At 66.8% G+C, this 55,614-nt stretch carries 50 protein-coding genes and 1 pseudogene (2 of these 51 running past the window's edge); 19 read left to right on the top strand and 32 right to left on the bottom strand.

Translation table 11 applies throughout. From position 1 onward, the window contains the following. The 4 genes from acnD to HNP46_RS20360 form a co-directional block, all read right to left on the bottom strand. A protein-coding gene (acnD, locus tag HNP46_RS20375) for a Fe/S-dependent 2-methylisocitrate dehydratase AcnD (protein WP_184592592.1) crosses the window boundary here: on the bottom strand, window positions 1-2,316 show its 5' portion. 294 nt of this gene lie to the left of the window's left edge; the window shows 2,316 of its 2,610 coding nt (coding positions 1-2,316); the start codon lies at window positions 2,314-2,316; its stop codon lies off the left edge, out of view. Between the two features lie 28 nt (window positions 2,317-2,344). Next, window positions 2,345-3,505, bottom strand: coding sequence for a bifunctional 2-methylcitrate synthase/citrate synthase (prpC, locus tag HNP46_RS20370; protein WP_184592517.1), 1,161 nt, complete (start codon window positions 3,503-3,505; stop codon window positions 2,345-2,347). Between the two features lie 240 nt (window positions 3,506-3,745). Beyond that, a complete protein-coding gene (prpB, locus tag HNP46_RS20365; RefSeq protein WP_184592514.1) occupies window positions 3,746-4,633 on the bottom strand; it encodes a methylisocitrate lyase in 888 nt (295 codons plus the stop codon). Next, the gene (locus HNP46_RS20360) at window positions 4,630-5,352 is read right to left on the bottom strand and encodes a GntR family transcriptional regulator (RefSeq protein WP_184592512.1); all 723 of its coding nucleotides are present in this window, start codon (window positions 5,350-5,352) and stop codon (window positions 4,630-4,632) included. The genes prpB and HNP46_RS20360 overlap by 4 nt, the downstream gene beginning before the upstream one ends. Before the next feature lie 204 nt (window positions 5,353-5,556). On the opposite strand from HNP46_RS20360, the gene HNP46_RS20355 reads away from it, so the two are divergent. Together HNP46_RS20355 and HNP46_RS20350 are read left to right on the top strand one after the other, a co-directional pair. Continuing rightward, window positions 5,557-5,979: a hypothetical protein gene (locus HNP46_RS20355; RefSeq protein WP_184592510.1), complete on the top strand. Its 423-nt coding sequence runs from the start codon at window positions 5,557-5,559 to the stop codon at window positions 5,977-5,979. After that, window positions 5,960-6,577 carry a class I SAM-dependent methyltransferase gene (locus HNP46_RS20350; protein ID WP_184592508.1) on the top strand — a complete coding sequence of 206 codons (618 nt, stop codon included), beginning with the start codon at window positions 5,960-5,962 and terminating at the stop codon, window positions 6,575-6,577. The genes HNP46_RS20355 and HNP46_RS20350 overlap by 20 nt, the downstream gene beginning before the upstream one ends. Here HNP46_RS20350 and HNP46_RS20345 read toward each other — a convergent pair. From HNP46_RS20345 to HNP46_RS20335, 3 genes are all read right to left on the bottom strand, one after another. Next, window positions 6,550-6,816, bottom strand: coding sequence for a hypothetical protein (locus tag HNP46_RS20345; RefSeq protein ID WP_184592506.1), 267 nt, complete (start codon window positions 6,814-6,816; stop codon window positions 6,550-6,552). The genes HNP46_RS20350 and HNP46_RS20345 overlap by 28 nt on opposite strands. Before the next feature lie 124 nt (window positions 6,817-6,940). After that, window positions 6,941-7,183: a hypothetical protein gene (locus HNP46_RS20340; protein WP_184592504.1), complete on the bottom strand. Its 243-nt coding sequence runs from the start codon at window positions 7,181-7,183 to the stop codon at window positions 6,941-6,943. 119 nt (window positions 7,184-7,302) lie between these two features. Further along, window positions 7,303-8,196, bottom strand: a complete 894-nt coding sequence (locus tag HNP46_RS20335) for an NAD(P)H-binding protein (protein ID WP_184592502.1) — start codon at window positions 8,194-8,196, stop codon at window positions 7,303-7,305. Between the two features lie 168 nt (window positions 8,197-8,364). Here HNP46_RS20335 and HNP46_RS20330 point away from each other — a divergent pair, with 168 nt between their 5' ends. Next, window positions 8,365-9,345, top strand: coding sequence for an AraC family transcriptional regulator (locus tag HNP46_RS20330; protein ID WP_184592500.1), 981 nt, complete (start codon window positions 8,365-8,367; stop codon window positions 9,343-9,345). Between the two features lie 197 nt (window positions 9,346-9,542). Beyond that, on the top strand, window positions 9,543-11,273 hold the full coding sequence (locus tag HNP46_RS20325) for a hypothetical protein (RefSeq protein ID WP_221455050.1): 1,731 nt from the start codon (window positions 9,543-9,545) through the stop codon (window positions 11,271-11,273). A gap of 109 nt (window positions 11,274-11,382) precedes the next feature. Here HNP46_RS20325 and HNP46_RS20320 read toward each other — a convergent pair whose 3' ends face one another. The 10 genes from HNP46_RS20320 to ada form a co-directional block, all read right to left on the bottom strand. Continuing rightward, window positions 11,383-11,832, bottom strand: a complete 450-nt coding sequence (locus HNP46_RS20320) for a hypothetical protein (protein WP_184592498.1) — start codon at window positions 11,830-11,832, stop codon at window positions 11,383-11,385. 356 nt (window positions 11,833-12,188) lie between these two features. Continuing rightward, window positions 12,189-13,523: a sigma-54-dependent transcriptional regulator gene (locus tag HNP46_RS20315; RefSeq protein ID WP_184592496.1), complete on the bottom strand. Its 1,335-nt coding sequence runs from the start codon at window positions 13,521-13,523 to the stop codon at window positions 12,189-12,191. Further along, window positions 13,520-15,412 carry a sensor histidine kinase gene (locus HNP46_RS20310; protein ID WP_184592588.1) on the bottom strand — a complete coding sequence of 631 codons (1,893 nt, stop codon included), beginning with the start codon at window positions 15,410-15,412 and terminating at the stop codon, window positions 13,520-13,522. The genes HNP46_RS20315 and HNP46_RS20310 overlap by 4 nt, the downstream gene beginning before the upstream one ends. A 344-nt stretch (window positions 15,413-15,756) precedes the next feature. Next, window positions 15,757-17,430, bottom strand: coding sequence for a gamma-glutamyltransferase (gene ggt, locus HNP46_RS20305; RefSeq protein ID WP_184592494.1), 1,674 nt, complete (start codon window positions 17,428-17,430; stop codon window positions 15,757-15,759). A gap of 85 nt (window positions 17,431-17,515) precedes the next feature. Beyond that, complete coding sequence (locus HNP46_RS20300) at window positions 17,516-18,250, bottom strand: amino acid ABC transporter ATP-binding protein (protein ID WP_169888645.1); 735 nt, start codon at window positions 18,248-18,250, stop codon at window positions 17,516-17,518. Then, window positions 18,247-18,915 carry an amino acid ABC transporter permease gene (locus HNP46_RS20295; RefSeq protein WP_184592492.1) on the bottom strand — a complete coding sequence of 223 codons (669 nt, stop codon included), beginning with the start codon at window positions 18,913-18,915 and terminating at the stop codon, window positions 18,247-18,249. Before HNP46_RS20295 ends, HNP46_RS20300 begins: the two co-directional genes overlap by 4 nt. Continuing rightward, a complete protein-coding gene (locus HNP46_RS20290) occupies window positions 18,912-19,658 on the bottom strand; it encodes an amino acid ABC transporter permease (RefSeq protein WP_184592490.1) in 747 nt (248 codons plus the stop codon). The genes HNP46_RS20295 and HNP46_RS20290 overlap by 4 nt, the downstream gene beginning before the upstream one ends. Before the next feature lie 188 nt (window positions 19,659-19,846). Then, window positions 19,847-20,755 carry a glutamate/aspartate ABC transporter substrate-binding protein gene (locus tag HNP46_RS20285; protein ID WP_184592488.1) on the bottom strand — a complete coding sequence of 303 codons (909 nt, stop codon included), beginning with the start codon at window positions 20,753-20,755 and terminating at the stop codon, window positions 19,847-19,849. Between the two features lie 237 nt (window positions 20,756-20,992). After that, window positions 20,993-21,592, bottom strand: coding sequence for a phosphatase PAP2 family protein (locus HNP46_RS20280; protein WP_260403217.1), 600 nt, complete (start codon window positions 21,590-21,592; stop codon window positions 20,993-20,995). An 85-nt stretch (window positions 21,593-21,677) separates the two neighbouring features. Further along, complete coding sequence (gene ada, locus HNP46_RS20275) at window positions 21,678-22,739, bottom strand: bifunctional DNA-binding transcriptional regulator/O6-methylguanine-DNA methyltransferase Ada (RefSeq protein ID WP_184592484.1); 1,062 nt, start codon at window positions 22,737-22,739, stop codon at window positions 21,678-21,680. A gap of 134 nt (window positions 22,740-22,873) precedes the next feature. Here ada and HNP46_RS20270 point away from each other — a divergent pair, with 134 nt between their 5' ends. The 5 genes and pseudogenes from HNP46_RS20270 to HNP46_RS20250 all read left to right on the top strand — a co-directional run. After that, a complete protein-coding gene (locus HNP46_RS20270; protein ID WP_184592482.1) occupies window positions 22,874-25,225 on the top strand; it encodes an ATP-binding protein in 2,352 nt (783 codons plus the stop codon). A 93-nt stretch (window positions 25,226-25,318) separates the two neighbouring features. Further along, window positions 25,319-26,500 carry a response regulator gene (locus tag HNP46_RS20265; protein WP_184592480.1) on the top strand — a complete coding sequence of 394 codons (1,182 nt, stop codon included), beginning with the start codon at window positions 25,319-25,321 and terminating at the stop codon, window positions 26,498-26,500. 72 nt (window positions 26,501-26,572) lie between these two features. Beyond that, a complete protein-coding gene (locus HNP46_RS20260; RefSeq protein ID WP_184592478.1) occupies window positions 26,573-27,469 on the top strand; it encodes a PA4780 family RIO1-like protein kinase in 897 nt (298 codons plus the stop codon). Between the two features lie 5 nt (window positions 27,470-27,474). After that, complete coding sequence (locus tag HNP46_RS20255; protein ID WP_184592476.1) at window positions 27,475-28,026, top strand: nucleotidyltransferase family protein; 552 nt, start codon at window positions 27,475-27,477, stop codon at window positions 28,024-28,026. 246 nt (window positions 28,027-28,272) lie between these two features. After that, a pseudogene (locus HNP46_RS20250) lies at window positions 28,273-29,158 on the top strand (EamA family transporter); the annotation flags it as partial. An 88-nt stretch (window positions 29,159-29,246) separates the two neighbouring features. Here the strand turns inward: HNP46_RS20250 and HNP46_RS20245 are convergent. From HNP46_RS20245 to HNP46_RS20225, 5 genes are all read right to left on the bottom strand, one after another. Then, window positions 29,247-29,573 carry a type II toxin-antitoxin system HicB family antitoxin gene (locus tag HNP46_RS20245; protein ID WP_184592472.1) on the bottom strand — a complete coding sequence of 109 codons (327 nt, stop codon included), beginning with the start codon at window positions 29,571-29,573 and terminating at the stop codon, window positions 29,247-29,249. Continuing rightward, window positions 29,570-29,824 carry a type II toxin-antitoxin system HicA family toxin gene (locus HNP46_RS20240; protein WP_184592470.1) on the bottom strand — a complete coding sequence of 85 codons (255 nt, stop codon included), beginning with the start codon at window positions 29,822-29,824 and terminating at the stop codon, window positions 29,570-29,572. The genes HNP46_RS20245 and HNP46_RS20240 overlap by 4 nt, the downstream gene beginning before the upstream one ends. 165 nt (window positions 29,825-29,989) lie before the next feature. Next, window positions 29,990-30,391 carry a Cu(I)-responsive transcriptional regulator gene (gene cueR, locus HNP46_RS20235; protein ID WP_184592468.1) on the bottom strand — a complete coding sequence of 134 codons (402 nt, stop codon included), beginning with the start codon at window positions 30,389-30,391 and terminating at the stop codon, window positions 29,990-29,992. Between the two features lie 50 nt (window positions 30,392-30,441). Next, window positions 30,442-32,847, bottom strand: a complete 2,406-nt coding sequence (locus HNP46_RS20230) for a heavy metal translocating P-type ATPase (protein WP_184592466.1) — start codon at window positions 32,845-32,847, stop codon at window positions 30,442-30,444. Window positions 32,848-32,933: 86 nt separating this feature from the next. Next, window positions 32,934-33,392 carry a hypothetical protein gene (locus HNP46_RS20225; protein WP_184592464.1) on the bottom strand — a complete coding sequence of 153 codons (459 nt, stop codon included), beginning with the start codon at window positions 33,390-33,392 and terminating at the stop codon, window positions 32,934-32,936. Between the two features lie 153 nt (window positions 33,393-33,545). Here HNP46_RS20225 and HNP46_RS20220 point away from each other — a divergent pair, with 153 nt between their 5' ends. Continuing rightward, a complete protein-coding gene (locus HNP46_RS20220) occupies window positions 33,546-33,743 on the top strand; it encodes a heavy-metal-associated domain-containing protein (protein WP_184592462.1) in 198 nt (65 codons plus the stop codon). Between the two features lie 35 nt (window positions 33,744-33,778). Here the strand turns inward: HNP46_RS20220 and HNP46_RS20215 are convergent, their stop codons facing one another. Further along, complete coding sequence (locus HNP46_RS20215; RefSeq protein ID WP_184592460.1) at window positions 33,779-34,411, bottom strand: TetR family transcriptional regulator; 633 nt, start codon at window positions 34,409-34,411, stop codon at window positions 33,779-33,781. 150 nt (window positions 34,412-34,561) lie between these two features. Between HNP46_RS20215 and HNP46_RS20210 the strand changes: the two genes are divergently transcribed. The 3 genes from HNP46_RS20210 to HNP46_RS20200 all read left to right on the top strand — a co-directional run bounded on the left by HNP46_RS20210 (window position 34,562) and on the right by HNP46_RS20200 (window position 40,286). Continuing rightward, complete coding sequence (locus HNP46_RS20210) at window positions 34,562-35,746, top strand: efflux RND transporter periplasmic adaptor subunit (protein ID WP_184592458.1); 1,185 nt, start codon at window positions 34,562-34,564, stop codon at window positions 35,744-35,746. A 12-nt stretch (window positions 35,747-35,758) separates the two neighbouring features. Then, a complete protein-coding gene (locus tag HNP46_RS20205) occupies window positions 35,759-38,911 on the top strand; it encodes an efflux RND transporter permease subunit (protein WP_184592456.1) in 3,153 nt (1,050 codons plus the stop codon). Window positions 38,912-39,110: 199 nt separating this feature from the next. Further along, window positions 39,111-40,286 carry a multidrug effflux MFS transporter gene (locus tag HNP46_RS20200; RefSeq protein ID WP_184592454.1) on the top strand — a complete coding sequence of 392 codons (1,176 nt, stop codon included), beginning with the start codon at window positions 39,111-39,113 and terminating at the stop codon, window positions 40,284-40,286. On the opposite strand, the gene HNP46_RS20195 is transcribed toward HNP46_RS20200, so the two are convergent. Beyond that, on the bottom strand, window positions 40,287-40,466 hold the full coding sequence (locus HNP46_RS20195) for a hypothetical protein (RefSeq protein WP_184592452.1): 180 nt from the start codon (window positions 40,464-40,466) through the stop codon (window positions 40,287-40,289). A 298-nt stretch (window positions 40,467-40,764) separates the two neighbouring features. On the opposite strand from HNP46_RS20195, the gene HNP46_RS20190 reads away from it, so the two are divergent. Together HNP46_RS20190 and HNP46_RS20185 are read left to right on the top strand one after the other, a co-directional pair. Continuing rightward, window positions 40,765-42,660: a propionyl-CoA synthetase gene (locus tag HNP46_RS20190; RefSeq protein WP_184592450.1), complete on the top strand. Its 1,896-nt coding sequence runs from the start codon at window positions 40,765-40,767 to the stop codon at window positions 42,658-42,660. 167 nt (window positions 42,661-42,827) lie between these two features. After that, window positions 42,828-43,262 (top strand): response regulator, encoded by a 435-nt coding sequence (locus HNP46_RS20185; RefSeq protein ID WP_184592448.1) that lies wholly within the window; start codon window positions 42,828-42,830, stop codon window positions 43,260-43,262. A gap of 573 nt (window positions 43,263-43,835) precedes the next feature. On the opposite strand, the gene ypfJ is transcribed toward HNP46_RS20185, so the two are convergent. Together ypfJ and HNP46_RS20175 are read right to left on the bottom strand one after the other, a co-directional pair. Further along, on the bottom strand, window positions 43,836-44,735 hold the full coding sequence (gene ypfJ, locus HNP46_RS20180) for a KPN_02809 family neutral zinc metallopeptidase (protein WP_184592446.1): 900 nt from the start codon (window positions 44,733-44,735) through the stop codon (window positions 43,836-43,838). Window positions 44,736-44,802: 67 nt separating this feature from the next. Then, complete coding sequence (locus tag HNP46_RS20175) at window positions 44,803-45,663, bottom strand: PhzF family phenazine biosynthesis protein (RefSeq protein WP_184592444.1); 861 nt, start codon at window positions 45,661-45,663, stop codon at window positions 44,803-44,805. A gap of 172 nt (window positions 45,664-45,835) precedes the next feature. On the opposite strand from HNP46_RS20175, the gene alaC reads away from it, so the two are divergent. Next, window positions 45,836-47,053, top strand: a complete 1,218-nt coding sequence (alaC, locus tag HNP46_RS20170; protein WP_184592442.1) for an alanine transaminase — start codon at window positions 45,836-45,838, stop codon at window positions 47,051-47,053. 178 nt (window positions 47,054-47,231) lie between these two features. Here the strand turns inward: alaC and HNP46_RS20165 are convergent, their stop codons facing one another. After that, entirely contained in the window at window positions 47,232-47,666 is a 435-nt protein-coding gene (locus HNP46_RS20165) for a DUF411 domain-containing protein (protein WP_184592440.1), read from the bottom strand. 202 nt (window positions 47,667-47,868) lie between these two features. Here HNP46_RS20165 and HNP46_RS20160 point away from each other — a divergent pair, with 202 nt between their 5' ends. Both HNP46_RS20160 and HNP46_RS20155 read left to right on the top strand, forming a co-directional pair. Continuing rightward, window positions 47,869-48,327, top strand: coding sequence for a DUF4345 family protein (locus tag HNP46_RS20160; protein ID WP_184592438.1), 459 nt, complete (start codon window positions 47,869-47,871; stop codon window positions 48,325-48,327). Between the two features lie 101 nt (window positions 48,328-48,428). Next, a complete protein-coding gene (locus HNP46_RS20155) occupies window positions 48,429-48,731 on the top strand; it encodes a DUF1883 domain-containing protein (RefSeq protein ID WP_184592436.1) in 303 nt (100 codons plus the stop codon). 4 nt (window positions 48,732-48,735) lie between these two features. Here the strand turns inward: HNP46_RS20155 and HNP46_RS20150 are convergent, their stop codons facing one another. From HNP46_RS20150 to HNP46_RS20140, 3 genes are all read right to left on the bottom strand, one after another. Continuing rightward, window positions 48,736-49,233 (bottom strand): DUF4136 domain-containing protein, encoded by a 498-nt coding sequence (locus tag HNP46_RS20150; protein ID WP_184592434.1) that lies wholly within the window; start codon window positions 49,231-49,233, stop codon window positions 48,736-48,738. Between the two features lie 91 nt (window positions 49,234-49,324). Further along, the gene (trmA, locus tag HNP46_RS20145; RefSeq protein WP_184592432.1) at window positions 49,325-50,410 is read right to left on the bottom strand and encodes a tRNA (uridine(54)-C5)-methyltransferase TrmA; all 1,086 of its coding nucleotides are present in this window, start codon (window positions 50,408-50,410) and stop codon (window positions 49,325-49,327) included. A gap of 119 nt (window positions 50,411-50,529) precedes the next feature. Beyond that, complete coding sequence (locus HNP46_RS20140; protein ID WP_184592429.1) at window positions 50,530-51,825, bottom strand: NCS2 family permease; 1,296 nt, start codon at window positions 51,823-51,825, stop codon at window positions 50,530-50,532. A gap of 278 nt (window positions 51,826-52,103) precedes the next feature. Here HNP46_RS20140 and HNP46_RS20135 point away from each other — a divergent pair, with 278 nt between their 5' ends. Then, on the top strand, window positions 52,104-52,610 hold the full coding sequence (locus HNP46_RS20135; RefSeq protein WP_184592427.1) for a SecDF P1 head subdomain-containing protein: 507 nt from the start codon (window positions 52,104-52,106) through the stop codon (window positions 52,608-52,610). A 303-nt stretch (window positions 52,611-52,913) separates the two neighbouring features. On the opposite strand, the gene glyA is transcribed toward HNP46_RS20135, so the two are convergent. Further along, window positions 52,914-54,167, bottom strand: a complete 1,254-nt coding sequence (gene glyA, locus HNP46_RS20130; RefSeq protein ID WP_024763060.1) for a serine hydroxymethyltransferase — start codon at window positions 54,165-54,167, stop codon at window positions 52,914-52,916. 181 nt (window positions 54,168-54,348) lie between these two features. Beyond that, window positions 54,349-55,614, bottom strand: the 3' end of a protein-coding gene (locus HNP46_RS20125) for a GGDEF and EAL domain-containing protein (RefSeq protein ID WP_184592425.1). 2,907 nt of this gene lie beyond the right edge of the window; only the last 1,266 of its 4,173 coding nucleotides appear in the window; its start codon lies off the right edge, out of view — the gene reads right to left on this strand; the stop codon is at window positions 54,349-54,351.

The following is a 55,614-nucleotide window of genomic DNA, read 5'->3' as shown; positions in this document are numbered from 1 at the left end:
TTCGGCGACGATCACTTCCACGCCCGCCAGGCGCACGCCCTTGGCCGCCCAGTCGCGGGACGAGCCCTGGCCGTAGTCGGCGCCTGCGACGATGATCAGGTTCTGCTTGCGGTTCATGTAGGTTTCGATGGCTTCCCACATGCGCATCACCTGGCCTTCGGGCTCGACGCGGGCCAGCGAACCCTTCTTCACTTCCCCGTTGACCACGGCCATTTCGTTGACCAGCTGCGGGTTGGCGAAGGTGGCGCGCTGGGCGGTCAAGTGGTCGCCGCGGTGGGTGGCGTAGGAGTTGAAGTCTTCCTCCGGCAGGCCCATTTTCGCCAGGTACTCGCCGGCCGCGCTGTCCAGCAGGATGGCGTTGGAGGGTGACAGGTGATCGGTGGTGATGTTGTCCGGCAGGATCGCCAGCGGCAGCATGCCCTTGAGCGTGCGCTCGCCGGCCAGCGCGCCTTCCCAGTAGGGCGGACGACGAATGTAGGTGGACATCGGGCGCCAGTCGTACAGCGGGCTCTCGGCTTCCTGCACGCTGCCCAGGTCGAACATCGGGATGTAGACCTGCTTGAACTGCTCGGGCTTCACGCTCGCCGCGACGATGGCATCGATCTCCTCGTCCGACGGCCAGAGGTCCTTCAGGGTGACGGGGTTGCCGTTCTTGTCGGTGCCCAGCGGGTCCTGCTCGATGTCGAAGCGCACGGTGCCGGCGATGGCGTAGGCGACCACCAGCGGCGGCGAGGCGAGGAAGGCCTGCTTGGCGTAGGGGTGGATGCGCCCGTCGAAGTTGCGGTTGCCCGAAAGCACGGCGGTGGCGTACAGGTCGCGGTCGATGATCTCTTTCTGGATCGCCGGGTCCAGCGCGCCGGACATGCCGTTGCAGGTGGTGCAGGCGTAGGCGACGATGCCGAAGCCGAGCTTCTCCAGCTCCGGCAGCAGGCCGGCTTCTTCCAGGTAAAGCTTGGCGACTTTCGAACCCGGCGCGAACGACGTTTTGACCCACGGCTTGCGCAGCATGCCCAGCGCGTTGGCCTTCTTCGCCACCAGGCCGGCGGCGATGACGTTGCGCGGGTTGGAGGTGTTGGTGCAGCTGGTGATGGCGGCGATGATCACCGCGCCATCGGGCATCAGGCCTTCGGCTTCCTCGACGCGACCGGACTCCAGCTTGGCTTCGTCGGCGATGCCACGCTCGGCCAGTGCCGAGGTCGGCAGGCGGCGGTGCGGGTTGGACGGGCCGGCCATGTTGCGCACGACGCTGCCCAGGTCGAACTCCAGCACGCGCTCGTACTCGGCGGTTTCCAGCGCGCTGCTCCACAGGCCGAGGGTCTTCGCGTAGTTCTCTACCAATGCCACCTGCTCGGGCTCGCGGCCGGTGAGCTTGAGGTAGTCGATGGTCTGGCCGTCGATGTAGAACATCGAGGCGGTGGCGCCGTATTCCGGGCACATGTTGGAGATGGTCGCGCGGTCGCCGATGGTCAGGCTGTCCGCGCCCTCGCCGAAGAATTCGACGTAGGCGCCAACCACGCGCTCCTTGCGCAGGAACTCGGTGATCGCCAGGACGATGTCGGTGGCGGTGATGCCGGGTTTGCGCTTACCGGTCAGCTTCACGCCGACGATGTCGGGCAGGCGCATCATCGACGGATGACCCAGCATCACGGTCTCGGCTTCGAGGCCGCCGACGCCGATGGCGATCACGCCCAGGGCATCCACGTGCGGGGTGTGCGAGTCGGTGCCGACGCAGGTGTCGGGGAACGCGATGCCGCCGCGTGCCTGGATCACCGGGCTCATTTTCTCCAGGTTGATCTGGTGCATGATGCCGTTGCCGGCCGGGATCACGTCGACGTTCTTGAACGCGGTCCTGGTCCAGTCGATGAAGTGGAAGCGATCCTCGTTGCGGCGGTCCTCGATGGCGCGGTTCTTCTCGAACGCATCCGGGTCGAAGCCGGCGGCTTCCACGGCTAGCGAGTGGTCGACGATCAGTTGGGTCGGCACCACCGGGTTGACCTTGGACGGGTCGCCGCCTTTCTCGGCGATGGCGTCCCGCAGGCCGGCGAGGTCGACCAGCGCGGTCTGGCCGAGGATGTCGTGGCAGACCACGCGCGCCGGGTACCAAGGGAAGTCGAGGTCGCGCTTGCGGTAGATCAGTTGTTCCAGCGAAGCGGTCAGGTCTGCCGGCTCGCAGCGGCGCACCAGCTGTTCGGCCAGAACGCGGGAGGTGTAGGGGAGCTTGTCCCAGGCGCCGGCCTGGATCGCCTCGACCGCCTCGCGGGCGTCGAAGTAATCCAGCGCGGTGCCGGGCAGGCGCTTGCGGTATTGGCTGTTCACGGAGTCAGTCATCGTTATTGTCCAGAAATCAGGTGCGGTCCTTGAGCGGCACGAACTTCAGGTCTTCGGGGCCTGTGTAGTTGGCGCTCGGGCGGATGATCTTGCCGTCGATGCGTTGCTCTATGACGTGGGCTGACCAGCCGGCGGTGCGGGCGATGACGAACAGCGGGGTGAACATGGCGGTGGGCACGCCCATCATGTGGTAGCTCACGGCGCTGAACCAGTCGAGGTTGGGGAACATCTTCTTGATGTCCCACATGATGGTCTCCAGGCGCTCGGCGATGTCGTACATCTTGGTGTTGGACTGCTCGTTCGACAGCTGGTGGGCGACTTCCTTGATCACCTTGTTGCGCGGGTCGGACACGGTGTAGACCGGGTGGCCGAAGCCGATCACCACTTCTTTCCTTTCAACGCGGGCGCGGATGTCGGCCTCGGCTTCGTCCGGGTTGTCGTAGCGCTTCTGGATTTCGAAGGCCACTTCGTTGGCGCCGCCGTGTTTCGGGCCGCGCAGCGCGCCGATGGCGCCGGCGACGCAGGAGTAGATGTCCGAACCGGTGCCGGCGATCACGCGGGAGGTGAAGGTGGAGGCGTTGAACTCGTGCTCGGCGTACAGGTTGAGCGAGGTGTGCATGGCGCGCACCCAGGACTCGCGCGGCTTCTGCCCGTGCAGCAGGTGCAGGAAGTGGCCGCCGATGGAGTCGTCGTCGGTCTCGACGTCGATGCGCTTGCCGTTGTGGCTGAAGTGGTACCAGTAGAGCAGCGCGGAGCCCAGGGAAGCCATGAGCTTGTCGGCGATGTCACGGGCGCCCGGGTGGTTGTGGTCGTCCTTCTCCGGCGACAGGCAGCCGAGCACGGACACCGCGGTGCGCATCACGTCCATCGGGTGGGCTGACGGCGGCAGGGTTTCCAGGGCGGCTTTCACGCCGGCCGGCAGGCCGCGCAGGGCTTTGAGCTTGGCCTTGTAGCCGGCCAGTTCGGCGACGTTGGGCAGCTTGCCGTGGACCAGCAGGTGGGCGATTTCCTCGAAGTCGCAGCGGTTGGCGAAATCCAGCACGTCATAGCCGCGGTAGTGCAGGTCGTTGCCGGTGCGGCCGACGGTGCACAGGGCAGTGTTGCCAGCGGCGGTGCCACTCAGGGCCACGGACTTCTTCGGCTTGAAGCCGGTGGTGGTTTCTGCGGTAGCGCTCATCGCGTGTCTCCTCATCAAATCCGGTTGCTTGTTCTTGTTCCGCCGGCATGGGCCGTGCGGTCGGTTCGAATCTGGTCGGCGGATAACGCCTGTGGCGTTATGCGCCCTACGGGTGTTTCAGGTCCGGCGTAGGGCGAACAACGCGAAGCGTTATCCGCCGTTGGCCTCTATGGTGGATAACGCCTGGGGCGTTATGCACCCTACGGATCGTTCGGCATGGGCGCCGGGCGATCCTTCGGATCACTTCTTGTTCGCGGCGAACAGCGCATCGAGCTTCTGCTCGAAGGCGTGGTAGCCGATGCGGTCGTACAGCTCGGCACGGGTCTGCATCAGCTCGATCACGTTCTGCTGGTGGCCTTCCTGGCGGATCGCGGTGTACACCGCTTCGGCGGCCTTGTTGGCGGCGCGGAAGGCGGACAGCGGATACAGCTGGATGGCCACGCCGACCGAGGCCAGCTCGTCGCGGGTGAACAGCGGGGTGGCGCCGAACTCGGTGATGTTGGCCAGGATCGGCACGTTCAGCGCATCGACGAAGCGCTTGTAGGTCGGCAGGTCGTAGGCGGCCTCGGCGAAGATCGCGTCAGCGCCGGCCTCGACGTAGCGCTGGCAGCGCTCGATGGCGGCGTCCACGCCTTCGGCCTGGATGGCGTCGGTGCGGGCGATGAGGAAGAAGTCCGGGTCGGTCTTGGCATTGGCGGCGGACTTCACCCGGTCGACCATCTCCTGGGTGGAGACGATTTCCTTGCCCGGACGGTGGCCGCAGCGCTTGGCGCCGACCTGGTCTTCGATGTGGGCAGCAGCGGCGCCGGCCTTGATCAGGCTCTTCACGGTGCGCTCGATGTTGAAGGCGCTGGGGCCGAAGCCGGTGTCGATGTCCACCAGCAGCGGCAGGTCGCAGACGTCGGTGATGCGGCGAACGTCGGTGAGCACGTCATCCAGGGTATTGATGCCCAGGTCAGGCAGGCCGAGGGAACCCGCCGCCACGCCGCCACCGGAGAGGTAGATGGCCTTGAAACCGGCGCGCTTGGCCAGCAGCGCATGGTTGGCGTTGATCGCGCCGATCACCTGCAGCGGCTGTTCTTCGGCAAGGGCTTCGCGGAAACGTTGGCCGGCGGTCTTGTAGCTCATTGTTCACCTCGTTCGTTGGCTGTCTTGGCTTGGGCGTCCAGGTAGTGACGCTCCATATTGCGTTTCGAGGCGCCGATGTGACGGCGCATCAGCAACTCGGCCAGCTCGCCGTCACGGTCGGCGATGGCATCGAGAATCCGGTGGTGTTCGGCGAAGGCCTGGCGCGGCCGGTTGGGCGTCGCCGAGAACTGCAGGCGGTACATGCGCACCAGCTGGTACAGCTCGCCGCAGAGCATGCGGGTGAGGGTGCGGTTGCCGCTGCCCTGGATGATCCGGTAGTGGAAGTCGTAGTTGCCTTCCTGCTGGTAATAGCCACGGCCGGCCTGGAACGCCTCGTCGCGCTCGTGGGTGTCGAGCACCCGGCGCAGTTCGTCGATCTCGGCCTGGGTCATGCGTTCGGCGGCCAGGCGGCAGGCCATGCCTTCGAGGGATTCGCGGATCTCGTAGAGCTCCAGCAGCTCCTCGTGGCTGAGCGAGACGACGCGCGCGCCGACGTGGGGCACGCGCACCAGCAGCTTCTGCCCTTCCAGCCGGTGGATCGCCTCGCGCAGCGGCCCGCGGCTGATGCCGTAGGTGCGCGCCAGTTCCGGCTCGGAAATCTTGCTGCCGGGGGCGATCTCGCCCTGGACGATGGCCGACTGGATCTTGCGGAACACGTGTTCCGACAGGGTCTCGCCGTCGTCGCTGGCGGTGGGGGGCAGGATCAGGCTATCGCTCATGGTGTCGACAATCTTCTTGGTGTGCGGCGAAAGCTACCCCCGCAGAGCTATCGGGTCAATGAAGATTTGGTGAATTGTCGACAATCGTCTAATGAGAAGGTTTTCTTATGCCGGGCCGCCGCGGGGATCGGAAAGGACGGCCGCGAACATGAGAAGATCCCGGGCGGATCGATCAGGGAGCGTGTCGTGCAAGCGAATCAGCGGATGAGACGACTGTTGACCAGCGTGGCGGGATTCCTGCTGCTGGGCTGGGGACAGGGGCTGTGGGCCCTGCATCCCTACCGGGACAACCTGACGGCGGACGTGCGGTCGATCAGCCTGTCGCAGGAGATGGCTCCTTTGCTGCTGTTCTGGGCACTGTGGATCGCACTGGCGGCCTGGCCCCGCTGGGCGGCCACCTTGCGCGGCGGCGTGCTTTCGTCGGGAGTGGCCCTGCTGGGCTGGTTCTGGGTGGATCTTTGTCTGTACGACAGCCGGGTGGCGAGCTGGAGCACCTACACGCTGGCCGAGCTGGCGGCGGAGGTGGCCTTCATCTGTGCCTGGCCACTGCTGTGCGCCGTTCTCGCCTATGGTGGTGGCTGGGCCCTGGCGGCCTGGAGGAAGACCGATGATCCGCAGCTGGTATGACCGTCACGCACTGCCCCGACTGATCGACTTCGCCTGCGGCATGGGCGACGTGATGAAGCAGCGCTCGCTGCTGGTGCCCCGCGCCCGTGGGCGGGTGCTGGAGATCGGCATGGGCACCGGTCTGAACCTGTCGTTCTACGATCCGGCCAAGGTGTCGACAATCGTCGGCGTCGACCCGGCGGCGCAGATGCAGAAGCTGGCCCGCAGCCGTGCCGAGGCCATCGGCATTCCGGTGGAGATGGTGGCGCTGGAGCTGGGGCAGATCCGCGCCGACGTCGGCAGTTTCGACAGCATCGTCTGCACCTTCACCCTGTGCAGCATCCCCGATGCTGTGGCCGCGCTGCAGGAAATGCGCCGGGTACTCAAGCCCGGCGGCGAATTGCTCTTCTGTGAGCACGGCCTGGCGCCGGATGCTGGCGTGCGCACCTGGCAACACCGGCTGACGCCGGTTTGGAAGCCCCTGGCCGGCGGCTGCCACCTGGACCGCGACATGCCGGCGCTGATCGAGTCCGGCGGCTTCCAGCTGCGCGAGTTGATCCAGGACTACCTGCCCGGCCCGCGGCCGATGACCTACGTATACCGCGGCATGGCCGACTGACGCGGCGGCGGCAGGCAGTCCAGCACCTCGATGCTGAGGATGTAGGCGCTGCGCACGTAGAAGTCTTCAGAGTGCTCGAGCAGGCCCAGGTCGGACTGGCAATCGTTCATGCGCACGACGAAAGGCGCCGCGCCCTCGCAGAGTGCGTGGTAATCCTCCCGACTGATCCAGCCCTGGAGGACGGAGGATTCGCGGTTGTGGGCACGAACCACGACTTCGACGCGAAGTTGCTCGTTCATGGAAGCATTACCTGGCAGTGGGTTTACGGGGGGCAAACCTTAGCTTCCGGACCTCGAAGGCACTGTCAGGGGCTTCCGATTGGACTGTGCGGATATCCCGTAGCTCTGGCCTGGCGGGCCGTACTCAGGCGACCTGGTCGGCGGGAGTGATGCTGAGGATGTGCGAGTTGCTCAGGAACAGGTCCTGTATCGGGCCGCAGGGGTTCTGCTGGTTCTGGCATTCCTCCAGGCGCACCATGGCCGGGCCGAGGCCGGCGCGCAGGGCGTGGTAATCGTCCAGGCTGATACGGCCGTGGAGGATGCGTTGCGGGCGGTAGGGAGACCAGGTCTCCACTTCCACCCAGAGGCTTTCGGAATCGTGCGGCATGGCGGCGAGGGGTCCGGCTGAAAAGGGCGAGTACTCTAGACAGCGGACCCGTGCCGAATTCATCGGCGATTTCCGAGAAAATTGTAGGAATGTGTGTTGATTCGATAGGCGGCCCAGCACTACGGCAGGGCCCGGTAGGCTTCGGCCCAGGCCTGGGCGAACGCCTCCAGGGGCGTTGCGGTGGTGTTGCGCGGTGAGCGGGCCTCCCGCGCACGGACCCGGCCGGCGCTGATCGCCTCGCCCAGTTCCGCATAGCAGGCGGCAACGCTGGCCGAATAGCCGGCCTGCTGCAGCGCCTCGGCCAGCTCTGCTGGCGACACCTGTACGTAGGGCAGCTCAGGCCGGCCAATGGCTTCGCCCAGCAGGCGGGTTGCCTCGGCGTAGCTGATATCGCGCTGGCCGAGCACTTCGCGAATCTCCAGGCCCTGCCAGTCGCGCTCCCGCAGTGCGCGGCTGGCGGCGTCGGCAACATCCTGCGTGGCGACCATGGGCACCGGTACGTCCGCGGCCACGGCATCGCTGTAACAGTCGTAGGCGCGGACGATTTCCAGAGCGCCATAGAGGTTCTCGAACAGCGCACCGGAACGCAGCATCAGCACGTTCACCGCCGACGGCAGCTGGCTCAGGCGCTGCTCCTGGTCGTGCATGCTGATGATCGGCCCGGTGCCGGAGGGGACTTCGGCGCCCACGCTGCTGATGAACACCACGTGGCGCACGCCGCTGTCGCGGATCGCCTGGACGATCGCTTCGCCCTGGGCGGCCTGCTGCCGGCGGTAGTCCTCGGTTTCCGGGCCGTAGGCGAGCAGGGTGTAGACGGCTTCCGCGCCGCGGAAGGCTTCAGTGAGAAAGGCGGCGTCGTGCGGCTCGCCCACGGCGATCTCGGCGCCGGCAGCGGCCAGCGCTGCCAGGCGTTCGGCATTGCGTCCCAGGGCGCGGACGGGGATGCCGGCTTGCAGCAGGGTCTGGCAGATTCTCGAACCGGTGCGGCCGGTGGCGCCCATTACAGTAATCATGATGCTGTCCTCGCAGTTGGCCGTCCCGCGGCGCCCGCCGTGGGTTCGTTGGCCTGGATGCAGTCTCCCGCTGATCGACTGGACGTTTAATGCCTGGAGGTCTTTGCTTCATGCTCATTCGTCCAGAGATGCTGGACGCCGTCGTACTGTCGGACGAGTCTCGAAGCCATGAACGCTCCTACCGTTCCACCGGACCTTGCCGATGCCTGGGCTTCCACCGACCCCCTGGGCGAGGCCCTGCATTTCCTGCGCATGAGCGGCACCTTCTATTGCCGCTCGGAGTTCACTGCGCCCTGGGGCCTGGAACTGCCGGCCATGCCGCAGTGCCTGATGTTCCATGTGCTCACCGTCGGCGAGTGCTGGCTGCAAGCCGCGGGCGACGAGCCGCGCCGGCTGGCGCCGGGTGACCTGGTGCTGGTGCCCCACGGCGAGGGCCATCGGCTGGTTAGTGCGCCGGGTGCAGCGGCGGCGGGGCTGTTCGACCTGCCGCGCGCCTATGCCAGCGACCGCTACGAGGTGCTGCGCCAGGGTGGCGGTGGCGAGCCGACGGCGATGATCTGCGGCGCGGTGCGCTTCGACCATCCCGCCGCGCTGCAACTGGTGCGCCTGCTGCCGCGCGTGCTGGAGGCGCAGGTGCGCGACCGCGGCCAGCGCGACTGGCTGATGAGCACCCTGCAACTGATGGAGAACGAGGCAAGGGCCATGCGCCCCGGTGGCGAAACGGTGATTACCCGGCTGGCCGATATCCTGGTGATCCAGGCCATCCGCGCCTGGATCGAGCAGGACCCGGAGGCGCAGACCGGTTGGCTCGGCGCCTTGCAGGATCGTCAGTTGGGGCGTGCGCTGAGCCTGATCCACCGCGATCCGGCACGGGACTGGAGCCTGCCGGCGCTGGCGGAAGCGGCCGCCATGTCACGCTCTGCCTTCGCCGCGCGCTTCGCCGAGAAGGTCGGCATGCCGGCCATGCATTACGTCACCCGCTGGCGCATGCACGTGGCACTGAGCTGGCTGCAGGAGCGGGAGATCGCCGTGGCCGAGCTGGCCGAGTGCCTCGGCTACCAGTCCGAGGCGGCGTTCAGCCGGGCATTCAAGCGCTGCATCGGCCTTTCTCCGGGCGCCGTGCGGCGAGGCGGACGGACCGGCGGATGAAGGCGTCGGTCTGACGCAAAGCGTTCCGCCTGCGACCGCGCAGGTCGTTTTCCGCGGGCCTCCCTGATTCGGGTGGTCTCCGCAGTCCCGCCAGCCTCTTAGGGTGGTTGCGCTCCGCCCCGCCTGTTCCGGTGCGGCCCCGATAGCGCCTCCGGCGCCGCAGAACCCGGCGCCCTCTACCCTGCAGGAGTCTGCCGATGTCCCGTCGCCGCTTCCCTTCGCTGTCCGTTCTGCCGCTGTCCATCGCCCTCGTCCTGGCGGCCGGTGCCGTCCACGCCGCCCCGTCCAAGCCGGCCTGGCCGGCGGAAAACCCCTTCCTGGCCCAGTCCTACAACAACCAGACCCACTGGAACGACGCCGCCACCGACAGCATCGGCATCCCGGTGGCGCGCGGCGCCTACGAGGTGACCCCGGAGTCGGTGCAGTTCCTGCCCGGCGAGGGCGTCGGCCTGCCGATCTTCGCCAATACCGTGGAGGGCAAGCCGCTGTATTTCTGGTGGTCAGGGTTTGCCCTGCGCAAGGTCAGCCTGGAGAACGGCAAGCTCACCGAACTGGCCCGTGTCGATGTGCCGGTTAAGCTGCCCAACTACACGGCGGTCAGTGCGCAGCAGCGCATCGAACAGTCCAGGGCGGTGCAGAAGTTCCTCGACCAGAAGGACGAGAAGGGCCTGCTCGACTACATGAAGGCGCAACCCAACCGCATGCTCAGCGCCGCTTCCGACCAGGCGCTCAACGGCTCGGTGTATGCGCTGCTGACCCGCGACGACGCCTTCGTCGGCTGCAACGGCCGCCAGGTGTTCCGCATCGACCAGACCGACCCCAAGCGCGCCGATTCGGCGATGCAGCTGGGCAAGGCCAGCGCGATCCCGGCCAACCTGTTCGACAACGAGAAGGTCAAGCGCGGCACGCGCTTCCCCGGTGACATGCTGTTCGGCATGAGCATGAGCTACAACGGCTTCATCGTGGTCAACACCCTGGGCGGCAAGATCATCACGCTGGATCGCGACACCCTGCAGGTGATCGACACCTACGCGGTCGCCGGCGCCGACGAGCTGTTCCTCAACAGCTTCGCCACCGGTCCCGAGGCCGACGGCGGGGCGATCTACGTGGCGTCCAACACCACCATGTACCGCCTGGTGGTGGACAAGGACGGCAAGCTCCACGACGACGACGCCCACGGCGCCTGGAAGGCCGGCTATGACCGCGGCATCCGCATGCCGGCGCCGAAGATCGCCGATGGCACCGGCTCCACGCCGACGCTGATGGGCTTCGGTCCCGACGAAGACAAGCTGGTGGTGATCACCGACGGGGCGAAGAACATGAGCATGGTCGCGTTCTGGCGCGACGGCATCCCCGCCGGCTGGCAGCAGCGACCGGGCACCGCCAGCCCGCGCATCGCCGGCCAGATGAAGGTGACCATCCCCGGCACCGATACCGTGCAGTCCGAACAATCGGTGGCGGTCTATGGCGACTACGCCTTCGTGGTCAACAACATCCGCGCCGCCGACGAGAAGACCCTCGACCCGAACCCCTACTACGTCAGCACGCTGCTGGGCGCCACCCGTCCCGGCCCGACCGGCGCGGCGACCTTCCGCTGGAACAACCAGACCCACGAATGGAAGCAGCTGTGGGGGCGTAACGACGTCTCGTCGATCTCGGTGGTGCCGATGATTTCCGGGGAAGGCCACATGGCACTGATCGACGGCTACTTCGCCGGCGCCTGGAACGACCGCCACCACATCGGCCTGGACCTGGATACCGGCAAGACCGCGCTGAGCATCCGCGAGGGCAGCGACCCGATCTACAACGGCATGTATTCGCCGATCAAGGTCGACGTCGACGGCAACATCTTCTACGGCACGGCATTCGGCCTGCTGCACCTGGACACCAGCAAGATGAAGCAGGACAAGTTGGCGGCCAACCGCTGACAGTCCTCCGCCACAGACGAAAAAGCCCGCTCCAGAGAGCGGGCTTTCTTCATTTCACATCGGCGCCTGGAGGTTCGCGAGCAAGCCCGCTGCGGTACCGGTGCAGCAGTCAGAGCTGGATGTCGTCGCGGATCAGCACGCAGGTGCAGCCGTCTTCGTCTTCGCGCCAGTCGTGGAGGAAGTACATCTGGATCTTGCCGGCGTCCATCACCGCCAGGTAGTCGCCTACTTCCGGGACGAAGAAGCCCGAGGTGCCCGGCTGGGCCTCGCACTCGATGCGCACGCTGAAGAACAGCGCCGGGTCGGCGTCGTCGAAGAAGTCTTCGCGCTCGGCGGCGTCCCATTCGACGGGGGCTTCGAAGGGGCCGAGGAACAGGACCTTGGCATCGCCCATGTCGAGTTCTTCGGCGTCCGGGTCGTTGTCGTCCGGGCGGTAGACGGTGGCGTCCAGCGCGTTGCTGTCGGCGAGGATGGCCTGGCGTGCGGCCATGCGCTGCTGCGGGTCGACGCCGGCGTCGGCGCAGAGCTGGTTCCAGAGGGTTTCGGCTTGGGTGGACATGGTGGCTCCCGCTCGTGCGGCCGGTTCAGAGGGCGATAGTGTCCGGGACGCGGCGGTACAGATCAATGGGAATGACCTCTACCGGCTGACGCCGCCCTGACGGACACGAAGGAGCAATGGCCTTTGTTCTGCAACGCTGTGCCTGGGCTTCCCTCTCCCCAGCCCTCTCCCTTCAGGGAGAGGGCTGGGGAGAGGGCAGTCTCTGGCGCAGGAGCTTCCGTGTAGGAGCGGACTGCGTCCGCGATCGGTCCGAGTCGAGCTGGGAATCATCGCGGACGGAGTCCGCTCCTACGCGACGGGATAGGGCGGTGCCAGCCTGCAAGCTTGCTCCTGCGGGTGAGCGCAAGCCAAATCGTTCATTCGCCCTTGAGGCCGTACTTCTTCACCTTGTCGAACAGCGTGGTCTTGGCCATGCCCAGCGCATGGGCGGCCTGGCTGAGATTGCCGGCGTGGCGTTCCAGGGCGGTGGACAGCAGGCTCTTCTCGAAGGCTTCCACGGCCTCGGCGAAGCGCGGCTCGCCGGCGTCCGGGCCGAGGTTGCCGCCGGCCAGCACCGGCAGGCCGAGGGCGAAGCGTTCGGCGACGTTGCGCAGCTCGCGCACGTTGCCCGGCCAGTCGTGGGCCATCAGGGTGGCGGCGGTGGCGTTGTCGATGGGCGGCGCCGGGCGGTCGAAGCGCAGCGAGGACTGCTGCAGGAAGTGTTCGAAGAGCATCAGGATGTCTTCGCGGCGTTCGCGCAGCGGCGGCAGGTTCAGGGTGATGACGTTGAGGCGGTAGTAGAGATCGCTGCGGAAGCTGCCGTCGCGGCCCATGGCGGCGAGGTCGGACTTGGTCGCGGCGATCACCCGGCAGTCGACGCGGATCAGTTCGTTGGAGCCCAGGCGTTCCAGCTGCTGTTCCTGCAGCACGCGCAGCAGCTTGATCTGCAGGTTCAGCGGCATGCTCTCGATCTCGTCGAGGAACAGGCTGCCGCCGTCGGCGTGTTCGATCTTGCCGATCCGCCGCTTGCCGGCGCCGGTGAAGGCGTGGGCTTCGTGGCCGAAGATTTCGCTGTCGATCAGGCTTTCCGGCAGGCCGCCGCAATTGAGCGCGACGAAGGGTTTGGGCTGGCGCCGGCTGGAGTCGTGCAGGCAGCGCGCGACCAGTTCCTTGCCGGTGCCGGTCTCGCCTTCGATGAGCACGTTGGCCGAGGTGTCGGCGACGTTGGCGATCAGTTCGCGCAGCGCCTGCATGGCCGGCGAGCGGCCGATCAGCCGGCTTTCCAGGGCCTGCTTGCCGGCGAGCTGGCGGCGCAGCTGGCTGACTTCGCGGGTCAGGGCGCGCTGGGCGAGGGCGCGGCGCGCCGTGTCGACCAGCTTCTCGGGGGAGAAGGGTTTCTCCATGAAGTCGTACGCGCCGTCGCGCATGGCCTTGACCGCCATGGCGATGTCGCCGTGGCCGGTGATCAGCACCACCGGCAGGCTGGGGTCGCGTTCCTTGAGTTTCTCCAGCAGCTGCAGGCCGTCCATGCCGGGCATGCGGATGTCGCTGACGACGATGCCGGGGAAGTCGGCGCCGACCTTTTTCAACGCTTCCTCGGCGCTGCCCACGCTGTCGGTCTCGATGTCTTCCAGGGCCAGCGCCTGCTGGCAGCCGAGGCGCACGTGGGGATCGTCCTCGACGATCAGGACGCGCAGGGATGGGTCGCTCATGCGGGTGTCTCCATGGCCGGAAGCAGCGGCAGGTGCAGCTCGAAGGCGGTGCCGCCGGCTTCCGGGTAGGCCACGCCGAGGCTGCCGCCGGCGGCGGTGGCGAGGCTGGCCGAAAGGGTCAGGCCCAGGCCCAGGCCGAGTTCGCCGGGCTTGGTGGTGAAGAAGGGTTCGAACAGGTGCTGGCGCTGTTCCTGGGGGATGCCGGGGCCGTTGTCGCGGACCACCAGGCGGTAGTGGCCGTCGCTTTCGCTGCGGCCTTCCAGCCAGAGCTGGCGGTCGGCCTGCGGGCCCATGGCGTCGAGGGCGTTGGCGATCAGGTTGACCAGAATCTGTTCCAGGCGCGTCTGGTCGATGGCCAGCTGGGCGTCGGGGTAGTCGCGGTGCAGGGTCACCGGCACTTCGGAAAGCCGCCCCTGCAGCACCATCACCGCGGCGTCCACCGCCTTGCCCAGGGTCGCCTGGCCGTGGTCGTCGGCGCGCCGGGCGAAGGCGCGCAGGCTGGCGGTGATGCGGCCCATGCGGTCGACCATTTCGGCGATGGCTTCGAGGTTGCTGCTGGCGACGTCCAGCTTGCCGCGTTCGAGGAAGCGCACGCTGTTGCTCGACAGGGTGCGCAGCGCCGCCAGCGGCTGGTTGAGTTCGTGGGCAATGCTGGTGGACATCTGCCCGATCACCGCCAGTTTGCCGGCCTGCACCAGGCGGTCCTGGGCCTTGCGCAGGGTGTCCTCGGCCTGCCGGCGTTCGCGGATCTGTTCGCGCAGGTGCTGGTTGCTGGCGCGCAGGTCGGCGGTGCGTTCGGCGATGCGTCGTTCCAGGGCGTTGTTGGCCTGCTCCAGCGCCTCGCGGGCGGCGAGGCGGGTGGCGATGACCTTGCGTCGCTCGTTCCAGGCGATCAGCAGGAAGGCGAACAGGGCGAAGCCGACGGCGGCCAGCACGCCGTGCATCAGCGCCTCGCGGCGCAGGTCGGCCAGCGGGGTGAGCAGGGTGAAGTTCCACGGTGTGTCGCTGAGCTGTCGCGTCTGCATCAGGTAGCTGAGCGGCTTGTGGCTGTCGGCGTGTTCGCCCGGCGGGAAGCTGATATCCTCGACGCCGTCGCCCAGCGCCTGGCGCGACAGCGGTTGCCACTCGTTGAGCGCCCACCAGTAGTACTGCAGGCTGCGGGCCAGGCGTTCCTTGTCCTGGTCGCTGAGCGGGCGCACGGCCTTCAGGCGCAGGGCCGGGTCGCTGGAGAGGATGATGATGCCGTTCTCGTCGCTGACGAAGGCCTGCAGGCGCGCCTTCTCCCAGCGTTCTTCGAGGGATTCCATGCGCACCTTGACTACTGCCACGCCGACGATCTTGCCGGCGTGGACCAGGCCGTGGGCGAGGTAGTAGCCGGGCTCGCCGGTGGTGCTGCCGATGCCGTAGAAGCGCCCCGGGCGGCCGTTCACCGCCTCCTGGAAGTAGGCGCGGAAGGACAGGTCTTCCCCCAGGTAGCTGTCGGCGTCCTGCCAGTTGCTGGTGGCCTGCACGCGGCCGGAGGTGTCCAGCAGGTACACGGCGCGGCTGCCGGCGCGGCGGTTGAGGCCTTCCAGGTAATGATTGACGCGGTCGCGGTGCAGCGGCGTCGGGTCCACCAGCAGGCGGCTGACGCTGCCTTCGAGCTCCAGCAGGCTGGGCAGGTAGGTATAGCGGCTGATCTCGCTTTCCACGCCACGGGCGTGCAGTTCGAGCTGGCGTTCGCCGCTCTCGATCAGGCTGCGGGTGCCGGCGCCCTCGCTGATGAGGTAGCCGCCGTAGCCGAAGCCCAGGGTGAGCAGGAGCAGCAGGAGGGGCAACAGGTAGTTGCGCACGAGGCGTGGCTTCACGGTGAGCGGCGACGGCAATGGGCTGGAGGCGCATTGCAGCACAGTCGCCGGGACCGAGCCAGCCCGACGCCGGGGGGCGGCGATGGACTGGCTCGGGTACCACACGGTGCGCGCTTCCGGCTTTAGGGTTTGTTGGTGTTTCGGCGCGAACCGCGTTGCTGCGCCAAATCACGCCAGGCTAGACGCGGGACGCCGGCAATGGCCGTCCCCTTGCCTAGTCCCGCAACGACGCCTGGCGTGATTTGCCGCGCAACCCGAAGGGACGGGGCGGATTTTGCGCAGTGATGTTCTGCCAGTCGCTTGGATGTAATAGCCATGCTTTCTCCTCGCGCCTTGCCCTGCGCAAAATTCGCTCCGTCGCGGCCGCGACGAAGCATCAACAGACCCTACGGCTTGACCACCATGCCGACGCCGCGGCCGCGCGGATCGGAGGCGGTTTCCAGGGCCTTGCCGTTTACGCGGATGGCCTGGATGTCACCCATGTTCCAACCCTGGTCTTCCAGGGTGTAGCCCATGGCCTTGAGCTCGTCGGCGACCTTGCCTTTGAGCGGTGCGTAAGCGTCGTAGTAGATGGTGTCCTTGGGCAGCAACTGGTGGTGGACGCGTTGCGCGGCCACGGCTTTTTCCAGCGGCAGGTGGAAGTCGTAGACGTTGTTCAGCACCTGGAAGATCGAGGTGAAGATCCGCGAACCGCCGGGGGTGCCGAGCACCAGGCTGACGTGGCCGTCGCGGGTGACGATGCTCGGGCTCATGGAGGAGAGCATGCGCTTGCCCGGCTCGATGGCGTTGGCGTCGCTGCCCACCACGCCGAAGGCGTTGGCCACGCCCGGCTTGGAGCTGAAGTCATCCATCTCGTCGTTGAGCAGGAAGCCGGCGCCCTTGACCACCACGCCGCTGCCGAAGTCCCAGTTGAGGGTGTAGGTGTTGCTGACGGCGTTGCCGTCCTTGTCGACGATGGAGAAGTGCGTGGTCTGGTGCGGCTCCAGGCCCGGACGGACCTTCTCGGTTTCCGAGATGGCGTTGGGGTTCACTTCCTTGGCGCGCTTGGCGATGTATTTCGCATCGGTCAGCTGGGCCACCGGCACCTTGGAGAACTGCGGGTCGCCCAGGTAGTCGGCGCGGTCGGCGAAGACGCGCTTCTCGATCTCGGCGAGCAGGTGGATGTACTTGGCGGAGTTCAGCTCCACGCCCTTGAAGTCGGCGGCGCGCTGTTCCTTGATGCCGATCAGCTGGGCCAGGGCGATACCGCCGGAGCTGGGCAGCGGTGCGGTGTAGAGGGTGTTGCCCTGCCAGTCGATGCGCATCGGTTCGCGCCACTGGGCCTTGTAGTCGACCAGGTCGTCGGCGGTGATCAGGCCGCCGTCCTGCTTCATCTGGGCGATCAGCAGCTTGGCGGTCTCGCCCTTGTAGAAATCGTCCGGACCCTTGTCGGCGATGCGTTCCAGGGTCTTGGCCAGCTCGGGCTGCTTGAAGGTCTCGCCCGGCTTCATGGTGCCGAAGTAGTCGCCGAAGTTGGTCTTGCCGTTGAACAGCGCGATGGCGTCCTGGCGGTACTGGTACTGCTGGTCGGCGACCTTGAAGCCGCTCTGCGCGTAGCCGATGGCCGGGGTCAGCAGCTCGCTCCACTTCAGCTTGCCGAAGCGCTTGTGCGCTTCCCACAGGCCCATCACGGTACCCGGCACGCCGGCGGCCTTGGCGCCGACCAGGCTGAGGTTCTCGATCACCTCGCCTTTCTCGTTCAGGTACATGGTCTTGGTCGCGGCCTTCGGCGCGATCTCGCGGTAGTCGAGGAAGTACGGCTTGCCGTCGACGTACAGGGTCATGAAGCCGCCGCCGCCGATGTTGCCGGCTTCGGGGTAGGTGACCGCGAGGGTGAAGGCGGTGGCGACCGCGGCGTCGACGGCATTGCCGCCTTTCTTGAGGATCTCGGCGGCGACTTTCGCGCCGTACTGATCCGGCGCGGCAACCGCGCCGCCGTCGAGGGTGACGGCGAAGACCGACGAGCTCGCCGCGAGGATCGCGACGCCCAGGGGCAGCTTGCTGAAGTGGAACACGCGCATGGGACTTCCTTATTTGTTCTTGTACTTGCGGTGAGGTCGAAGGCCCCGGCGAACCGGGACCTTCAGAGAGAACGGTGCAGCGGGATCAGTGCGGCAGGATCTTGGCGAGGAACTGCTGGGTGCGCTCGGCGCGGTTCTGCAGGTCACCGAAGAATTCCTCCTTCGGGCAGTCCTCGACGATCTGTCCGCGGTCCATGAAGATCACCCGGTCGGCGACCTTGCGCGCGAAGCCCATCTCGTGGGTCACGCACATCATGGTCATGCCTTCGTGGGCGAGCTGGACCATCACGTCGAGCACTTCGTTGACCATCTCCGGGTCGAGCGCCGAGGTCGGCTCGTCGAACAGCATGACGATCGGGTCCATGGCCAGCGCACGGGCGATCGCCACGCGCTGCTGCTGGCCGCCGGAGAGCTGGCCGGGGTGCTTGTGCGCATGGGCTTTCAGGCCGACGCGGTCGAGCAGCTTCATGCCCTTGTCCATCGCCTCTTCCTTGCTCCGCCCCAGCACCTTGCGCTGGGCGATGGTGAGGTTCTCGGTGATGGTCAGGTGCGGGAACAGCTCGAAGTGCTGGAACACCATGCCGACCCGCGAGCGCAGTTTCGGCAGGTCGGTCTTGGGGTTGGCGATGGAGGTGCCGTCGACGGTGATGTCGCCCTTCTGGAAGGGCTCCAGCGCGTTGACACACTTGATCAGGGTCGACTTGCCCGAGCCCGACGGCCCGCAGACCACCACCACTTCGCCCTTGGCGACCTTGGTGTTGCAGTCGGTCAGAACCTGGAAGTCGCCATACCACTTGCTGACGTTATCGATGGAGATCATACGGTTAACCTTTTCTGCAGGCGCTTCACGCAAAGGGACGCGGCGAAGCTGATGACGAAGTAGACGAGACCGGCGAAGATCAGGAACTCATGGGGCTGGCCGATGATGTCGCCACGGGAGCGGGCGGCGTTGAGGAAGTCCATCAGGCCCACCGAGTACACCAGCGAAGTGTCCTGGAACAGGATGATGCTCTGCTGCAGCAGCAGCGGGGTCATCTTGCGGAACGCCTGGGGCAGGATGATCAGGCGCATGGACTGGCCGTAGGTCATGCCCAGGGCGTAGGACGCGCCGATCTGGCCCTTGGGGATGGCCTGGATGCCCGCGCGGACGATCTCGCAGTAGTACGCCGCCTCGAACATCATGAACGCCACCAGGCACGAGGTGAACGCGCCCACGGGGGTGTCCTGGCCGGTGATCCAGCGCAGGATGAACGGCACCGCGAAGTAGAACCAGGTGATCACCAGCAGCAGCGGGATCGAGCGGAAGTAGTTCACGTAGAAGCCGGCGATGTTCGACAGCAGCTTGCTGTTGGACAGCCGCATCAGCGCGAGGATGGTGCCCAGCACCACGCCACCGAGCACGCCGAGGATCATCAGCTGCAGGGTGGTGAGCATGCCTTCCCAGAGGCCGGGGAGGGCGGGGACGATCTGGCTGAAGTCCATCATTTACCTCCCACGGAGATCAGGCCCGGCACGGCGACTTTCTTCTCGACCATGCGCATGATCAGCATCAGGCTCATGTTCAGGGTGAAGTAGATCGCGGTGGCGAGGGTGAAGGCCTCGAACAGGTTGGCGCTGAACTCGGCGGTCTGCTTGGTCTGCGCCAGCAGCTCCATCAGGCCGATCAGGGACGCCACCGAGGAGTTCTTGAAGACGTTGAGGAATTCCGAGGTCAGCGGCGGAATGATGATCCGGAAGGCCTGCGGCAGCAGCACGTGGCGGTAGATCGAGGGCAGGCGGAAGCCCACGGCGCTGGCGGCGGCGAGCTGGCCCTTGGGCAGCGCCTGGATGCCGGTGCGTACCTGCTCGCAGACCCGCGCGGCGGTGAACAGGCCCAGGCACACGACAACGCTGATAAAGGCCGAGGTCTCCGGGGCGATGCCCAGTTTGAACCAGTCCTGGATCGGCTGCGGCAGGTAGTCCGGCACCAGGAAGTACCAGATGAACAGCTGCACCAGCAGCGGCACGTTGCGGAACAGCTCGACGTAGGCGGTGGCGATGCCCGACAGCCAGCGGTTGGGCAGGGTACGCATGACGCCCAGCAGCGAGCCGAGAGCCAGGGCGATGACCCAGGCGGCGAGCGAGACGGCGATGGTCCAGCCCAGGCCGGTGATGTACCAGTCCAGGTAGCGCTCGTCGCCGATGCCGGTGGACTTGAAGAACACGCCCCAGTCCCAGTTGTAATCCATGACGGGTTTCCCCTCGGGTATGACGTTTCACGGTGTGTTCGAAGCCGGATGCGGGCGTGAAGCGGCCCGCCACCCGCGGGTAGCGGATGTTCCGGTTTCGTCAGTAGGAGTAGTGGGCCGCAAGCGCCGCGCCGGCGCTTGCGATCCCCGGTGCGCTGCCGCCTTGTGAGCGGCAGCGCACGCGACCGTTACATCTGCTCGGCAGACTTGTCGGTCGGATTGGCGATCAGCTTCTTGAGCTCATCACTCATCGGGAAGTTGAGGTTCAGGTTCTTCGGCGGGATGGGCTGCATGAACCACTTGTCGTAGATCTTGTTGACCTCACCCGAAGCGAAGGTGTCGGAGATGGCCTTGTCGACCACCTTCTTGAACGGCGCGTCACCCTTGCGCACCATGCACGCGTAGATCTCGTAGGACTGCGGCTTGCCGACCACGTGCCAGTCGTCCGGCTTCTTGGCCTTGGCCATTTCGCCGTAGAGCAGCGCGTCGTCCATCATGAAGGCCACGGCGCGGCCGGACTCGAGCATCAGGAAGGACTCGCCATGGTCCTTGGCCGAGATGATGTTCATGCCCATCTTCTGCTCGGCGTTCATCTGCTTGAGCAGGCGCTCGGAAGTGGTGCCGGCGGTGGTCACCACGTTCTTGCCCTTGAGGTCGGGGAAGTCGTTGATGCCCGAGCTGGTCTTGGTCAGCAGGCGCGTGCCGACCTCGAAGATGCCGACGGAGAAGTCGACCTGCTTCTGGCGCTCGAGGTTGTTGGTGGTGGAGCCGCACTCGATGTCCACGGTGCCGTTCTGCACCAGCGGAATGCGGGTCTGGGAGGTCACCAGGTTGTAGCGGACCTTCAGATCAGGAGCGTTCAGCTCTTTCTTCAGGGCTTCGACGACCTTGATCTGCAGGTCGTGGGAGTAACCCTCGGGCTGGCGCGGGTCGCTGCCGAGGTAGGAGAAGGGGATGGAGGCGTCACGGTGGCCGAGGACGATGGTGCCCGAATCCTTGATCTTCTTCAGGGTACCGGTCAGTTCTTCGGCGACGACGGGAGTGGCGAGCAGGGCGGCGACAATGGCGACGCCCAACGCACGGGGTGCGAAACGCATGGAGACTACCTCGACTGGTTGTGTTTGTTATTCAGTCCTGCGCCGGCGAGGCTCACTCCAGGCCGGTCGCATGTTCCAGAGGTGTAGAGCAGGCTCCGTGCCAAGGCGTTCAGTTTTTATTAAGTCGTTGAATTTAAAGGGTTATTAATCGAATTTCCGGTGCGCCTCAGGCACATGGTGTTCGGCTTTTCGGATTTTTGCGCTATTGGCGTTCGGATATCCGAACGAAGAGCGGGCTCAGACGTCCGGCTGGCCGGCCCATTGGCCACGCTGGAACGGCTGGTCGCGGTCGGCCAGGTGGGCGGCGATGCGCTCCAGCAACTGGTGGGTCGGTGCGCGCACGCCGGTGACCGTCTGCCCCAGGCTCAGGGCCAGCACCAGGACCAGCAGGGCCGGGTTGAAAACCGGCAGGCTGGCGCGGGTGCTGCCGAGGAAGGCCGCGCTGGTGCCCAGGCCCAGCGCCAAGCCGGCGTAGACCTCGGCGGGCGAGTGGACGTTGATCTCCAGGCGCGACACGCCCACCAGTATGGCGACGACCGCCGCCAGTGCGGCGGCGGCAAGGCTGGCGCGCCGCGAGGTGAACAGCTGCGCCGCCAGCGTCGGCAGCACCGCGCCGGCCATCATGCTGTGGCCGGAGATGCCGGTGAAGTCCAGGTTCGGAATCCCGATTCCCCAGCCCATGAAGGCCAGCTTCGAGGCCACCACCAGCGCGGTCGAAAAACCGAACAGCAGCGCCCACAGCGCGGCCTTGGCGCTCTCGCGGCGATACAGCAGCCAGCAGAAGACGAACGCGGCGGCCGGCGCCAGCAGAGAGCTGTCGCCGAGGCGGGTGATCAAGGGCCAGAAATCCATGGGGCTCGGAGGGGGCGGGAAAAGAGCGCAAACATAGCACGGCGCCCCCACGTGCCGTGCGTGATCGAGGTCAATCCGCCGCGGCGCCCTGACCGGCGGCGTGCTGTTCCCGGCGCAGCAGTTCGCGCTTGCGCGGCAGGCCCCAGCGGTAGCCGCCGTCGCCGCTGCCACCGACCACCCGATGACAGGGAATCAGCAGGCCGACACCGTTGCTGGCGCAGGCCCGGGCGATGGCGCGAGGGTGCGTGCCCAGCTCCTCGGCCAGTTCGCCGTAGCGCCGCGTCTCGCCGCTGGGAATCCGCGTCAGCGCCCGCCAGACGCGCAGCTGGAAGGCGCTGCCGTGCAGGTCCAGCGGCAGGTGCGCCGCCTGTTCGGGATCTTCCAGCTGGGTGATCACCTGGCGCAGCCAGTCGCCCAGTCCGCTGTCGTCGCGCACGCGTTCGGCGGCAGCGAAGCGCTCGCCCAGTTGCCCTTCCAGTTCTACTGCATCGTCGGCGAACAGCAGGGCGCACACGCCCTTGTCGGTGGCCGCCAGCAGCACCTGGCCGAGCGGGCAGGGCGCAATGGCGTAGCGCAGCCGTTCGCCCGCGCCTTTCTGCCGGCGCTGCGCCGGGCTCAGCGGCGCGGCGCTTTCATAGAGCGCGCGGGTGCCGGAGTAACCGGCCTCCAGCGCGGCGTCGAGCACCGAGCGCGCCTGCGGCAGGGCGGCGGCCAGGCGTTGCTCGCGGCGGGATTCCGCCCAGGCGCGCGGCGTCAGGCCGGTACGGGCCTTGAAGGCGCGCGCCAGGTGTGAGGCGGACAGGCCGATGCGCGCGGCCAGCTCCTCCAGGGTCAGCGGCTTCTCGGCCCGGTCGAGCAGCTCGCAGGCCGCGGCGACCAGTGCATCGAGCTGTTCGCGTGGGCTCGGGCCGCGCGGCGAGCAGCGTTTGCAGGGGCGGAAACCGGCGGCTTCGGCGGCTTCGGGGCCGATGTGGAAAGCCACGTTGGCCCGCGTCGGTCGTCGCGCCGGGCAGTTGGGTCGGCAGTAGACGCCGGTCGAGCGGACGCTGAAGACGAAATGCCCCTCGAAGTGCGCGTCGCGCTCGCAGACCGCCTGCCAGCAGCGTTCGGGGTCCAGCTGGGTAGTCGTCATGGCCGCTCTCCGGGGCGATGGCTGATGGGCGGATTTTCCGTCCCGACACGCCGTGCAGCAATCCGCATCGCGTTTTCAAACTCGAAACGTGGAGCCAGAGGCTACGCTTGCTGGGTATTCCCAGAGAGACCTCCATGCCCTTGCGCCAATTCTGCCTGAGCTGCCTTCTGCTGTTCCTCGCGCTGTGCGCCCAGACCCGGGCGGCGAGCCTGGAGCTGTCCGCCGAGGAGCGCGCCGTCGTCCAGGCCCACCCGACTATCCGCGTCGGGCTGTTTCGCGCCGGCTGGCCGCCCTTCGAGGTGATCGACGAGTTCGACCAGTTCCACGGCATCAGCGCCGACTACCTGCAGCTGGTCTCCGAACGGCTGGGGCTGAAGTTCCAGCCGGTGCTCTACAACACCTGGGAAGAAGTGCTGGCCGCGGAGAGGGCCGGCGAGGTCGACCTGCTGCCGTCCACGGCATCGACCCCGGCGCGCGAGGCCTTCCTGGTCTTCAGCAAGCCCTACCTGACCACCAGCAGCCTGATCTTCGCCCGCCGCGACAGCACCATCCGTACCCTGGACGACCTCTCCGGACGGCGGGTCGCGGTGGAGCAGGGCTACGCGGTGCACGAGCTGCTGGCCAAGGCGGTGCCGGGCATCGATTTCGTCGTCAGTGACGACTCGCCCAGCGCACTCAAGGCCGTCTCCAGCGGGCGCGCCGATGCCTACGTGGGCAACCTGATCACTTCCAGCTACCTGATCGAACAGCTCGGCCTGTCGAACATGGAAGTGCGCGGCGACAGCGGCCTGGGCAACAGCCAGGTGCGCTTCGGCCTGCGCAAGTCGCTGGCGCCGCTGGTGCCGCTGCTCGACCGGGCGCTGGACAGCATTGGCCGCAGCGAGCAGGACGCGATCCAGGCGCGCTGGCTGCCGACGCTGGACGTGTTCGACTGGATGCACCTGTTGCAGATCGCCTGGCCCTGGGTGGTGGGCTTCCTCGCGCTGCTGACCTTCGTCCTGGTGTGGAACCGCCGGCTGTCGATCCAGGTGGCCGAGCGCGCCCGCGCCGAGGCCGAGGAACGGCGCCAGCGCAGCACCCTGCTGGCGCTGATCAATTCGATCCCCGACCCGATCTGGTTCAAGGACACCCAGGGCTGCTACCTGGGGGTGAACCAGGCGTTCGCCGACTGCCTGGGGCGCAAGCCCGACGAGATCATCGGCCGCAGCGACGCGCAGCTGTTCAGCCGCGAGGCCAGTGGTGGACGCCAGCAGCGCGATCGCCAGGCGCTGACCGACAGCTCGCCCTATGCCAGCGAGGGCTGGGTGGTCTACCCCGATGGCCGCCGCGTGCTGTTCGACACCCTGCGCAGCGCCTTCCACGACGACCATGGGCGGCTGCTCGGACTGGTGGGCGTGAGCCGCGACGTCACCGCGCGCAAGGCCACCGAACTGGCCCTGGCCCAGGCCCGCGACCTGGCCGAGGAGGCCACCCAGCTCAAGAGTGACTTCCTCGCCAACATGAGCCACGAGATCCGCACGCCGCTGAACATCATCATCGGCCTGGCGCACCTGCTGCAGGAAACCACCCTCGATCCGCAGCAGGTGGACTACCTGGGCAAGATCCAGGGCTCGGGCCAGTACCTGCTCGAACTGATCAGCGACATCCTCGACCTGTCGCGGGTGGAGGCCGGCAAGCTGGAGTTCGAGCGCATCGACTTCGATCTGGAGCGGCTGCTGGGCGAGCTGTTCGACCTGTTCAACATCCGCGCGGCGAGCAAGGGCCTGAGCGTGCGCTGCGAAATCGACTCGCGGGTGCCGGCCCAGGTGGTCGGTGATTCGCTGCGCCTGCGGCAGATCCTGATGAACTACGGCAACAACGCGCTGAAGTTCACCGAGCACGGCGAGGTGGTGATGATTGTCCGCCTGGAGGACCAGGACGAGGAGAGCCTGCAACTCTATTTCGGCTTCCGCGATACCGGCATCGGCATTTCCGCGCCGCAGCAGGAGCGCCTGTTCGAGTCGTTCCGCCAGGCCGACAGCTCGATCACCCGCCGCTACGGCGGCTCCGGCCTGGGCCTGGCCATCTGCAAGCGGCTGGCCGAGGCGATGGGTGGCAGCGTCGGGGTGGAAAGCGAGCCGGGCCAGGGCAGCCTGTTCTGGTGCCGCCTGCCGCTGGGGCGGGTGGACGACGCGCTCAGCCTGAGCCTGCAGAACATCAGCCACGAACCGCTGCCGGTGCCCCTGTTGCCGGCGGCTGCGGCCGCGCCGGCGCTGCTGGAGAGCGGCAACGACGCCGAGGTCGAACAGGTCTGCCGGCGCCTGGCGCACCTGCTGGCGGCGGACGACCCGCGCGCCGGACGGTTGCTCGGCGAGCGTGCAAGCCTGCTGCGCAGCGTCTTCAATGAGGGGTACGAAGGGATCGCCACGAGCGTCAAGCGCTTCGAGTTCGAGCGGGCCCTGGAAAGTCTGGTGAATCTCGCGAGGGAGCGCGACATTCGGATCTAGGCCGCCAATGAAGTCCAGGCAGGAACGCGTGCGTCGGGCAGAGGTCCGATCACCCATGCCATGACACGAATCTGATCGATGTGAGGGGGTGCGATGGATAGCATGCTGGACCGGCCGGAGCAGGAAACCATCCTGGTGGTGGACGATCAGCCGGACAACCTGATGCTCATGAGCGAGCTGCTGATGGACCGCTACCAGGTGCGCGTCGCCTCCAGCGGTGCCAAGGCGCTGCGCCTGGTGCAGGGCGATCCGCGGCCGGACCTGGTGCTGCTCGACATCATGATGCCAGAGATGGACGGCTACGAGGTCTGCCGCCAGCTCAAGGCTGACCCGCTGACCCGCGACATTCCGGTGATCTTCCTCACCGGCATGGTCAACGCCAGCGACGAGCAGAAGGGCCTGGACCTGGGCGCGGTGGACTACCTGACCAAGCCGATCAGCCCGCCGGTGACCCTGGCGCGCATCCGCGCCCACCTGAACCTCAAGGCCAACGCCGACTTCCTGCGCGACAAGAGCGAGTACCTGGAGCTGGAGGTGCGCCGCCGCTCCCGCGAGCTGCAGGCGATCCAGGATGCCACCCTGGAAGCCATGGCGACCCTCTGCGACCTGCGCGACAACCCGCACAGCAACCACCTGGTGCGCATCGAGCACTACATGCGCCTGCTCGGTACCACCCTGGCGCTGCAGAGCGAGTTCGCCGCCGAGCTGTCGGTGGAGAACATCGAGCTGCTGGTGCGCTCGGCGCAGCTGCACGACATCGGCAAGGTCGCCGTGCCCGACCGCATCCTGCACAGCCCCGGCCAACTGGAAGAAGCCGACCGGCTGATCCTGGAAAACCACACCACGGTCGGCCGCGATGCCCTGGCCGCGGCCGAGCGCAAGCTGGGCTCGCCGGCGGAATTCCTGCGCTACGCCAAGGAAATCGCCTACAGCCACCATGAACACTGGGATGGCAGCGGCTTCCCCGAAGGCCTGGCCGGCGACCGCATCCCGCTGGGCGCGCGGATGCTGGCGCTGATCGATTGCTACGACGAACTGACCTGCCGCCATGCCTATCGCGCCTCGCAGACGCCTGAGGAAGCGGCGGCGCAGATCAAGGCCGGCGCCGGCAGCCAGTTCGACCCGCGCCTGGTGGAAGCCTTCGGCGAGGCGGCCGAAGGCTTTGCCAGCATCGCCCAGCGCTACGCCGACAGCGACGAGGCGCTGGGCCTGGAACTGCAGCGGCTGGAAGACGCCGTCACCGAAAGTATCGAGTTGACGCCCCCCGAACCCTGATCGCACTGGGCGCTTGGGCAGCTTTGCCGTATAAGGAGCGCAGCGCCCCAGAGAGGTACGCCAGGAAACCTGATGAAGACCCCGAAACGCCTAGAGCCGTTGATCGAAGACGGCCTGATCGATGAAGTATTGCGCCCGCTGATGAGCGGCAAGGAAGCAGCGGTCTACGTGGTGCGCTGCGGCACCGAGCTGCGCTGCGCCAAGGTCTACAAGGAAGCCAACAAGCGCAGCTTCCGCCGGGCCGCCGAATACCAGGAAGGCCGCAAGGTACGCAACAGCCGCCAGGCCCGCGCCATGGCCAAGGGCACCAAGTACGGTCGCAAGGAGCAGGAGGACGCCTGGCAGAACGCCGAGGTCGCCGCACTGTTCCGCCTGGCCAATGCCGGCGTGCGGGTGCCCAAGCCCTACGATTTCCTCGACGGCGTGCTGTTGATGGAAATGGTCGCCGATGAAGACGGCGACGCCGCGCCGCGCCTGAATGATGTGGAGATGGAAGCGGACATCGCCCGCGACTTCCACGAATTCCTCATCCGCCAGATCGTCATGATGCTCTGCGCGGGCCTCGTGCACGGCGACCTGTCGGAATTCAACGTGCTGGTCGGCCCTGACGGCCCGGTAATCATCGACCTGCCGCAGGCGGTGGACGCCGCCGGCAACAACCACGCCTTCCGCATGCTGGAGCGCGACGTGGGCAACATGGCCGCCTACTTCGGCCGCTTCGCCCCGGAGCTCAAGTACACGCACTATGCCAAGGAAATGTGGGCCCTCTACGAGGACGGCAAGCTGCAGCCGGACACTCCGCTGACCGGGCATTTCGATGATCCGGAAGACGAGGCCGATGTCGACTCGGTGCTGCGTGAAATCGCCGAGGCCATGCGCGAACAGGAGCGCCGCGAGGCCGGCCGTGCCGCCCAGGACGCTCCCCAGCCGCGCGACGAGCCACCGCCCCCGCCGTGGGAACAGGCCTGAGCCGATTGCCCGGCGAATCAGAGCTGCTCGCTCTGATCGCCGGGCAAGCCGAACGCCTGCATCTGTTGCGTGTCGTACGTGATCACGGCCCGTCAGGCGCCTGGGTCGCCGCCGGGTTCGTGCGCAATGCGGTGTGGGATGCCTTGCATGGCCACGACGAACCCACGCCGCTCAGCGATATCGACGTGCTCTACTTCGAGGCCGAATGCCTGGAGCCCGAGGCGGATTACGCCTGGGAGCGAAAGCTGCTGGAAGTTTGCCCCGACGCGCCCTGGTCGGTGCGCAACCAGGCGCGAATGCACGTGCGTAACGGTGATTCGCCCTACCGGGAATGCGCGGATGCAATGTGCCACTGGCCGGAGGTCTGCACCGCAGTGGCGCTGCGTCTGCGGGGTGACTCGCTGGAGTTGCTGGCCCCGCTGGGCATCTCGGACATCTTGGAGCAGCGCGTCCGCCCGACCGAACACTTCCGCGCCAAGCCGCACATCTACCGTGAGCGTATCGCCGCCAAGAACTGGCAGGCGCGCTGGCCGAAGCTGCGCATCGAATCTCTGTGAAAACCATTTCGCCGATGTAACCGTCTCGCACTGCGTAGGATGGGTGGAGCGCAGCGATACCCATGCTGTCGTTCGCCGGGATTGATGGGTATCGCTGCGCTCCAGGCCATCCTACGAACGGTTCCTTCTTTGTCTTGGGCTGGATTGCCGTTCGATCCTGCGAAAAAACTGTAAGCCCACAACTGTATCCATACATTTCAGACGTGGCCTGTTAGTTTTGCCTGATCCCACCCCGAGCGCTCTGCCATGCCCCTCCGCCATGTTCTCCTCGCCTTGCTGGTCACCCTGATCTGGGGTGTCAACTTCGTCGTGATCAAGGTAGGCCTGCACGACTTCCCGCCGCTGCTGTTCTGCGCGCTGCGCTTCGCCCTGGCGGCGCTGCCGTTGATCTTCCTGCGCGGTCCGCTGCCGGCGCCGTTCTGGCGCATCGTGCAGATCGGCGTGCTGTTGGGCGTGGTCAAGTTCGGCCTGCTGTTCGTCGGCATGCACATCGGCATGCCCGCCGGGCTGTCGTCGCTGGTCCTGCAGAGCCAGGTGTTCTTCACCGTGCTGATCGCCGCGGCGTTCCTCGGCGAGCGCCCCAGCCCGCGCGCACTGATCGGCCTGGCGCTGGCCGCTGGTGGGCTGCTGCTGATCGGCCTGGAACGCCCCCTGGGCGACAGCCTGGTGGCCTTCCTGCTGGTGATCGCCGCCGCGTTGGCCTGGGCCTTCTCCAACATCGCCACCAAGCGCTCCGGGGCGACCGACATGCTGCGCCTGATCAGCTGGGTCAGCCTGATACCGCCGCTGCCGCTGCTGATCCTGTCGTGGATCTTCGAAGGCCCGCAAGCCATCGAGCACGCCGTGCTCAATATCAACTGGACCGGCGCGGGCGCGCTGCTCTACATCGCCTTCCTTGCCACCACCGTCGGCTTCGGTCTGTGGAGCTTCCTGCTACGCCGCTACCCGGCCAGCCAAGTCACGCCGTTTGCCCTGGCCGTGCCGGTGTCCGGCCTGCTGTCGGGCTGGCTGTTCCTCGGCGAAGACCTCACCACCCAGGACTGGATGGCCTGCGTACTGGTCTTCGTTGGCCTTGCCGTAACGGTGCTGCCAGCTTCGCTCTGGCGTCGTCGCGCCGTGGCCAGCGCGCAAGGCTGAGGATTTACCTGTCGGAGCGAGATTGTTCAGCAACGGCGCTGCCGGGAAGTTGGTTCGCGAGCAAGCTCGCTCCTGCAAATGCATCAGACCGCTTCGCCGAGGCGGTCGACGACCCACTGGTTGATGCTCTGGTTGCTCAGCTCGGCCTTGATCGCCACCTGCGCATGCAGGTGCGGATCGAGGCGCAGGCTGAGCTTGCCGGAGAACGGTCGCTGCGGTTCGCGGCCGAGTTTCACGCAGGTCGCCAGGTAGTCATCCACTGCTTCTTCGAACGCCCTGCGCAACTCGCTGACCGATTCACCGTGGAATCCGATCACGTCGCGGATGCCGGCGACATGGCCGATGAACAGCCCGTCGTCGTCGCTGTATTCGATGCGGGCGGCATAACCTTGGTACTTCATGGGCGTCATGGCTGGATTCCTGCCTGTTCGAGCATGCTGCGCGCATCGCGCACCTGGTAGGGCTTGGCTTCCTTGGCTGGATGCGGGCGATGGAAGGTGGCGATGGTGCCATTCAGTTCGAAACGCACTCGCGAACCGTTGCCTTCGATCAACTGAGCGCCGAGGGCGACCAACAGCGACTCGATACGCAGCCATTCCAGTGAAGTCGGGACGGGGAGGGAGAAGATCAGCTCCAGCGTCCGGCGATGCCGGGCATTCATCCTGTGCTCCGGTGATTGGTATCAGATTATGCTACCAATCGAGGCGGCCAGCCAGATATCGGACGGAACACCAGACGCTGTCTGAATAATCCTCAGCCAGGCTGGCGAGCGCCGTGGTCGCGGGGAGATTCGTTCGCGAGCAAGCTCGCTCCTACAAAAAACGGGTCAGTGGCAGCACTTCCCCGATTCCAGGTCCTTGAGGATCGGGCAGTCCGGCCGGTGGTCGCCCTGGCAGTGGTCGCTCAGCTCCTGCAGGGTGTCGCGCAGGCTGCTGAGCTCGGCGATCTTGCGGTTCAGCTCGTCGATGTGGCGGGGGGCCAGCGCTTTCACGTCGGCGCTGGCGCGGGCGCGGTCCTGCCAGAGGGCGAGCAACTGGCCGACTTCCTCCAGGGAGAAGCCGAAGTCCCGCGAGCGGCGGATGAAGGCCAGGGTGTGCAGGTCCTGTTCGCTGTAGTGGCGGTAGCCGCTGGCGCTGCGGCCGGCGGGGGCGAGCAGGCCGATGGATTCGTAGTAGCGGATCATCTTCGCGGTCAGGCCGCTCTTCTTTGCCGCTTCGCCGATGTTCATGTCGATTGCTCCTGAACGAACGCCTCCGGCTTTCGACGGAGGCGCCTGTCTTACTGATGATCGCGGGGTTTCCAGCGCTTGAGCAACAGGGCGTTGCTCACCACGCTGACGCTGGAGGCGGCCATCGCCGCGCCGGCGACCATGGGGTTGAGCAGGCCGAAGGCGGCCAGCGGGATGCCCACCAGGTTGTAGATGAAGGCCCAGAACAGGTTCTGGCGGATCTTCGCGTAGGTGCGCCGGGAGATGTCCAGCGCCGCCGGGACCAGTCGCGGGTCGCCGCGCATCAGGGTGATGCCGGCGGCGTGCATGGCGACGTCGGTACCGCCGCCCATGGCGATGCCCACATCCGCCGCGGCCAGGGCCGGAGCGTCGTTGATGCCGTCGCCGACCATCGCCACCACCTTGCCTTCCTGGCGCAGCGCGCCGACCACGGCGGCCTTGTCGCCGGGCAGCACTTCGGCGTGCACGTCGTCCAGCCCAAGGGCGTCGGCGACCACCTTGGCGCTGCCGCGGTTGTCGCCGGTGATCAGGTGGCTGGCGATGCCGCGTTCGCGCAGGGCGTCGATGGCGGTTTTCGCGCCTTCCTTGAGGCTGTCGCCGAAGGCGAACAGGGCGATCACGCGGGCTTGTGGTTCACGCTCTATAAGCCAGGACAGGGTGCGCCCTTCGGCTTCCCATTTCCTTGCCGATTCGGCCAGCGTGCCCGGCTGCAGCTGGGCTTCGTCGAGCAGGCGGCGGTTGCCCAGGGCCAGCAGGCGTCCGTCGATGCGGCCCTGGATGCCGCGGCCGGTCAGGGCCTGGGTGGCTTCGGCGGCGGCCGGGTTGAGGCTGCGCTCGGCGCAGGCGTCGAGCACGGCGCGGGCCAGCGGGTGTTCGCTGCCGCGTTGCAGGGCGCCGGCCAGGGCGAGGGCCAGGTTCTCGTCGCCATCCGCCGCGAGATTGGTGATGCGCGGCTGGCCCCAGGTGAGGGTGCCAGTCTTGTCGAAGGCCACGGCGGTGACGTCGTGGGCGACCTCCAGGGCTTCGGCATCCTTGATCAGGATGCCGTGTTTCGCCGCCACACCGGTACCGGCCATGATCGCCGTCGGGGTGGCGAGGCCCAGCGCACAGGGGCAGGCGATGACCAGCACGGCCACGGCGTTGATCAGTGCCTGCTCCCAGCCGGCACCGGCGAGCAGCCAGCCAACCAGGGTCAGCAGGGCGATGCCGATCACCACCGGGACGAACACGTTGCTGACCTTGTCCACCAGCTTCTGGATCGGCGCTTTCGCCGCCTGGGCGTCTTCCACCAGGCGGATGATGCGGGCCAGCACGGTCTCGCCACCCAGCGCGGTGGTCTTCACGCGTAGCACGCCTTGGCCGTTGATGGCGCCGCCGGTGACCGGGTCGCCGACATCCTTGGGCACCGGCAGGCTTTCGCCGGTGATCAGGGCTTCATCGGCCTGGCTGATGCCGGCGAGCACTTCGCCGTCCACCGGGAAGCGTTCGCCAGGGCGTACCAGCACTTCGTCTCCCAGGCGCAGTTCGGCGATGGCAACGTCTTCCTCAATGCCGTCACGCACTCGGGTGGCGCGCTCTGGGCGCAGGGCTTCGAGGGCGCGGATGGCCGCCGCAGTCTGGCGCTTGGCACGGCTTTCCAGGTATTTGCCGAGCAGGATCAGGGTGATGACCACGGCGCTGGCTTCGAAGTACAGGTGCGGCATCTGTCCGGGCGCGGCGGCGTACCAGAGGTACAGGCTCAGGCCGTAGCCGGCGCTGGTGCCGAGGGCGACCAGCAGGTCCATGTTGCCGCTGCGGGCGCGCACGGCCTTGTAGGCGGAGACATAGAAACGCGCGCCGATAAGGAATTGCACGGGTGTGGCGAGGAGGAACTGCGCCCAGGCCGGCAGCATCCAGTGCTGGCCGAACCAGTCGCCCACCATCGGCAGCACCAGCGGCAGGGACAGCAGGATGGCGGCGGCCAGCCACCAGCGCTCGCGTGCCAGGCGGGCCACGGCCGGGTCCACGGCGGGCTGGTCGGACTCGATGGGCTTGGCTTTATAGCCGGCCTTGTCGACGGCGGCGATCAGCGTAGCGGCGTCCACCGCGCCGAGCAGTTCGACGTGGGCCCGTTCGCTGGCGAGGTTGACGCTGGCCGAGCGCACGCCGGGAATCTTGTTCAGCGCACGTTCGACCCGGCCCACGCAGCTGGCGCAGGTCATGCCTTCGATGCTCAGTTCCAGGCTGTGGGCTGGCACCTGATAGCCCGCCTGTTCGACGGCGGCGACCAATGCCGGCAGGGTCTCGCCGCCGGAAGGCGCGGCAAGCTGCACGCGGGCCTGTTCGCTGGCGAGGTTGACGCTGGCGTCCTGCACGCCGGGGACCTTGCGCAGGGCGCGCTCGACCCGGCCGGCGCAGCTGGCGCAGGTCATCCCGGAGACGGGCAGGTCGAGTTCGATGGGGTTGGCGCTGCTCATGGGGCTTTCTCCCTGAAGTTCCCCGCTAGCATCAACCTTGACACGAGGGCAAGGTCAACCCTCGTGTGTTGTCCTCTTGCCGCAGGTCAACTGCCGCTGGCCACCGGCATCAGGTACAGGCCGCTCTCGCTGTTGGCGATGCGGAACTTGCGCACTTCGCCAGCGTGCAACTGGACCGACTGCGCACGCAGCGGTTCGATCCCGCTGCGGCACAGGCCGGAGTTGGCGGTCTGCAGGCGCAGCGAGACCTCGCCCGGCGGCAGGTTGAGGGCGACCTCGCCCTCGGGTTGCAGGCGCGAGACCTTCTGGTCCTGCACGAAGAGGTCGATGTCGCAGGCAGTGCCGGTGTCGACCCGCTCGCGGCTGACGATCAGCACGGCGTAGGACACCGGCTGGGCATCGGGCATCGGCCAGGAGCCGGGCGTGCTGGGCGGCGGCGTGGACGGTGCGGGCGGCGCCGAGGGAGCCTCGGGCATGCCGTCGGCCCAGCTGGCGGGGGACAGGCTGGCGAGAGACAGGGCGGCCAGTAGAAGGAAGCGGTGCATGGGTATTCTCCGAAGCATCGGCAATTTCCGCAGCTTGGCTGAGTGGCTGACGTAGGACAAGTCTGCAGCGCCTTGTGCGAGAGACCCTTGACCTTGCCACGATGGCAAGGTCGACACTGTCGCCAACGTTTCATCCATCAGAGGAGAGATTCCATGCATACCTTCAATGTCAAAGGCATGAGCTGCGGTCATTGTGTGCGGGCCATCACCCAGGCGGTGCAGGCGCTGGACGCGGCGGCCGAGGTGCAGGTCGACCTGGGCGCCGGTGAGGTCCGTGTGGCCAGCCGGCTGCAGGACGTGGCGATCCTGGCGGCGATCCGCGAGGAAGGCTACGAAGCCGAGGCAGCGTAAACCTTCATCCCTCCGGGCCGGCGTCCTGCCGGCCCTCAGGCCTGCGGGGCGTGCCAGTCGCGCACCAGGCCACGGAACACCGCATCGAACAGCTGGCGGGTCTCCTGCACCGGATCGAACAGCTCGGGGTCGCGCAGCCAGTCGCTGAGCAGGCCGAAGATCATCGCGTGGACGGCGCGCGAGGCGACTTTGGGCGTTACCCCGGGCATCAGCCGTACACGACATTCCTCGCGGTTGAACAGGCCATCGCAGAGTTCGATGAACTGACGCACGAAATGATTGTGGCGCTCCTCGGCGTCGCGCAATTCATCGGTGAATTCGCAGCGCTGCAGCAGAATGGTCAGGATGCGCCGGCGCTGCTCATCGCGGGCGAGGTTCTCGATCACTTCCACGCTGAGCTGGAACAACGATTCGATGGGATCGTGGCCGTCGCAGCCGGACAGCCGTTGCGCCAGTTGCTCCGGCGGCAGGCGGACCTGGTTGAGCATGTCGTTGAACAGATGCGCCTTGTTCTGGAAGTGCCAATACACCGCACCGCGGGTCACACCGGCGGCGCGGGCGATTTCTTCCAGGCTCGTGTGGGATACGCCTTTGCTGAAGAAAAGGCTCTCGGCCGAGTCGAGAATCGTCTGTCTTGTGCGTTCCGAATCTTCTTTAGTTCTTCGCATGGCGCTTGCTGCTATACAGGCTAGGATCACTGAGTGACGGGCAGTTTACTGATTTTACTGCGCTAACAGTGCTTTACGAACACTGGCGTAGGTAAACGTCGCGCAGTCGTCGTTCCCCGCGTTCGTCAGACATTTCCATGGAGAGGTTACATGCCGTTTGCCCGTCGTTTGCCCGTCGTGCTTGTTGTCGTTGGGTTGCCCGTCCTGTTCGCTGCCGCTGTCCGCGCAGAGGACAAGCCTGCTGCGGCAGCGCCACCGCCTCCGGCTGTGACCATCGAAGTGGCGAAGAGTGCGCCGGTGCCGATGACCCTCGAGTATTCCGCGCGCACCGCCGGCTACCGCGAGGTGGAAGTCCGCGCCCAGGTCAGCGGCATCCTGCAGCGACGCACCTATGAGGAAGGCCGGCCGGTGAAGCAAGGCCAGGTGCTGTTCCGCATCGACCCGCGCCCCTACCAGGCCGCCCTGGGTCAGGCCCAGGGCTCCCTGGCCCAGGCCCAGGCGCGCTATCGCCAGACCGACCGCGACCTGCGGCGGATCCGCGAGCTGCAGAAGAAGGGCTACGCCAGCGAAAGCGAGCTGGACCGCTACATCTCCAACTTCGAACAGGCCAAGGCCGACGTGGAAGCTGCGCGTGCCAACGTGCAGGCCAAGCAGATCGACCTCAACTACACCACGGTGACCGCGCCGATTTCCGGCATGGCGAGCAAGGAAGTCCGCTCCGAAGGCAGCCTGGTGGCGGCCTCCGACCCGAATTCCAGCCTGTTGACCAAGCTCACTCAACTGGACCCGGTCTACGTCAACTTCGCCTACCCGGACACCGAGGCCGCACGCCTGCGCGACGGCGTGCAGAGCGGCAAGCTGGTCCTGCCCGAGAACGGCAAGCTGGCCGCCGAACTGCGCTTCGGTGACGGCAGCAAATACGCCATCGATGGCGTGGTCGACTTCACCGACAGCTTCGTCAACACCGGCACCGGTACCGTGAATGCCCGTGCGGTGGTGCCCAACCCGCAGAACCAGCTGATCCCCGGCCAGTTCGTCCGCGTGCTGATCAAGGGTATCACCCGCAAGGCCGCGGTCACCGTCCCCGAGCGCGCGCTCGCCCAGGGGCCGCGCGGCACCTTCGTCTACGTGGTGGACAAGGACGGCTTCGCGCGGGTGCGCCAGGTCACCACCGGGCAGACCGTCGATGGCCGCTGGATCATCGATTCCGGCGTCGACGACGGCGACAAGGTGATAGTCGACGGTGTGCTCAAGGTCCGTCCGGACCAGCCGGTGAAGGCCGCCGAGGCCGCGCCGCAGGCCCCCGCGGGCCAACCTGCCCAGACCCAGTCCTGAGGAGCGCCCATCGTGATCTCGCGCTTCTTCATCGAACGTCCCGTGTTCGCGATGGTGATTTCCATCGTGATCCTGCTCGCCGGGCTGGTCGCCATGCGCGCGCTGCCCATCGCCCAGTACCCCGAGATCGTCCCGCCGCAGGTCTCGGTGACCGCCGCCTATCCCGGCGCCAGTTCCCAGGTCATCGCCGAAACCGTGGCCGCGCCGCTGGAGCAGGAGATCAACGGCGTCGAAGGCATGATCTACCAGCTGTCCAACTCCGACAGCAGCGGCGCCATGAGCCTGACCGTGTACTTCGAGGTCGGCACCGACCCCGACCAGGCCACCATCGACGTCAACAACAAGGTCCAGGCCGCGCTCGCCAAGCTGCCCGAGGAAGTGCGCCGGCAGGGCGTGAAGGTCGAGAAGAAATCCTCCGACATCCTCCAGGTGGTCACACTGTTCTCGCCGGACAATTCCCGCGACCCGATCTTCATCAGCAACTACGCGCTGATCAACGTCATCGACGAACTCAAGCGGCTGCCCGGAGTGGGCGACGTCAGCCAGTTCGGCTCCAAGGACTACTCGATGCGCATCTGGCTGCGGCCGGACAAGCTGGCGCAGTACAACCTGACGCCCACCGATGTGGTCAATGCGATACGCGAGCAGAACTCGCAGTTCGCCGCCGGCAGCTTCGGCCAGCAGCCGATGAAGGAGCCGCAGGACTTCACCTACATGGCCACCGCCCAGGGGCGCTTCACCGATCCGAAGGAATTCGAGAGCGTGATCCTGCGCAGCGAGACCACCGGCGCCAGCCTGCTGCTCAAGGACGTGGCGCGGGTCGAGCTGGGGGCCCAGGACTACTCCCTGGTGACCTCGCTCAATGGTCAGCAGAACGCCGCCTTCGGTATCTACCTGCAGCCCGGCGCCAACGCCCTGGACACCGCCGACGCGGTGCGCAACACCATGGAGCGCCTGTCCAAGCGCTTCCCTGAGGGCATCGCCTACAAGATCCCGTACGACACCACCACCTTCGTGAAGGTTTCCATTGAGGAGGTGATCCACACCTTCATCGAGGCGCTGATCCTGGTGATGATCGTGGTGTATGTGTTCCTGCAGAGCTTCCGTGCCACGCTGATCCCGGTGCTGGCGATCCCGGTGTCGCTGATCGGCACCTTCGCCGGCATGTACCTGATGGGCTTCTCCATCAACCTGCTGTCGCTGTTCGGCATGGTGCTGGCGATCGGCATCGTGGTGGACGACGCCATCGTGGTGCTGGAGAACGTCGAGCGGGTCATGCGCACCGAGAAGATCGGGCCCAAGGAAGCGGCGATCAAGGCCATGGAGGAGGTGACCGGGCCGATCGTCGCCATCGTGCTGGTGCTCTGTGCGGTGTTCATTCCGGTGGGCTTCCTCGGCGGTCTCGCCGGGCAGATGTACAAGCAGTTCGCGATCACCATCGCGGTGTCCGTGGTGATCTCCGGCATCGTCGCGCTGACCCTGTCGCCGGCGCTCTGCGCGCTGATCTTGAAGCCCGAGCACAAGGAACCGGCCGCGCCGTTCCGCTGGTTCAACCGCATGTTCGAGCGCGCCACCAACGGCTATGGCGCCGGCGTGCAGTTCTTCCTCAAGCGCGCGGTCATCGGCCTGCTGCTGTTCGGCGGGATGATCGCCCTGCTGGTGATTCTGTTCGGCCGCGTGCCGGGCTCGCTGGTGCCCGACGAGGACCAGGGCTACGTGCTCAACGCCTACTTCCTGCCGCCAGCGGCGTCGCTGACCCGCACCGAGAAGCTCACCGGCGACGTAACCCGCGAGCTGATGAAGCATCCGGCGGTGCAGGACGTAGTGACCTTCGCCGGCTTCGACATCCTCACCTTCGGTACGCGCAGCAATGCCGGGGTATCGTTCGTGCCGCTCAAGGACTGGAAGGAGCGCACCACGCCGGAGCTGGACGCGCGCAACCTGACCGGCGAATTCATGAAGATGGGCGCCGGTCAGGAAGACGGCGTGGTGATGTCCTTCAACCCGCCGCCGATCACCGGCATGAGTACCACCGGCGGCTTCGAGGCGTATATCCAGGACCGTAGCGGCGGCACCTCCGAGCAACTGGAGGAGATCACCACCAAGTTCCTCGCCGAGGCACACAAGCGTCCGGAACTGGCCGGGGTGAACACCACCTTCAACGCCAACGTGCCGCAGTACTATGTCGACCTCGATCGCACCAAGGCGCGTTCGCTGGGCGTGGCGATCAACGACGTGTTCACCGCCATGCAGTCCACCTTCGGCAGCTACTACGTCAACGACTTCAGCCTGTACGGGCGCACCTGGCAGGTCACCCTGGAGTCGGAGCCGGAGTTCCGCCGCAAGCCCGACGATCTCAGCCAGGTCTTCGTGCGTTCCTCCACTGGCGATCTGGTACCGCTGTCCACCCTGGTCTCGGTCAAGCGCATCCTCGGCCCGGACTCCTACGCCCGCTTCAACGTGTTCCCGGCGGCCAAGCTGCTCGGCGGCCCGGCGCCGGGCTACAGCTCCGGCCAGGCGCTGGCGGCGATGCAGGAAGTGGCCAACCAGGTGCTGGGTGAGGAGTACACGCTGGCGTGGATCGGCTCGGCCTACCAGGAACTGGCGACCCAGGGCTCTGGCAGTACGGCGTTCATCTTCGGCCTGATCCTGGTGTTCCTCATCCTCGCCGCCCAGTACGAACGCTGGACCCTGCCGCTGGCCGTGGTCACCGCGGTGCCCTTCGCGGTGTTCGGCGCGATCCTGGCGATCTGGCTGCGCGGTCTGGACAACGACGTGTACTTCCAGGTCGGCCTGGTGACCCTGATCGGCCTGGCGGCGAAGAACGCCATCCTGATCATCGAGTTCGCCGTGCTCTGTCGCGAAGAGCAGGGCATGGGCCCGGTGGAAGCGGCGCTGGAGGCGGCCAAGCTGCGTTTCCGTCCCATCGTGATGACTTCGCTGGCCTTCATCCTCGGCTGCGTACCGCTGGCCATCAGTACCGGCGCCGGCTCCGCGAGCCGACACTCGATCGGTACCGGGGTGATCGGCGGCATGCTCGCCGCGACCCTGCTGGCGACCTTCCTCATCCCGATGTTCTACATGCTGGTCGAATCGGCTGCCGACAAGCTCAGCGGCCGCAAGGCCAAGCACAAGCCCGCCGCAGAGGGGGCGCACGAAGTCTGATCGTGCCGCAGGCCCGCCCTGCCTGGGCGGGCCCGTACCTCGGTGTTTCCCGGCAGTTGCTTAGCGAGCTTGCTAATTTCCCGGCGCTCGCCACAATGCGAAGCTTCGCCGCGCCTTCCTTGCGCGCCAACCCGTTATCCACGCGTGTCTGCCCGCGGTCTTCGCCGCCTCCTGGCGGACGCGCGCGTCCAGGTGATCCATGAATCTGCGCATCCTGCTGATCCTCGGCGCCCTGAGCGCCTTCGGGCCGATGGCCATCGATTTCTACCTGCCCAGCTTCCCGGCGCTGGCGCTGGCCTTCGGCACCGACGTCGAGCATGTGCAACTGAGCCTGTCGGCCTACTTCGCCGGCCTGGCCATCGGCCAACTGCTCTACGGCCCCCTGGCCGATCGCATCGGCCGCCGCGTGCCGTTGCTGCTGGGGGTGAGCATCTTCACCCTGGCTTCGGTGGCCTGCGCCCTGGCGCCGAACCTGGAATGGCTGATCGTCGCGCGTTTCGTCCAGGCGCTGGGCGGTTGCGCGGGCATGGTGATCTCGCGGGCAGTGGTGCGCGACCTCTGCGATCCGATCGCGGCGGCCAAGGCCTTCTCGCAATTGATGCTGGTGATGGGGCTGGCGCCGATCCTCGCGCCGCTGGGCGGTGGGCTGCTGCTGAGCCTGTCCGGCTGGCAGTCGATCTTCTACACCCTGACCCTGTTCAGCGCCCTGGCCGGCGGCGCCATCGCCCTGTGGCTGCCGGAGACCATTCCGGCCGGCCCGCGTGCGCCGCTGCGCGGCGCGCTGAAGCAGTACCGCGCGCTGTTCCGTGACCGTGCCTTCATTACCTATGCGCTGACCGGTGGGGTGGCCATCGCCGGGATGTTCTCCTACATCGCCGGCTCGCCCTTCGTGTTCATCCAGCTCTACGGCGTGCCGCCAGAGCACTACGGCTGGATCTTCGGCAGCAACGCTGCGGGGTTCATCCTGATGGCCCAGGTCAACGCGCGGCTGCTGCGCTATCGCGGGCCGGGATTCTGGCTGCGCCGGGCGGTGTGGATGTATTTCGGCTGCGGCGTGGCGTTGCTGGCGATCACCCTGGCCAAGCCCACGCACCTGTGGCCGCTGCTGGTGCCGCTGTTCGGCGCCATCGCCAGCCTGGGCTTCCTGATGCCCAACTCCTCGGCCTGCGCCATGGCCAGCCAGGGTCGCCACGCGGGCAGCGCCTCGGCGCTGATGGGCAGCCTGCAGTTCACCGTTGCCGCCGGCGCTTCCGCGCTGGTCGGCGCGCTGCACGATGGCACGGCCTTGCCGATGGCCGTGGTGATCACCGTCTGCGGCCTGGTGGCCGCGACGCTGGGCTGGCTGAGCGGGCAGATCAGCGAACGCGCGGCCTGATCAGCCGGCGGCGCGTTGCTCCAGCTCCGGCAGCTTGTGCGGGGCTTTCAGCCGCGCCTCCAGGGTGGCGACGAAGCTGCGCGCTTCGAGCTCGCTGCGAAAGCGCACGGCCTGCTGGTCGAGGCAGACTTCCCACGGCTGGTCTTTGCGGATGGCGGAAGGACGGACGAGGATGTTCATGGTGCTCACCCCTGCGCGGTCATTGAAAAGGGACCCTCAGTGTAGTCCTGTAACGTGGCAGTAAAGGGTGCGACCCAGGGTCGCCGATAGGTGGCCGTGTGCTCCTGCGAATGCCACGGAATGCCCTGAGCATGGGGCTTTCGAGCCTGCTTGCGAGTCATGCTGGCGTTTCGCCGAAAACTCTTGAAAAGGATTCGCCGCCCCGTCGCCGGCCTACGACCAAAGGTTGATGGTGAGGCGCCGATCCCCGTCCATACTCGTTGTTCGACCTCGATAACAACAATAAGAGGCAGCGACGATGAGTTACCGGCAGTCCCATGAGCGCTCCATCGCGGAGCCTTCCGCCTTCTGGGCCGAGCAGGCCCGGCGCGTGGCCTGGTACCGAGCCCCGCAGCAGACCCTGCAAGCCTTGCCCGACGGCAGCCACCGCTGGTTCGCCGATGGCCGCCTGAACACCAGCTACCTCGCCCTCGACCGCCAGATCGAACTGGGTCGCGGCGACCAGACCGCGCTGATCTACGACTCCCCCGTGACCAGCACCCAGCAGTGCTTCAGCTTTTCCGAGCTGCGCGATGAAGTCGCGCGCCTGGCCGGCGCCTTGCGCGCGCTGGGGGTGGAGAAGGGCGACGGGGTGATCATCTACATGCCGATGGTGCCCCAGGCGGCCATGGCCATGCTCGCCTGCGCGCGCCTGGGAGCCGTGCATTCGGTGGTCTTCGGCGGCTTCGCGCCCCACGAGCTGGCGCTGCGCATCGACGATGCCAGGCCCAGGCTGGTACTCACCGCGTCCTGCGGCCTGGAGTTCGAACGGGTCATCGAATACAAGCCGCTGGTGGACAAGGCACTGGAGCTGGCGACGCACAAGCCGGCCCACGTGCTGGTGCTGCAACGTCCGCAGGCGATGGCCGAGTTGCAGCCCGGCCGCGACCTGGACTGGCGCGAAACCCTGGCCCACGCGCAACCGGCCGACCCGGTGGAAGTGGCCAGCGGCGACCCGCTGTACATCATGTATACCTCCGGCACCACCGGGAAACCCAAGGGCATCGTCCGCGACAACGGTGGCCACGCGGTGGCCCTGAGCTACGCGCTGCCGACCATCTTCGGCCTGCAGCCGGGGGATGTCTGGTGGGGCGTGTCCGATGTCGGCTGGGTGGTCGGCCACTCGCTGATCGTCTACGGCCCGTTGATGAACGGCTGCACTACGGTGTTCTATGAGGGCAAGCCGGTGCGCACGCCGGATGCCGGCAGCTACTGGCGGGTGATCGAGGAACACAAGGTCAACAGCCTGTTCTGCGCGCCCACGGCGATCCGCGCGATCCGCAAGGAAGACCCGCAGGGCGAGCTGCTCAAGCGCTATGACCTGGGCTCGCTGCGCCACCTGTTCCTGGCCGGCGAAAAGCTCGACAGCAGCACCCAGCACTGGCTGGAAGAGCTCACCGGCAAGCCGGTGCACGACCACTGGTGGCAGACCGAGACCGGCTGGCCGGTGACCGCGCCCTGCACCGCATTGGGTGACCACGACTTGCGCGCCGGCTCCACCAACCGCGCGGTGCCCGGCTACCACGTGCAGGTGGTGGACGACGAGGGGCGTCTGCTGGGGCCCAACGAACAGGGCTCCATCGTCATCGCACTGCCGCTGCCGCCCGGCTGCGCGCAGACGCTGTGGAACGACCATCCACGCTACCTGCAGGCCTACCTGAAGACCTATCCCGGCTTCTATCACACCGGTGACGGCGGCTACGTGGACGAGGACGGCTTCGTCTACATCATGGGCCGCACCGACGACGTGATTAACGTCTCCGGCCACCGCCTTTCCACGGGCGAGATGGAGGAGCTGCTGGCATTGCATGAGGCCGTGGCCGAATGCGCGGTGATCGCCGTGCAGGATGACCTCAAGGGCCACGTGCCGTTGGGCCTGGTGGTGCTCAAGGACGGCGCCCAGGCGAGCGAGGCCACCCTGCAGCGCGAACTGGTGGCGCTGGTGCGCGAGCGCATCGGTGCGCTGGCCTGCTTCCAGCGCGCGGTGGTGGTCAAGCGCCTGCCCAAGACCCGCTCCGGCAAGATCCTGCGCGCCGTATTGCGCAAGATTGCCGATGGCGAGAGCTACGTGCCGCCCTCCACCATCGACGACCCGGCCATTCTCGGCGAGATCACCGAGCGCCTGGGCCAGGCCGGTCTGGCCAAGGCCGGCTGAGATCCCACGACGCCGGCGCTGCCGGCGTATTTCCAGGGCCGCACCCGTTGCGGCCCTTTTTTTGCCCGGCGCCTGGCCGTCCATCGCCCAACCTTGGACCGGCAGCAGAAAGGGTGGATAGCCAGCTAGACTGATGGCACCTGGCCTCTATCGGTAGTATTGCGCCCATGAACCACCGCCTCCTTCTCGACGCCGAGGAGCTCGAAGCCCTGCGCGAAGTCAGCGCGCGGGCGCAGCGCAAGCCCGTGGTGCTGCTGGCCGATGACGACCGCGCGACGCTGGTGCGGGTGCGTGGGCTGATCGAGGGAGCCAACCTGCGCTGCCTGACGGCGCGCAGCGCGCAAGAGGCCCTGCGGCGCATCCGTCGCGACGAGGCCGGTATCGACCTGCTGGTGAGCGGATTGCGCGTCGAGCGCGATGGGACGGGTCTCGACCTGCTGCGCGAATTGGGCAACGTCGGTACCTTCCTGCCGATCATCGTGCTGTCCGGGCAGGGCGATCGACGGGATATCTACGCAACAACGGCGCTGAACGTACTGGATTTCCTGGCGAAACCGGTGGAGTCGGTCGACTTCTTGAATCTGCTCAAGCGCTACCTGTAAGGCTGACGCCGGAGTTGACCTGCAGGAGCGGACTCTGTCCGCGATACTTTTGCTTGTAGTTGGGTGTTTCAGCGTCGCTTCGAAGTGCGCGCGAGCTTCTTCTTTCGCCCCCTCGGGCGACCTCCTTTGGCAAACGACCCAAAGGAGGCAAAGGTCTCGCCCCTGCCATCCGGCTTTTCGCTTCGCGAAAAGTACCCTCGGTTCCTCGGAGTTCCAGGGGCCCGCGTTGACGGGCCATCCCTGGCCCGACAACGCTCTCGCGACATCCATGTCGCTCAACCCCTGGAACTCCGATCACCTTCGGCCTCCTGAAAGGGGCATTCCGGCGCGTGCGGATGTTTCGCTGGAAGACCTTAACGGCAAGGGCAAGGGCTTTGGCGTGGTGCGATGCGATGTGTTTGCGTAGGAGCGGACCTTGTCCGCGAAGAGGCCCGCTTTCTGCCGGGCCACTCATGGCGCGCTGACCAGGATTTCGCGGATAAGATCCGCTCCTGCAAAAGCGTTCTGCCGGCAGGGGCGGCGTTCCCACCCACTGTAGGTGCGAGCTTGCTCGCTAACCGCGCCGGCCAGGAGCTAGAGCGTCTGCGCCTTGAACGTATCGCACTTGCCCGGCGCGCCGCTTTCGAAGCCGATCTTGAACCAGCGCACGCGCTGCGCGGACGAGCCGTGGGTGAAGGAGTCCGGCATCACCGTGCCGCGCGCCTGGCGTTGCAGGTGGTCGTCGCCGATGGCGTTGGCGGCGTTCAGCGCCTCTTCCACGTCGCCCGGCTCCAGCCAGTTCAGGCGCTGCTGGGCATGGTTGGCCCAGACCCCGGCAAAGCAGTCGGCCTGCAGTTCCTGGCGTACCGACAGGCCGTTGGCGCCTTCCATGCGTGCGCCGCGCTGGCGGGCGGCGTTGATCTTGGCGGAGATGCCCAGCAGGTTCTGCACGTGGTGGCCGACTTCGTGGGCGATCACGTAGGCCTGGGCGAAATCGCCGGCGGCGGAGAACTTCTGTTCCATTTCGCGGAAGAAGCCCAGGTCAAGGTACACGCGGTGGTCGCCGGGGCAATAGAACGGGCCGACCGCCGAGGAAGCGAAGCCGCACGCCGAGTTCACCCCGCCGTTGAACAGGATCAGTTTGGGCTGCTCGTACTGCTGGTTGCTGCGGGCGAAGATTTCCCCCCAGGTGTCCTCGGTGTCGCCGAGGATCGAGCGGACGAAGTCCACCTGCGGATCGGCGCCGGTCGCCGGCTTGCCTTGTGTCGGCCGTGCCGGCGCCTGCTGCTGGGAAACGTCCATCTGGCCGAGCAGCGAGCCGAGGATGGTCATCGGGTCCTGCCCGGAGAGCAGGCCGATCACCACCACGATGGCCACGCCGCCCAGGCTCAGGCCGCGGCCGCCGATGCGCATGCCGCCACCGCCCATGCCGCCGCTGGAGTCATCGCGGGCATCCACTACGTTGTCGCTGCGTCGTCCTTTGCGCCAGAGCATGGCGGCATCTCCATCGATCAGGTGGTTTGAGTGTCGTATCGGGTGGGGCTGACCGCCAGCCCGGTCGTCAGGCGAAACGGTGCAGCAGTTCGGCGCGGGCCAGCAGTTGCACGTCGCCGCCAACGCGGACCTCGTCGTCCTGGCCAACTTGAACGTCGAGCCGGCTGGGGCGACCGACGAAGCGGCCCTGGGCCAGTTGGAACAGTTCGCCGCGGCGCGCCTTGCCCAGCTCCACCAGGTAGGCGGCGACGGGGCCGGCGGCGCTGCCGGTGGCGACGTCCTCGATGATCCCGGCGCCGTCCCAGGTACGGCCCTCGCGATTATCCACATCCAGCACGAAAACGAAGGCGGCATTGAGTTTTGCCAGTTCAGCGCTCAGATCCGTGCGCTGGCGCACGCGGCCCAGGGCTTCGCTGCGCACCGGCAGCAGCAGGTAGGGCAGGCCGGTGCTGACCACGGCGGCGGGGTAGTCGGCGAGGTCCGCGACGGTCAGCGAGAAGGCTTCGGCGAACCAGCGCCGGGTTTCGTCGTCCAGCACGCTGCCGAAGTCGGCGGCGCCCTGGTTCATCTCGGCGTGGAAGCCGGCGCCGCGCCGGCGGGTCGTCACTTTCACGGCCTTGGCAGGCAGCTCCAGGGTCCAGTGTTCCTCCTCGCCGCGCTGGTGCAGGTGGTGCAGCAGCGCTGCGGCGCCGAGCACCGGGTGGCCGGCGAAGGGCAACTCCTCGTCGACGGTGAAGATGCGCGCCGAGTAGGTATCCAGCTCGGCCGAGGGGAACAGGAAGATCGACTCGAACTGGCGCAGTTCCTGGGTCAGCGCCAGCAGGGTCTGGTCGGGGATGCCGCGGGCGTCGGGGAACACCGCCAGGCCGTTGCCGGTGAGCGGTTGGTCGGCGAAGACGTCGAGCTGCCAGTACTGTTGCGCGGACATGGGCCTCCAGATGCCGCCCTTGAGCGGCGCAAAGAAAAACTCGACAGCCAGCCTAGCGAGCTATATGTTCGCCGACAAGAAAGCGCAGGTCACAGTGCCGCGCTTTCCAGGCCACCGCAGTGGCCGGCGTCGCTCGGACGGTTCCGGGCGCCTACGTTCATCCGAGGACACCATGACTGAACCCCGTTCAGCTCGTCGCTTTGCGCGCATCGATCGCCTGCCCCCCTACGTTTTCAACATCACCGCCGAGCTGAAGATGGCCGCCCGCCGCCGTGGCGAGGACATCATCGACCTGTCCATGGGCAACCCGGACGGGGCCACGCCGCCGCATATCGTCGAGAAACTCTGCCAGGTCGCCCAGCGCGAAGACACCCACGGCTACTCCACTTCCCGTGGCATCCCGCGCCTGCGTCGGGCCATCTCGCACTGGTACCGCGACCGCTACGACGTGCAGATCGACCCGGAATCCGAGGCCATCGTCACCATCGGCTCCAAGGAAGGCCTGGCGCACCTGATGCTCGCCACCCTGGACCACGGCGACACCATCCTGGTGCCCAACCCCAGCTACCCGATCCACATCTACGGCGCGGTGATCGCCGGCGCCCAGGTGCGCTCGGTGCCGCTGGTGCCGGGGATCGACTTCTTCAACGAGCTGGAGCGGGCGATCCGCGAGTCGATTCCCAAGCCGAAGATGATGATCCTCGGCTTCCCCTCCAATCCCACCGCGCAATGCGTGGAGCTGGACTTCTTCGAGCGCGTGGTCGACCTCGCCAAGCGCTACGACGTGCTGGTGGTGCACGACCTGGCCTACGCGGACATCACCTTCGATGGCTGGAAAGCCCCGTCGATCATGCAGGTGCCCGGCGCCAAGGACATCGCGGTGGAGTTCTTCACCCTGTCCAAGAGCTACAACATGGCCGGCTGGCGCATCGGCTTCATGGTCGGCAACCCGGAGCTGGTCTCGGCCCTGGCGCGGATCAAGAGCTACCACGACTACGGCACCTTCACCCCGCTGCAGGTGGCGGCCATCGCCGCGCTGGAAGGCGACCAGCAGTGCGTGCGCGACATTGCCGAGCAGTACCAGAAGCGCCGCGACGTGCTGGTGAAGGGCCTGCACGAAGCCGGCTGGATGGTGGAGAACCCCAAGGCCTCGATGTACATCTGGGCGAAGATTCCGCCGGCCTACGCGCACCTGGGTTCGCTGGAGTTCGCCAAGAAGCTGCTCAAGGACGCCAAGGTCTCGGTGTCGCCGGGTATCGGCTTCGGCGACTACGGCGACGACCACGTGCGCTTTGCCCTGATCGAGAACCGCGACCGCCTGCGTCAGGCCGTGCGCGGGATCAAGGCGATGTTCCGCGCCGACGGCCTGCTGCCGGCCAAGGCTGAGTGACCGAGCACCTATACCGAGCACCGATAAAGAAAAGGGCGGCCAACTGGCCGCCCTTTTCGTTGTGGAGTCCCTCACCCCATCCTGCCCGCGGAGCAATGCCGCGCGGGAACCTGGAGAGTGCCCCGCGCGCCGGAAGCCCCATCCCGCCTCCACCAGCGCTCAGGGGTGAGGGAAAGCTTCAGTGAGCGGGGTAGTCCGCCAGCACTTCGCGCTGGCCGGCCTTGTTCAGCCCGACCACCTGGTAGGCGTCGTGCCGGTCGCCCATCTCCATGCCGGGCGAGCCCATGGGCATGCCCGGTACGGCGGCGCCGACCAGATCGGCACGTTCGCGCAGCTTGAGGACGTCGGCCGCCGGCACATGGCCTTCGACGAACTTGCCGTCGATCACCCCGGTGTGGCACGAGCCCATGCTGTGCGGGACGCCGAGTTTGGTCTTCACTGCACTCATGTCGGCTTCGACGTGATCGTTGACGGTGAAGCCGTTGTTTTCCAGGTGCTTGATCCAGTCCTTGCAGCAGCCGCAGTTGGCATCGCGGTGCACGTCGATGGTCAGCGGTTCGGCGGCCTGGGCGGCGCCGGCGACAAGGGCGGTGAGCAGAAGCAGGGTGCGCATGGGGAGTAGCCTCGGAATCGGAACGCGACCGAGCATACTCGCGAGGTTGCCGTGACCCCACCCGGCGTTTGTTTCCTCGTATGACGCGCTGGCCAGAACTTGCCGCGCCGTGCGGGGTCTGTTGCTGATCAGTGGTGCGTCCGCGACCGTCGGTCGCAGCTGGGGACGCTCGGCAAAGGCCGCAAGGCCAAGGAGAAATCGGATGCTCTTCGCCCGTCTTGTCCTGCTGGTCCAGGCTCTGGTCTGGGGTGGTCTGGGACTGCTCTACTGGATTCGCCCCTACGAGATGGCCAACCTCAGCGGCATGCTGCTGATGGAGCCGTCGTCGGTGAGCGATGCGCGGGTGTTCTACGGCGGCCATCAGTTCGCCCTGGCGCTGTTCCTGGTCTTCGCCCTGCGCCGGCGCCTGCTGGTGCGCCCGGCACTGATCCTGGTGATCCTGGTGCAGCTGACCCTGACGCTGTCGCGCCTGCTGATCGCCTGGACCGAAGGTGGCATGGAGTGGGACGCGCAGCTGGCCGGCGTGGTCTATCGCGGGGTGATCTCGGCGCTGGCGATCTTCGCCCTCTACTGGCTGGAGCGGCAGTCGCGCAATCGCCAGGTGGCGGTGCGCGAGGAAGAGGAGCCGGAGGAGCGCAAGGCGGACTTCGAGGGGCTCTGAGCTTCGGATGAGTGGCGCCGCCTGCCAGCGGCGGCGCTGCCGGCTCGCCCCCGCGCCGTGATATCTTATTGGGTTTGCGCCAGCAGCAAGGCGGAGCCAGCATGAAGTTCGTACACAAGCGTGAACACCTGAACGAAGGCGACCTGGTCGTCATCGAGTGTTCCATGACCTGCAACATCCGCCTGATGACCGACGCCGCCTTCCGCAGCTTCAAGAACGGCGGGCGCCACGTGTACCACGGTGGCGCGTTCGACCGTTTCCCGGCGAAGATCAAGGTGCCCAGCACCGGCGTCTGGAACGTCACCATCGACACCGTCACCCGCCGCGCCATCAGCGTGACGCGCAAGGCCGACTTCACCTACAGCATCAAGTTCGTGCGCAAGTCGCCGTCGAACTTCAGCTGATCCCTCATGGCCCGGCGTGCGCCGGGAAGTCCCTGAGCAGGCGGGCGATACCTTCGTCCACGGCCTGCTGGGTGATCTTCGGATCGTGCAGCTGGCGCGCCACCTGCGCCTGGTAGAGCAGCGTAGCTGTCGCCTCGTCGAGAATCTGCAGCGCCAGGCGCGCCTGTTCGGAGTCGGCGATCTGCGTCTGCATCACCACGCCTGCCGAGGTAGCAATGGGCCGCTGGATGACACCGGTCTGGCTGTCGAGCCCCACGGCGTAGATCACCCGCAGTTCTCCCGAGCTTTCCTGATAGCGATAACCCTTGGCTTCCAGCGCGCGGCGCACGGCGAGATCGAAGCGATCTTCCAGGTCCTCGCGGTGACCCTGTGCGCGCACGGCCTGGATGAAGAAGGTGCTTTGCCGGCCGTTGGCGGCAGGGGAGACGCTGATGTTGGCGGGGTCGGTGCCGGCGCAGGCGGCCAGCAGCAGGCAGAGCAGGGGAAGGAGCAGGCGGGACATGGACGTGCCTCTTGTCATTGTCCCGCAAGCGTAGCCGCCGCGCAGTGGCGCGCCGCCCATCCCTTGGTTGGGCGACAGCGCGGCACTGGGCTCAGCGGCGGGTCAGCAGCACGCCGGCTTCCATGTGGTGGGTGTAGGGGAACTGGTCGAACAGCGCGCAGCGGCTCACCTGGTGGGTGTCGTGCAGCTGGGCGATGTTCTGCGCCAGGGTCTCCGGGTTGCAGGAGATGTACAGGATGTTGTCGAAACGCCGGGTCAGCTCGCAGGTGTCCGGGTCCATGCCGGCGCGCGGCGGGTCGACGAACACGCTGCCGAAGGCGTAGGACTTCAGGTCGACATCGGCGAGGCGGCGGAACGGCCGCACCTCATTCAGCGCCTGGGTCAGCTCCTCGGCGGAGAGGCGCACCAGGGTGACGTTGTCCACGGCGTTGTCGGCGAGATTGGCCAGGGCGGCGTTCACCGAGGTCTTGCTGATCTCGGTGGCCAGCACCTTGCGTACGCGGGTAGCCAGCGGCAGGGTGAAGTTGCCGTTGCCGCAGTAGAGCTCCAGCAGGTCGTCGTCGCGCTGGCCCAGGGCTTCGTACGCCCAGTTGAGCATCTTCTGGCAGACCTCGCCGTTGGGCTGGGTGAAGGCGCCTTCCGGCTGGCGGTAGCGGAAGGTGCGGCCGGCGACGGTCAGCTCTTCGCTCACGTAATCGCGGCCCACCACCAGACGCTTGCCGCGGGAGCGGCCGACGATGCTTACGCCCAGTTCGGCGGCCAGCTTTTCGGCGGCGGCCTGCCAGGTGGCGTCCACCGGGCGGTGGTAGCACAGGGTGATCATGGCGTCGCCCGCCAGGGTGGTCAGGAACTCCACCTGGAACAGCTTGTGGCCCAGGGTCGGCTCGGCCCAGGCGGCCTTCAGGCGCGGCATCAGCTCATTGATGCGCTGGCTGGCGATGGGGAACTCTTCGATCAGGATCGGCGTGTGCTTGTCGCCCTGCTCGAACATCGCGTAGTGGCGTGCCTCGCCCTCGCGCCACAGGCGGAACTCGGCGCGCAGGCGGTAATGCTCGCGGGGCGAGTCGAACACCTCCGGCTCCGGCGCATTGAACGGCGCCAGCAGCTCGCGCAGGCGCGCGGTCTTGTCGGCCAGTTGGCTGTCGTATTGGGAGGGATCGAAACGCGGACTGCTCATGGGGCGGGTAACTCGTGTGGGGCGGCGGTTGATGGGTATCGCTGCGCTCCACGCCATCCTACGCCAGTGTCACTCGCAGGAAGGGGGAGCGCGGCGTTACCCATGCCGCGACAGGAAAATCAGGCGTTGAACCAGCCCAGCTTGATCACAAAGAGGATCGAGAGGATGACCAGCGCCGGGTTCAGCTCGCGGAAGCGGCCGGAAAGCAGCTTGCAGGCGGTCCAGGTGATGAAGCCGAAGGCGATGCCGTTGGCGATGGAGAAGGTCAGCGGCATGGCCAGGGCGGTCACCACCACCGGGGCGGCAACGGTCAGGTCGTCCCAGTCGATCTCGGCCAGGCCCGAGGCCATCAGCACGGCGACGAAGAACAATGCCGGCGCAGTGGCGAACGCCGGTACGTTGCCGGCCAGCGGGGCGAAGAACAGCGCCAGCAGGAACAGCACGGCGACCACGATGGCGGTCAGGCCGGTGCGGCCGCCGGCGGAAACACCCGCCGCCGACTCGATGTAGCTGGTGGTGGTGGAGGTGCCCAGCAGCGAGCCGACCATGGCGGCGGAGCTGTCGGCGATCAGCGCACGGCCCATCTTCGGCATGTGCCCGTCCTTGCCCATCAGGCCGGCACGCTTGGCCACGCCGATCAGGGTGCCGGAGTTGTCGAACAGGTCGACGAAGAGGAAGGCGAAGATCACGCTGAACAGGCCGATATCCAGCGCGCCCTTGATGTCCAGCTGCAGGAAGGTCGGTGCCAGCGACGGCGGCATCGACACCACGCCGCCGAACTGGGAGACACCGATGGCGATGGAGATGAAGGTCACCAGCAGGATGCCGATCATCACCGCGCCGGTCACGCGGCGGGCTTCCAGGGCGACGATGACGATGAAGCCGAGGATGGCCAGCAGCGGCGCCGGCTTGGCCAGGTCACCCATGCCCACCAGGGTGGCCTGGTTGGCGACCACGATGCCCGATTCCTTCAGCGCGATCAGCGCGAGGAACAGGCCGATGCCGGCGGCGATCGCCGAGCGCAGGGCCAGCGGGATGCTGTTGATGATCCACTCGCGGATGCGGAAGATCGAAATGATGAAGAACATGCACGCGGAGAGGAACACCGCGCCGAGGGCCACCTGCCAGGTGTGGCCCATGTGCAGGACCACGGTGTAGGTGAAGAAGGCGTTCAGGCCCATGCCGGGAGCCAGGGCGATCGGGTAGTTGGCGATCAGGCCCATCACCGCCGAGCCGATGGCTGCGGCCAGGCAGGTCGCCACGAAGATCGCGCCTTTATCCATGCCCGTCTCGCCGAGGATGCTCGGGTTGACGAAAAGGATGTAGGCCATGGTCAGGAAGGTCGTGAGACCCGCCAGGATCTCGGTGCGCACATTGGTATTGTGCGCCTTGAGTTGGAACAGCTTTTCCAGCATGTTTGGCTCCCCGTGACGCTCTTGCGCCGTTATCGTTCTGGCCGGGAAAAGCAAGGTGCATGCCCAGGTGAGCCCTGCGCCTTTTCCTGTGACCGGCAAAAGGCGCGCATGATACCAGCTTGCCCCGAACCGGAGAATTTCTGACCGGACCGCCAGCATCCGTTCGTCTGCAAGCTTAGTCGCGGGCGCCGACCAAGGGAGTGCAACTTGTGCGCTGACGGTGGTCTGACTCTCTACAACCCTGGCCCGACCGGGCCGTCCTCGCTGATTCGCAGTCGATGAAACGCTCTATTCCGATTCACTTTGCCTCATTGTTGGTCGCCTCATTGCTGGGCGCCTGCGCCGGTGCGCCGCCGTCGGCCCCGCAACACACCTTCGATGTCCATGCCGTGGCCGACAAGCCCACGGCCAGCACCCGCACCCTGGCCGACCCGCAGGGCAAGGCCGTACTGGTGGCGACCCATCCCGCCCTGACCCAGAAGGACGTGCAGCGCGCCGAACTGGCCAGCGTGGCCGACGGCAAGCCGGCGGTGCGCGTGCTGTTCACGCCCGAGGCCAGCGCGCGCCTGGCGAAGCTGACCCAGGAAGAGCAGGGCAAGGCCCTGGCGGTGGTCATCGACGGGCAACTGCGCCTGCTGCCCAGGGTGACGCGGGTGGTGACCGATGGCCAGGTGATGCTCAAGGGCTTTGCCAGCCTTGACGAGGCGCAGACGCTGGTGCGGCGGCTCAACGAGCTGCGCGATGTGCCGGTGCAGCCGGAGCAGCAGTCCGGTGGGCAGCCGTAGCTTCTATATAGGGGCTTGAGAAAGGTGGCTCTGCGTAGGGCGAATAACCTGGAACAGGTTATCCGCCGATGCCCCGGCGGCGGATAACGCTGGCGCGTTATGCGCCCTACCGAGTTATGGAAATTACGGTGGTGGCTTTTCGTAGGAGCGAGCTTGCTCGCGAACCGCATAACACTGGCGTCAGATTGAGCACTGTTCGCGAGCAAGCTCGCTCCTACAGGTTCGGCCAGCCCTCGCAGGAGGCGGACATGAAAAAGCCCGGCAGATGCCGGGCTTTTACGTTTTGCGGTTCGCGGACTGGGCTTAGGCGCCGTACACCGGGAACTTGGCGCAGATGGCCTTGACCTTCTCGCGCACGCCGTCCACCACGGACTCGTCGCCCATGTTGGTCAGGATGTCGCAGATCCAGCCGGCCAGCTCGCGGCACTCGGCTTCCTTGAAGCCGCGGGTGGTGACGGCCGGGGTGCCGATGCGCAGGCCGGAGGTGACGAACGGGGAACGCGGGTCGTTCGGCACGCTGTTCTTGTTCACGGTGATGAAGGCGCGACCCAGGGCGGCGTCGGCATCCTTACCGGTGATGTCCTGCTTGATCAGGGACAGCAGGAACAGGTGGTTCTGGGTACCGCCGGAAACCACATCGAAGCCGCGCTCGATGAACACGCTGGCCATGGTCTGGGCGTTCTTCAGGACCTGCTGCTGGTAGGCCTTGAATTCGGGCTGCAGGGCTTCCTTGAAGCACACCGCCTTGGCGGCGATCACGTGCTCCAGCGGGCCACCCTGGGCACCCGGGAAGACCGCGGAGTTCAGCTTCTTCTCGATCTCTTCGTTCTTGCGAGCGAGGATCAGGCCGCCGCGCGGGCCGCGCAGGGTCTTGTGGGTGGTGGTGGTGACCACGTCGGCGAACGGCACCGGGTTCGGGTAGACGCCAGCGGCGACCAGACCGGCCACGTGGGCCATGTCGACGAACAGGTAGGCACCGACCTTGTCGGCGATGGCGCGGAAGCGGGCGAAGTCCAGCACCTGGGAGTAGGCGGAGAAGCCGGCGACGATCATCTTCGGCTTGTGCTCGACGGCCAGGCGCTCGACTTCGTCGTAGTCGATCAGGCCGGCGTCGGTGATGCCGTACTGAACGGCGTTGTACAGCTTGCCGGAGGAGGAAACGCTGGCGCCGTGGGTCAGGTGACCGCCGTGGGCCAGGCTCATGCCCAGGATGGTGTCACCGGCCGACAGCAGGGCCAGGTAGACAGCGGCGTTGGCCTGGGAGCCGGCGTGCGGCTGGACGTTGGCGTAGTCGGCGCCGAACAGCTCTTTGGCGCGGTCGATGGCCAGCTGCTCGACGACGTCGACGTACTCGCAACCACCGTAGTAGCGCTTGCCCGGGTAGCCTTCGGCGTACTTGTTGGTCAGCACCGAACCCTGGGCTTCCATCACCGCCGGGCTGGTGTAGTTCTCGGAGGCGATGAGCTCGATGTGCTCTTCCTGGCGCTGGGCTTCCTGCTCCATCGCGGCGAAGAGTTCGGCATCGTAGCGGGCGAGGGTCAAATCACGGCTGAACATGGCGGTCCTCTTAAGGATCGGGTGCTGGGGGAAAGGCGCGCATTCTACCCCAAGGCGCCGGTGCTGGCACATGAAAGGCGGTCATGTGGCTGACAAATGGGCTTCAGGCTGCAGGCTACAGGCGGAGAGCTGGGGCATCCTGGCCTGCCGCCTGCCGCCTGCCGCCTGCCGCCTCGCGGCGTCAGCCGAGCAGGAACAGCGCATTGCTGGCGAACAGCGCGGCGAACTGGTCGGCCGGCACCGGGCGGCCGAAGAGGAAGCCCTGCACCTCGTCGCAGCCGTGCTCGCGGAGGAATTCCAGCTGGTCGTGGGTCTCCACGCCCTCGGCGATCACCATCAGGTTCAGGCTGTGGGCCATGGCGATGATGGCGCGGGCGATCTGCGCGTCCTGCTCGCCGTGGGGCAGGCCGTCGACGAAGCTGCGGTCGATCTTCAGCACGTCGATGGGGAACTGCTTGAGGTAGTTGAGCGAGGAATAGCCGGTGCCGAAGTCGTCCACGGCGATGGCCAGACCCAGGCGCTTCAGCCCGGAAAGTATCTGCATCGCCTGGGAAACGTCGCTCATCAGGATGCTTTCGGTCAGTTCCAGCTCCAGGCACGCCGGGGCGATCCCGGTGTCGGCAAGGATGCCGGCGATGCGCTCGCCCAGCTGGCCGTCGGCGAACTGGCGGGCCGAGAGGTTCACCGAAATCTTCGGCACCCGCACCTTGTCGCGGTGCCAGGCGCGCAGTTGCAGGCAGGCCTGTTCGAGCAGCCAGTCGCCGACCTGGGCGACCAGGCCGAGCTCCTCCAGCACCGGGATGAACTCCGCCGGCGGGATCAGCCCGCGCTTGGGATGCTGCCAGCGCAGCAGCGCTTCGGCGCCGGTCAGGCGGCGGCCGTCACCGGTGAACTGCGGCTGGTAGTGCAGGACGAACTCGTGCTGCTCGATGGCACGGCGCAGGTCGCTTTCCAGCTCCAGGCGTTCCAGGGCACGGGCGTTCATCTCGGCCTGGTAGAACTGGAAGTTGTTCTTGCCCATTTCCTTGGCGTGGTACATCGCCGTGTCGGCGTTCTTCATCAACTGGCTGAGCTCGGCGCCGTCCTGCGGCGAGAGCGCCACGCCGATGCTGGCGGTGACGAAGAACTCGCGGCCTTCCAGGGTGAAGGGGCGGGCGAGGCTGGAGAGGATCTGCTCGGCGACCTGGATCGCCTGGTTGAGCGCCTTGTCGCGGTCCTTCTGGCCGGGCAGCAGCAGGGTGAATTCGTCGCCGCCCATGCGCGCCACGGTGTCGTCGTCGCTGACGCAATGGCTCAGGCGCTCGGCCACCTCCTTGAGCATGCGATCGCCCGCGGCGTGGCCGAGGGAGTCGTTGATCGGCTTGAAGCGGTCGAGGTCGAGGAACATCAGCACCACCCACTGCTGGTGCCGTTCGGCCTGCAGCAGGGCGGTGTGCAGGCGGTCCTG

This window comes from Pseudomonas nitroreducens, from assembly GCF_014204515.1.
Taxonomy (GTDB): Bacteria; Pseudomonadota; Gammaproteobacteria; order Pseudomonadales; family Pseudomonadaceae; genus Pseudomonas; species Pseudomonas nitritireducens_A.
The sequence above is the reverse complement of the archived record's forward strand: the minus strand, read 5'-3'. Positions and strand labels throughout refer to the sequence as shown.

Bases quoted from the DNA above. Each gene is read 5' to 3' on its own strand.
- cueR (WP_184592468.1), bottom strand. From the start codon at position 30,391: ATGAACATCGGCGAAGCGGCAAAGAAGAGCGGCCTGACCGCGAAGATG.
- HNP46_RS20140 (WP_184592429.1), bottom strand. From the start codon at position 51,825: ATGCTGGAAAAGCTGTTCCAACTCAAGGCGCACAATACCAATGTGCGC.
- ggt (WP_184592494.1), bottom strand. From the start codon at position 17,430: ATGCGCGTGTTCCACTTCAGCAAGCTGCCCCTGGGCGTCGCGATCCTC.
- HNP46_RS20270 (WP_184592482.1), top strand. From the start codon at position 22,874: ATGCCCTTGCGCCAATTCTGCCTGAGCTGCCTTCTGCTGTTCCTCGCG.
- trmA (WP_184592432.1), bottom strand. From the start codon at position 50,410: ATGAGCAGTCCGCGTTTCGATCCCTCCCAATACGACAGCCAACTGGCC.
- alaC (WP_184592442.1), top strand. From the start codon at position 45,836: ATGACTGAACCCCGTTCAGCTCGTCGCTTTGCGCGCATCGATCGCCTG.
- HNP46_RS20245 (WP_184592472.1), bottom strand. From the start codon at position 29,573: ATGACGCCCATGAAGTACCAAGGTTATGCCGCCCGCATCGAATACAGC.
- HNP46_RS20345 (WP_184592506.1), bottom strand. From the start codon at position 6,816: ATGAACGAGCAACTTCGCGTCGAAGTCGTGGTTCGTGCCCACAACCGC.
- HNP46_RS20335 (WP_184592502.1), bottom strand. From the start codon at position 8,196: ATGATTACTGTAATGGGCGCCACCGGCCGCACCGGTTCGAGAATCTGC.
- HNP46_RS20360 (WP_184592512.1), bottom strand. From the start codon at position 5,352: ATGAGCGATAGCCTGATCCTGCCCCCCACCGCCAGCGACGACGGCGAG.
- HNP46_RS20300 (WP_169888645.1), bottom strand. From the start codon at position 18,250: ATGATCTCCATCGATAACGTCAGCAAGTGGTATGGCGACTTCCAGGTT.
- HNP46_RS20185 (WP_184592448.1), top strand. From the start codon at position 42,828: ATGAACCACCGCCTCCTTCTCGACGCCGAGGAGCTCGAAGCCCTGCGC.
- HNP46_RS20295 (WP_184592492.1), bottom strand. From the start codon at position 18,915: ATGATGGACTTCAGCCAGATCGTCCCCGCCCTCCCCGGCCTCTGGGAA.
- prpB (WP_184592514.1), bottom strand. From the start codon at position 4,633: ATGAGCTACAAGACCGCCGGCCAACGTTTCCGCGAAGCCCTTGCCGAA.
- HNP46_RS20325 (WP_221455050.1), top strand. From the start codon at position 9,543: ATGTCCCGTCGCCGCTTCCCTTCGCTGTCCGTTCTGCCGCTGTCCATC.
- HNP46_RS20230 (WP_184592466.1), bottom strand. From the start codon at position 32,847: ATGAGCAGCGCCAACCCCATCGAACTCGACCTGCCCGTCTCCGGGATG.
- HNP46_RS20210 (WP_184592458.1), top strand. From the start codon at position 34,562: ATGCCGTTTGCCCGTCGTTTGCCCGTCGTGCTTGTTGTCGTTGGGTTG.
- HNP46_RS20265 (WP_184592480.1), top strand. From the start codon at position 25,319: ATGGATAGCATGCTGGACCGGCCGGAGCAGGAAACCATCCTGGTGGTG.
- ada (WP_184592484.1), bottom strand. From the start codon at position 22,739: ATGACGACTACCCAGCTGGACCCCGAACGCTGCTGGCAGGCGGTCTGC.
- HNP46_RS20160 (WP_184592438.1), top strand. From the start codon at position 47,869: ATGCTCTTCGCCCGTCTTGTCCTGCTGGTCCAGGCTCTGGTCTGGGGT.
- HNP46_RS20290 (WP_184592490.1), bottom strand. From the start codon at position 19,658: ATGGATTACAACTGGGACTGGGGCGTGTTCTTCAAGTCCACCGGCATC.
- prpC (WP_184592517.1), bottom strand. From the start codon at position 3,505: ATGAGCGCTACCGCAGAAACCACCACCGGCTTCAAGCCGAAGAAGTCC.
- HNP46_RS20340 (WP_184592504.1), bottom strand. From the start codon at position 7,183: ATGCCGCACGATTCCGAAAGCCTCTGGGTGGAAGTGGAGACCTGGTCT.
- HNP46_RS20195 (WP_184592452.1), bottom strand. From the start codon at position 40,466: ATGAACATCCTCGTCCGTCCTTCCGCCATCCGCAAAGACCAGCCGTGG.
- HNP46_RS20315 (WP_184592496.1), bottom strand. From the start codon at position 13,523: ATGAGCGACCCATCCCTGCGCGTCCTGATCGTCGAGGACGATCCCCAC.
- HNP46_RS20135 (WP_184592427.1), top strand. From the start codon at position 52,104: ATGAAACGCTCTATTCCGATTCACTTTGCCTCATTGTTGGTCGCCTCA.
- HNP46_RS20355 (WP_184592510.1), top strand. From the start codon at position 5,557: ATGAGACGACTGTTGACCAGCGTGGCGGGATTCCTGCTGCTGGGCTGG.
- HNP46_RS20330 (WP_184592500.1), top strand. From the start codon at position 8,365: ATGAACGCTCCTACCGTTCCACCGGACCTTGCCGATGCCTGGGCTTCC.
- HNP46_RS20240 (WP_184592470.1), bottom strand. From the start codon at position 29,824: ATGAATGCCCGGCATCGCCGGACGCTGGAGCTGATCTTCTCCCTCCCC.
- HNP46_RS20190 (WP_184592450.1), top strand. From the start codon at position 40,765: ATGAGTTACCGGCAGTCCCATGAGCGCTCCATCGCGGAGCCTTCCGCC.
- HNP46_RS20225 (WP_184592464.1), bottom strand. From the start codon at position 33,392: ATGCACCGCTTCCTTCTACTGGCCGCCCTGTCTCTCGCCAGCCTGTCC.
- HNP46_RS20220 (WP_184592462.1), top strand. From the start codon at position 33,546: ATGCATACCTTCAATGTCAAAGGCATGAGCTGCGGTCATTGTGTGCGG.
- HNP46_RS20260 (WP_184592478.1), top strand. From the start codon at position 26,573: ATGAAGACCCCGAAACGCCTAGAGCCGTTGATCGAAGACGGCCTGATC.
- HNP46_RS20320 (WP_184592498.1), bottom strand. From the start codon at position 11,832: ATGTCCACCCAAGCCGAAACCCTCTGGAACCAGCTCTGCGCCGACGCC.
- HNP46_RS20200 (WP_184592454.1), top strand. From the start codon at position 39,111: ATGAATCTGCGCATCCTGCTGATCCTCGGCGCCCTGAGCGCCTTCGGG.
- HNP46_RS20155 (WP_184592436.1), top strand. From the start codon at position 48,429: ATGAAGTTCGTACACAAGCGTGAACACCTGAACGAAGGCGACCTGGTC.
- HNP46_RS20175 (WP_184592444.1), bottom strand. From the start codon at position 45,663: ATGTCCGCGCAACAGTACTGGCAGCTCGACGTCTTCGCCGACCAACCG.
- glyA (WP_024763060.1), bottom strand. From the start codon at position 54,167: ATGTTCAGCCGTGATTTGACCCTCGCCCGCTACGATGCCGAACTCTTC.
- HNP46_RS20215 (WP_184592460.1), bottom strand. From the start codon at position 34,411: ATGCGAAGAACTAAAGAAGATTCGGAACGCACAAGACAGACGATTCTC.
- ypfJ (WP_184592446.1), bottom strand. From the start codon at position 44,735: ATGCTCTGGCGCAAAGGACGACGCAGCGACAACGTAGTGGATGCCCGC.
- HNP46_RS20350 (WP_184592508.1), top strand. From the start codon at position 5,960: ATGATCCGCAGCTGGTATGACCGTCACGCACTGCCCCGACTGATCGAC.
- HNP46_RS20165 (WP_184592440.1), bottom strand. From the start codon at position 47,666: ATGCGCACCCTGCTTCTGCTCACCGCCCTTGTCGCCGGCGCCGCCCAG.
- HNP46_RS20150 (WP_184592434.1), bottom strand. From the start codon at position 49,233: ATGTCCCGCCTGCTCCTTCCCCTGCTCTGCCTGCTGCTGGCCGCCTGC.
- HNP46_RS20285 (WP_184592488.1), bottom strand. From the start codon at position 20,755: ATGCGTTTCGCACCCCGTGCGTTGGGCGTCGCCATTGTCGCCGCCCTG.